At 66.6% G+C, this 57,671-nt stretch carries 50 protein-coding genes and 1 pseudogene (1 of these 51 running past the window's edge); 27 read left to right on the top strand and 24 right to left on the bottom strand.

Features of this window, described 5'->3' with window-relative positions; all coding sequences use genetic code 11:
* The 3 genes from I5I_RS11015 to I5I_RS11005 form a co-directional block, all read right to left on the bottom strand.
* Positions 1-140 carry the 5' end (the start) of a GntR family transcriptional regulator gene (locus I5I_RS11015; RefSeq protein ID WP_036319466.1) on the bottom strand. 526 nt of this gene lie to the left of the window's left edge, so the window shows 140 of its 666 coding nt (coding positions 1-140); its start codon is at positions 138-140; the stop codon falls past the left edge of the window.
* Positions 141-214: 74 nt separating this feature from the next.
* On the bottom strand, positions 215-1,351 hold the full coding sequence (locus I5I_RS11010; RefSeq protein ID WP_204365825.1) for a GDSL-type esterase/lipase family protein: 1,137 nt from the start codon (positions 1,349-1,351) through the stop codon (positions 215-217).
* 5 nt (positions 1,352-1,356) lie between these two features.
* Complete coding sequence (locus I5I_RS11005; RefSeq protein ID WP_162722435.1) at positions 1,357-2,451, bottom strand: LacI family DNA-binding transcriptional regulator; 1,095 nt, start codon at positions 2,449-2,451, stop codon at positions 1,357-1,359.
* 88 nt (positions 2,452-2,539) lie between these two features.
* Here I5I_RS11005 and I5I_RS11000 point away from each other — a divergent pair, with 88 nt between their 5' ends.
* Positions 2,540-3,742 (top strand): serine hydrolase domain-containing protein, encoded by a 1,203-nt coding sequence (locus I5I_RS11000; RefSeq protein WP_051039590.1) that lies wholly within the window; start codon positions 2,540-2,542, stop codon positions 3,740-3,742.
* Between the two features lie 50 nt (positions 3,743-3,792).
* Here the strand turns inward: I5I_RS11000 and I5I_RS10995 are convergent, their stop codons facing one another.
* Positions 3,793-6,327: a glycoside hydrolase family 2 protein gene (locus I5I_RS10995; protein ID WP_051039589.1), complete on the bottom strand. Its 2,535-nt coding sequence runs from the start codon at positions 6,325-6,327 to the stop codon at positions 3,793-3,795.
* A 166-nt stretch (positions 6,328-6,493) separates the two neighbouring features.
* Here I5I_RS10995 and I5I_RS10990 point away from each other — a divergent pair, with 166 nt between their 5' ends.
* From I5I_RS10990 to I5I_RS10970, 5 genes are all read left to right on the top strand, one after another.
* A complete protein-coding gene (locus I5I_RS10990; protein ID WP_036319463.1) occupies positions 6,494-7,864 on the top strand; it encodes an ABC transporter substrate-binding protein in 1,371 nt (456 codons plus the stop codon).
* Positions 7,865-7,938: 74 nt separating this feature from the next.
* Positions 7,939-8,829, top strand: coding sequence for a carbohydrate ABC transporter permease (locus tag I5I_RS10985; protein WP_051039599.1), 891 nt, complete (start codon positions 7,939-7,941; stop codon positions 8,827-8,829).
* On the top strand, positions 8,826-9,704 hold the full coding sequence (locus I5I_RS10980) for a carbohydrate ABC transporter permease (protein WP_239498508.1): 879 nt from the start codon (positions 8,826-8,828) through the stop codon (positions 9,702-9,704). The genes I5I_RS10985 and I5I_RS10980 overlap by 4 nt, the downstream gene beginning before the upstream one ends.
* A 51-nt stretch (positions 9,705-9,755) precedes the next feature.
* Positions 9,756-11,843 carry a right-handed parallel beta-helix repeat-containing protein gene (locus tag I5I_RS10975; protein ID WP_036319459.1) on the top strand — a complete coding sequence of 696 codons (2,088 nt, stop codon included), beginning with the start codon at positions 9,756-9,758 and terminating at the stop codon, positions 11,841-11,843.
* 71 nt (positions 11,844-11,914) lie between these two features.
* Positions 11,915-14,158: an alpha-L-rhamnosidase gene (locus I5I_RS10970; RefSeq protein WP_036319584.1), complete on the top strand. Its 2,244-nt coding sequence runs from the start codon at positions 11,915-11,917 to the stop codon at positions 14,156-14,158.
* Between the two features lie 16 nt (positions 14,159-14,174).
* Here I5I_RS10970 and I5I_RS10965 read toward each other — a convergent pair whose 3' ends face one another.
* The gene (locus tag I5I_RS10965) at positions 14,175-14,861 is read right to left on the bottom strand and encodes a GntR family transcriptional regulator (RefSeq protein ID WP_036319583.1); all 687 of its coding nucleotides are present in this window, start codon (positions 14,859-14,861) and stop codon (positions 14,175-14,177) included.
* Between the two features lie 60 nt (positions 14,862-14,921).
* On the opposite strand from I5I_RS10965, the gene I5I_RS10960 reads away from it, so the two are divergent.
* A complete protein-coding gene (locus tag I5I_RS10960) occupies positions 14,922-16,127 on the top strand; it encodes an MFS transporter (RefSeq protein ID WP_036319455.1) in 1,206 nt (401 codons plus the stop codon).
* Positions 16,128-16,136: 9 nt separating this feature from the next.
* Positions 16,137-16,883, top strand: coding sequence for an SDR family NAD(P)-dependent oxidoreductase (locus tag I5I_RS10955; RefSeq protein ID WP_036319452.1), 747 nt, complete (start codon positions 16,137-16,139; stop codon positions 16,881-16,883).
* 45 nt (positions 16,884-16,928) lie between these two features.
* Here the strand turns inward: I5I_RS10955 and I5I_RS10950 are convergent, their stop codons facing one another.
* On the bottom strand, positions 16,929-17,579 hold the full coding sequence (locus I5I_RS10950; RefSeq protein ID WP_036319449.1) for a GntR family transcriptional regulator: 651 nt from the start codon (positions 17,577-17,579) through the stop codon (positions 16,929-16,931).
* Positions 17,580-17,787: 208 nt separating this feature from the next.
* On the opposite strand from I5I_RS10950, the gene I5I_RS10945 reads away from it, so the two are divergent.
* The gene (locus tag I5I_RS10945; RefSeq protein WP_028496198.1) at positions 17,788-17,994 is read left to right on the top strand and encodes a cold-shock protein; all 207 of its coding nucleotides are present in this window, start codon (positions 17,788-17,790) and stop codon (positions 17,992-17,994) included.
* A gap of 95 nt (positions 17,995-18,089) precedes the next feature.
* Here the strand turns inward: I5I_RS10945 and I5I_RS10940 are convergent, their stop codons facing one another.
* From I5I_RS10940 to I5I_RS10915, 6 genes are all read right to left on the bottom strand, one after another.
* A complete protein-coding gene (locus tag I5I_RS10940; RefSeq protein WP_036319447.1) occupies positions 18,090-19,118 on the bottom strand; it encodes a hypothetical protein in 1,029 nt (342 codons plus the stop codon).
* A complete protein-coding gene (locus I5I_RS10935) occupies positions 19,115-19,615 on the bottom strand; it encodes a septum formation family protein (RefSeq protein ID WP_036319444.1) in 501 nt (166 codons plus the stop codon). The genes I5I_RS10940 and I5I_RS10935 overlap by 4 nt, the downstream gene beginning before the upstream one ends.
* A gap of 136 nt (positions 19,616-19,751) precedes the next feature.
* Positions 19,752-20,447, bottom strand: a complete 696-nt coding sequence (locus I5I_RS10930; protein WP_036319442.1) for an HAD hydrolase-like protein — start codon at positions 20,445-20,447, stop codon at positions 19,752-19,754.
* A gap of 20 nt (positions 20,448-20,467) precedes the next feature.
* On the bottom strand, positions 20,468-21,160 hold the full coding sequence (gene nucS, locus I5I_RS10925) for an endonuclease NucS (RefSeq protein WP_036286807.1): 693 nt from the start codon (positions 21,158-21,160) through the stop codon (positions 20,468-20,470).
* Positions 21,161-21,204: 44 nt separating this feature from the next.
* Entirely contained in the window at positions 21,205-22,548 is a 1,344-nt protein-coding gene (locus tag I5I_RS10920) for an HNH endonuclease signature motif containing protein (protein ID WP_036319439.1), read from the bottom strand.
* 83 nt (positions 22,549-22,631) lie between these two features.
* Positions 22,632-23,864, bottom strand: a complete 1,233-nt coding sequence (locus I5I_RS10915; RefSeq protein WP_036319438.1) for an MFS transporter — start codon at positions 23,862-23,864, stop codon at positions 22,632-22,634.
* A 108-nt stretch (positions 23,865-23,972) separates the two neighbouring features.
* On the opposite strand from I5I_RS10915, the gene I5I_RS10910 reads away from it, so the two are divergent.
* The 8 genes from I5I_RS10910 (at position 23,973) to I5I_RS10875 (ending at position 32,138) form a co-directional block, all read left to right on the top strand.
* Positions 23,973-25,022 (top strand): LacI family DNA-binding transcriptional regulator, encoded by a 1,050-nt coding sequence (locus tag I5I_RS10910; protein WP_036319437.1) that lies wholly within the window; start codon positions 23,973-23,975, stop codon positions 25,020-25,022.
* A 56-nt stretch (positions 25,023-25,078) separates the two neighbouring features.
* Positions 25,079-28,006 carry a Na+/H+ antiporter subunit A gene (locus I5I_RS10905; protein WP_036319436.1) on the top strand — a complete coding sequence of 976 codons (2,928 nt, stop codon included), beginning with the start codon at positions 25,079-25,081 and terminating at the stop codon, positions 28,004-28,006.
* A complete protein-coding gene (locus I5I_RS10900; protein WP_036319435.1) occupies positions 28,003-28,548 on the top strand; it encodes a Na(+)/H(+) antiporter subunit C in 546 nt (181 codons plus the stop codon). Before I5I_RS10905 ends, I5I_RS10900 begins: the two co-directional genes overlap by 4 nt.
* A complete protein-coding gene (locus I5I_RS10895) occupies positions 28,545-30,110 on the top strand; it encodes a Na+/H+ antiporter subunit D (RefSeq protein ID WP_036319434.1) in 1,566 nt (521 codons plus the stop codon). Before I5I_RS10900 ends, I5I_RS10895 begins: the two co-directional genes overlap by 4 nt.
* Complete coding sequence (locus I5I_RS10890) at positions 30,107-30,688, top strand: Na+/H+ antiporter subunit E (RefSeq protein WP_036319432.1); 582 nt, start codon at positions 30,107-30,109, stop codon at positions 30,686-30,688. Before I5I_RS10895 ends, I5I_RS10890 begins: the two co-directional genes overlap by 4 nt.
* Complete coding sequence (locus I5I_RS10885; protein WP_036319429.1) at positions 30,685-30,954, top strand: monovalent cation/H+ antiporter complex subunit F; 270 nt, start codon at positions 30,685-30,687, stop codon at positions 30,952-30,954. The genes I5I_RS10890 and I5I_RS10885 overlap by 4 nt, the downstream gene beginning before the upstream one ends.
* A complete protein-coding gene (mnhG, locus tag I5I_RS10880; protein ID WP_036286831.1) occupies positions 30,951-31,307 on the top strand; it encodes a monovalent cation/H(+) antiporter subunit G in 357 nt (118 codons plus the stop codon). Before I5I_RS10885 ends, mnhG begins: the two co-directional genes overlap by 4 nt.
* A gap of 264 nt (positions 31,308-31,571) precedes the next feature.
* Entirely contained in the window at positions 31,572-32,138 is a 567-nt protein-coding gene (locus I5I_RS10875; protein ID WP_036319427.1) for a GNAT family N-acetyltransferase, read from the top strand.
* Between the two features lie 19 nt (positions 32,139-32,157).
* On the opposite strand, the gene I5I_RS10870 is transcribed toward I5I_RS10875, so the two are convergent.
* A complete protein-coding gene (locus I5I_RS10870) occupies positions 32,158-33,603 on the bottom strand; it encodes a phytoene desaturase family protein (protein ID WP_036319582.1) in 1,446 nt (481 codons plus the stop codon).
* A gap of 92 nt (positions 33,604-33,695) precedes the next feature.
* On the opposite strand from I5I_RS10870, the gene I5I_RS16905 reads away from it, so the two are divergent.
* Positions 33,696-34,016, top strand: a complete 321-nt coding sequence (locus tag I5I_RS16905) for a M23 family metallopeptidase (protein ID WP_036319425.1) — start codon at positions 33,696-33,698, stop codon at positions 34,014-34,016.
* Between the two features lie 71 nt (positions 34,017-34,087).
* Here I5I_RS16905 and I5I_RS10860 read toward each other — a convergent pair whose 3' ends face one another.
* The 4 genes from I5I_RS10860 to I5I_RS10850 form a co-directional block, all read right to left on the bottom strand.
* Positions 34,088-34,735 (bottom strand): response regulator, encoded by a 648-nt coding sequence (locus I5I_RS10860; protein ID WP_036319423.1) that lies wholly within the window; start codon positions 34,733-34,735, stop codon positions 34,088-34,090.
* Complete coding sequence (locus I5I_RS16475) at positions 34,726-35,928, bottom strand: sensor histidine kinase (RefSeq protein WP_187289944.1); 1,203 nt, start codon at positions 35,926-35,928, stop codon at positions 34,726-34,728. The genes I5I_RS10860 and I5I_RS16475 overlap by 10 nt, the downstream gene beginning before the upstream one ends.
* Positions 35,929-36,038: 110 nt before the next feature.
* On the bottom strand, positions 36,039-36,887 hold the full coding sequence (locus tag I5I_RS10855; protein WP_187289943.1) for an ABC transporter permease: 849 nt from the start codon (positions 36,885-36,887) through the stop codon (positions 36,039-36,041).
* Between the two features lie 11 nt (positions 36,888-36,898).
* Complete coding sequence (locus I5I_RS10850; RefSeq protein WP_036319422.1) at positions 36,899-37,810, bottom strand: ABC transporter ATP-binding protein; 912 nt, start codon at positions 37,808-37,810, stop codon at positions 36,899-36,901.
* A 530-nt stretch (positions 37,811-38,340) separates the two neighbouring features.
* Here I5I_RS10850 and I5I_RS10845 point away from each other — a divergent pair.
* The 4 genes from I5I_RS10845 (at position 38,341) to I5I_RS16900 (ending at position 43,810) form a co-directional block, all read left to right on the top strand.
* Complete coding sequence (locus I5I_RS10845; RefSeq protein WP_187289942.1) at positions 38,341-38,913, top strand: exosortase/archaeosortase family protein; 573 nt, start codon at positions 38,341-38,343, stop codon at positions 38,911-38,913.
* Between the two features lie 670 nt (positions 38,914-39,583).
* Positions 39,584-40,948 (top strand): glycosyltransferase family 2 protein, encoded by a 1,365-nt coding sequence (locus I5I_RS10840; RefSeq protein WP_239640093.1) that lies wholly within the window; start codon positions 39,584-39,586, stop codon positions 40,946-40,948.
* A gap of 300 nt (positions 40,949-41,248) precedes the next feature.
* Complete coding sequence (locus I5I_RS10835) at positions 41,249-42,985, top strand: ETX/MTX2 family pore-forming toxin (RefSeq protein WP_148285540.1); 1,737 nt, start codon at positions 41,249-41,251, stop codon at positions 42,983-42,985.
* A gap of 249 nt (positions 42,986-43,234) precedes the next feature.
* Positions 43,235-43,810, top strand: a complete 576-nt coding sequence (locus I5I_RS16900) for a hypothetical protein (protein WP_148285539.1) — start codon at positions 43,235-43,237, stop codon at positions 43,808-43,810.
* A 113-nt stretch (positions 43,811-43,923) separates the two neighbouring features.
* Here I5I_RS16900 and I5I_RS17600 read toward each other — a convergent pair whose 3' ends face one another.
* From I5I_RS17600 to I5I_RS10815, 3 genes are all read right to left on the bottom strand, one after another.
* Positions 43,924-46,299 (bottom strand): LuxR C-terminal-related transcriptional regulator, encoded by a 2,376-nt coding sequence (locus I5I_RS17600; RefSeq protein WP_187289941.1) that lies wholly within the window; start codon positions 46,297-46,299, stop codon positions 43,924-43,926.
* Positions 46,300-46,792: 493 nt separating this feature from the next.
* Positions 46,793-47,941: a non-hydrolyzing UDP-N-acetylglucosamine 2-epimerase gene (gene wecB, locus I5I_RS10820; protein ID WP_036319579.1), complete on the bottom strand. Its 1,149-nt coding sequence runs from the start codon at positions 47,939-47,941 to the stop codon at positions 46,793-46,795.
* Positions 47,942-47,946: 5 nt separating this feature from the next.
* Positions 47,947-48,360: a hypothetical protein gene (locus tag I5I_RS10815; RefSeq protein WP_036319415.1), complete on the bottom strand. Its 414-nt coding sequence runs from the start codon at positions 48,358-48,360 to the stop codon at positions 47,947-47,949.
* Between the two features lie 257 nt (positions 48,361-48,617).
* Between I5I_RS10815 and I5I_RS16465 the strand changes: the two genes are divergently transcribed.
* Together I5I_RS16465 and I5I_RS10810 are read left to right on the top strand one after the other, a co-directional pair.
* On the top strand, positions 48,618-49,229 hold the full coding sequence (locus I5I_RS16465; protein ID WP_083868005.1) for an RNA polymerase sigma factor: 612 nt from the start codon (positions 48,618-48,620) through the stop codon (positions 49,227-49,229).
* Positions 49,230-49,297: 68 nt separating this feature from the next.
* Positions 49,298-49,837, top strand: a complete 540-nt coding sequence (locus I5I_RS10810; RefSeq protein WP_036319414.1) for a hypothetical protein — start codon at positions 49,298-49,300, stop codon at positions 49,835-49,837.
* 188 nt (positions 49,838-50,025) lie between these two features.
* Here I5I_RS10810 and I5I_RS16460 read toward each other — a convergent pair whose 3' ends face one another.
* Both I5I_RS16460 and I5I_RS10805 read right to left on the bottom strand, forming a co-directional pair.
* Positions 50,026-50,598, bottom strand: a complete 573-nt coding sequence (locus I5I_RS16460; protein WP_148285538.1) for an exosortase/archaeosortase family protein — start codon at positions 50,596-50,598, stop codon at positions 50,026-50,028.
* An 84-nt stretch (positions 50,599-50,682) separates the two neighbouring features.
* Positions 50,683-51,363: a hypothetical protein gene (locus tag I5I_RS10805; RefSeq protein WP_036319412.1), complete on the bottom strand. Its 681-nt coding sequence runs from the start codon at positions 51,361-51,363 to the stop codon at positions 50,683-50,685.
* A gap of 1,273 nt (positions 51,364-52,636) precedes the next feature.
* On the opposite strand from I5I_RS10805, the gene I5I_RS16455 reads away from it, so the two are divergent.
* The 3 genes from I5I_RS16455 to I5I_RS10790 all read left to right on the top strand — a co-directional run bounded on the left by I5I_RS16455 (position 52,637) and on the right by I5I_RS10790 (position 55,076).
* The gene (locus tag I5I_RS16455) at positions 52,637-53,461 is read left to right on the top strand and encodes a carbonic anhydrase (protein WP_083868003.1); all 825 of its coding nucleotides are present in this window, start codon (positions 52,637-52,639) and stop codon (positions 53,459-53,461) included.
* 208 nt (positions 53,462-53,669) lie between these two features.
* Entirely contained in the window at positions 53,670-54,377 is a 708-nt protein-coding gene (locus I5I_RS10795) for a hypothetical protein (protein WP_036319408.1), read from the top strand.
* 174 nt (positions 54,378-54,551) lie between these two features.
* The gene (locus I5I_RS10790; protein WP_148285537.1) at positions 54,552-55,076 is read left to right on the top strand and encodes an exosortase/archaeosortase family protein; all 525 of its coding nucleotides are present in this window, start codon (positions 54,552-54,554) and stop codon (positions 55,074-55,076) included.
* A 1,057-nt stretch (positions 55,077-56,133) separates the two neighbouring features.
* On the opposite strand, the pseudogene I5I_RS16895 reads toward I5I_RS10790, so the two are convergent.
* Both I5I_RS16895 and I5I_RS10785 read right to left on the bottom strand, forming a co-directional pair.
* Positions 56,134-56,247: pseudogene (locus tag I5I_RS16895) on the bottom strand (NAD(P)-binding protein); the annotation flags it as partial.
* 99 nt (positions 56,248-56,346) lie between these two features.
* A partial coding sequence (locus tag I5I_RS10785) for a YhgE/Pip family protein (RefSeq protein ID WP_036319404.1) occupies positions 56,347-57,671 on the bottom strand: 1,325 nt, incomplete at its 5' end.

Raw genomic sequence — 57,671 nt, 5'->3', positions numbered from 1 at the left:
TGCTGAGCGAGCTCGACATCGCGGAGGCGATGCCCGGGAGGGAACGTGCCGTCGGCGATCGCCGCGCCGATGCGCGCGTAGATCTCGTCACTCAGGATCATCCCGCTGACGAGTTCGATCGGGGCGAGCGTCGCACTCATTTGAACGAATGGTACGGCCCCCTGTTGTGCCGCGACAGGGGGAGGCCCGGAACCGACGGGTGGCCGGTCGCGGCTCAGACGCGCGGCCTGACCAATGGTGCACCCGCGGCGAACGCGTGCGCCGCGAAGCGAACGCCCATCCGCTCGTAGGCGGCGGCGTTCGGGTGAAGCCCGTCGTCGAGGTCAGCCACCTCGGCATCCGGAAGCAGCTCTCGACCGTCGAGGAAGAAGAGTCGCGCATCGTCCGCGCGCGCCGCGAGCACCCGCGCGAGCGCCTCGCGCACGACGCGGAGGTTCACCGCCCCGCGCTCGATCTCCGCCGGTGTCCCCGCGCTGCGTGCGCGGCCGCGATCGTCGAGAACGGTGGGACCCGGCGCCTCTTCGTGGGCCGGGCAGGGTATCGGCCCGAGCATCAGCACCGGCACCCGTGGATGCCCTTCGCGCACGGTGTCCAGAAATCCATGCAGCAACGGTTCGAACATGCGGCGACGCATGAGGTCGCCGTTGACGACGTTGATGCCGATCTCGATGCTGATCGCATGGGCCGGCTGGTCGCGGATCGTTCGAGCGACGAACGGGTCGCCCACCGCGTTGCCGCTGAAGCCGAGGCTGCGCAGGCTGTAGCCGCCGTGCGCCGCCGCGATCGCCGGCCATGTGCGGGTGGGCGCCGACGCTTCTCCGCACTGGCTGATGGACGACCCGTGGTGCACCCAGACGGGTCGATCGTCGCGCGGCGGTGTCACGGGCGCGTCGGCGCAGAGCGCGACGAGCTCGACGGCCGTGGTGTGCGGAAGCCAGATCTCGATCTCGCGCTCGCGTCGAGTGGCCCCGGTGTGGAACGTCACGACGACGGGCGGGTGCTCCTGAGTCACCGTGCCGTCCGCAGCGACGAGGGTCTGGGCCGCGCCCGGCACGAAGACACGCTCGCGGTGCGCGCCGTCGACGACCAGATCGAGCACCGCCGGCGCTGCCGGGCGTACGCCGGTGTCGATGCCGATGATCGCGAGCTCCAAGGTCACACGCGTCGCCCCCGTGCGAGCGGCGATGCGCACACCGGATGTCATGCCGACGACGAAGTCGAAGACGGGGTCGGGGATCTGCCGTCGCGTCCAGGGCGGAAGCCGCCGTGGGCGGGGGCCGTAGATGCCCGGCACGCTGTCCAGCGCGCCGACGACGGACACCGCCGTCGAGGGAAAAGCGGTCGTGAACACCGTGTTCATCCGTGGGGCGAGTCCGTGCGCGACGTGCCGATGACGGGAGGTGCGGTGACCGTGCGCAGCAGGGTCTCGACCAGGCGATGACGGCGGTCGTCCCCACCCCGGGTCGTCGCCCCTTCGACGAATCGGGGAACGACGGGAGACGCATCGGCATCCTCATCGTCCAGGCTTCCGATGAGGTGACGGGCGGCGCGCTCGCCGACATCCGTCAGCCGAGGATCGATGGATGCCAGGTAGGGATCGATGTCGTCGCCGTAGCCCGCGACGTGGTCATAGCCGACGATCGCGACATCCTCGGGAACGCGCAGGCCGGCCGCCTCGAACCCCGCGGCCAACCCGATCGCGATGGCATCGCTGCCGGCGAAGACGGCGTCGACGGCCGGCGTGCGAGCGTGGAGGATCTCGGCGGCGAGATGGCCCCATCCCCGGCTGAACGACCCGTGGAGGACGGCGGCCGGCTCGAGGCCCGCCTCGCCGAGCGCAGCAGCGAAGCCGCGCGATCGCTCGCGGACGGAGGGGAGGTGCTCCTCGGCGGTGACGTGGGCGATGCGCCGCCGCCCGAGTGCGATGAGGCTCTGCGCGGCCAGCGCGCCCCCCGCACGCTCATCGGGGTGGATGCTGCTGGCATTCGTCGCATGGTGCGGTCCGAATGCATGGACCACCGGCCCGGAGAAGGAGACACCGAGGTCGTCGATCGCGACATCCGGACCCTCCCCGATGACGATGATGCCGTCGACTTGGCGATCGATCATGTGCCGGATGTGGTCGCGGCGCAGGTCCGGCTCGTGCTGCGCGTCGTACAGGACGCTGGCGAGGTCGTGCGCGCTGAGCGCCCGGTTGATGCCGATCAGAACGGGCATGCAGAACGCGCCGGCCGCATTCTCCGCGAGGACGCCGATCGTGCGACTGCGGCCCATGGCGACACTGCGGGCGAGAGCGTTGGGCCGATAGTCGAGGTCGCGGGCGGCCGCGAGCACCCGCTCCCGCGTCGCGTCCGCGACGCGACCGGTGTCGTTCATGACCTGCGATGCGGTCGGCACCGACACGCCGGCGGCACGGGCGACATCGACCAGGCGGGCAGAGCGCTGCGGCATCCTCACCATCCCTCGCTCCCGGTAGGGCACCGGGGCCGTGTTTTCGATGAGCAGTCTATGCCAAAGCGGTTCGGCATAGACTGCTCGTGTGTCCAATGATGGTGCCACCGAGATCGCCGTGCACGGCGACGTCCGCTCCGATTTCGCTGCCGTGCGCTCGGCCTTCGCCGACGTCCTCCAGGCCGACCGAGCCGGGGGCGCCCTCTGTGTCGTCCACCGGGGCGAGACCGTCGTCGATCTGTGGGGCGGTGTCGATCCCCTCTCCGGGGCGGCGTGGGAGCGCGATTCCACCACGCTCGCGTTCTCGGCAGCCAAGGGGATCGTCGCGATGCTGGTGGCACAGCAGATCCAGCGGGGAACGATCGATCCCCTGGCGCCCGTCGCGGCCTACTGGCCGGAGTTCGCGGTCGCGGGCAAGGCGTCGATCACGGTCGCCGATGTCCTCACGCACACGGCGGGGATGCCGACGCTTCCGCTCGATGACGCGCGGGATCTTCTCGATCCCGTGCGGTTGGCCGCACGCGCCGCGCAGCGTTCCCCCGACTATCCGCCGGGCAGCGCCCGGGTCTACCACGTGCTCAGTTACGGCTTGCTGGCGGGCGAGATCCTTCGTCGCGTCACCGGTCTCGACGCCGGTGCGCTGCTGCAGCAGGAGATCGCGGCGCCCCTCGGCGCCGACCTCTGGCTGGGTACGCCTCCCGAAGCAGACGGTCGATTCCGGCCGGTGCTGATGGACCCGATCGTGCCGCCTCCCGAGCCGGGCGGCACCGACTCCGCGTCCGGGGCCGCCTGCCGATCCGCCTACACGAGCACCCTGCAGATCGTGCCCCTCTTCGAGCGGGAGGACGGCGTGCAGGGAACGGAGCTCGTGAACGGCAGCGACTTTCGGAGGTCGCTCGTTCCCGGAGGCGGGCTCGTCGCCACGGCGCGCGGCATCGCGCGCGCCTACGGTGCCTGCCTCGCGCCCGTCGACGGCGTCCGACTGCTCGACGACGACACGGTGGCGAGGGTCTCGGCGGACTGGCTGGACGGCGTGGCCGAGCCGGCATGCAACCCCGCCGCGGCGCTGACCACGCGCTGGGGCCTCGGCTTCGAGATCGCTCACGAGCTCTGCCCCATGCTCGGGCCGGGCTCGTTCGGCCACGCCGGCATGGGCGGGCGTCTCGCCTTCGCTCATCCCGGATCACGCACGGGCTTCGCCTTCATCGGTCAGCGGATGCTCTTTCCCGAACCGGGGCGCGACCCACGCTGGCGACGTCTGCTCGACGCGCTGGCGCCGGCGCTCGGCTGAACGGGGGGGGGTGCTCGCGGCATCCGCCGGGGGAGGATGCCGCGAGCAGCTCATCCGCGCGCCGCTGCGCTTCGCGCGGCCTTCTCGCGTTCGAGCTGCGCCAGTCCGCGATAGTCGGGATCGGGATCGCTCGCCGCGTGGGCGGTGCGGACCGCCGCGCGCACGCGCTCGGGCGTGAACACCGCGGGGTGTGCCGTGCGTATCCGCCAGATCTCGTGCTCGCCCGGCAGGAGGGTGATCACGTTGCGGTCGGCGTGCGCGTCGGGGTCGAGAGCATCGACGAGCAGCGTCACGTCGCGCAGGAGCGTGTGCGCGTCGATGCGGATGCCGACACCGTCCGGCGCGACCTCTACGTTCAGCTCGAACGCCGGAACGCGATCGGGAAACTGCCGATCGGTCCCGCCGAGCAGCGAGCTGCGGGTCGGACCGTCCGGCGCGAGCGCCGTGGCGATCAGGAGTTCGTCGGGCGCGAGCGCGGCGGCGATCACGGAGAGGTCTACGCGGGTCGAGCGATGAGGTTCTGCGACGACACGGAGTGAGCACCGCTCGACCAGATCGTCCGGACGCCAGCGCTGCACCTCGACGTCCACCGACCAGACCGTGCTCGTGCTGTTGCATACGAACAGCGCCGGAGCCCCGTCCTCCTGGCGCAGCACCACGATGCGATCGCGATGCGCCTCGCGCACGGCGTAGGCGACGGGCTTGAACCGATCGTTCACGTCGATCATCGACCAGGACAACGCGGGCCAGCAGTCGTTGAGCTGCCACACGATCGTTCCGCGGCAGAAGGGTTCCAGAGAGCGGAACCGTTCCACGCCGTACCGCACCGCCCGCGCCTGATCGAGTTGGGCGAGCCAGTACCACTCGTCGAAAGCACGCGGGACGCCGAAGTGCGCCGCGAGCACGTCGTTGATGCGCTCCGTTCCGCCCTCGGCCTTCTGTCGCTGCACCGTGCCGGGGGAGAACGCAGCGGGATCCGCATCGTGCGTCACGGCGTCGAAGGTCACACGTGCGGGAGGGCCCTGGAAGCCGAACTCCGAGACGAAACGCGGCCTGACATCGTCGTAGGCGCGATAGTCGTCGGGTATCCACCAGTGCACGACACCCCGTGTCGGATCGTTGGGATCGTCCCACCGCCCGCCCGAGGACGGACTGCCGATGAGGTACGTGCGCCCCGGGTCGAGCTCGGCGGTGAGGGTCGGCAGGAGGTCGGTGTAGAAGCCTTCGCCCCAGGTCGCGCCCTCGAGGGCGTGCTCCCAGTCGTGGAGGAACCAGAACCAGAGGTTCTCGTTGTTGCCGTTCCACAGCGCCAGGCTCGGATGGGGCATGAGGCGGGTGATGTTCTCGCGCACCTCCGCCTCGACCTCGGTGCGTAGCGGCTCCTCCTCCGGGTAGGCCGCGCACGCGAAGAGGAAGTCCTGCCAGACGAGCATTCCGGCCTCATCGCACGCTCGGTAGAACTCGTCGGACTCGAAGACGCCACCTCCCCAGACCCGCAGGAGGTTCGCCCCCAGGTCTCGGGCCTCCGCGACACGTCGACGCACGTCGTCCTCTGTCACCGCGGCGAGCGACGTGTCGTCGGGAATCCAATTGAACCCGCGGACGTACAGCGGCACGTCGTTCACGGTGATGCCGAAGCTGCGCCCGACCTCGTCGTCGACCTGCTCGACGACGAGGTCGCGGAAGCCGACGCGACGCGTCTGCGTGTCGAGCACGTCGCCCTCCGAGGTCGTCAGGGTGACGACCAGATCGTGCAGGGTCTGCGGGCCGAGTCCTGCGGGCCACCAGCGCTCTGGCGCGGGAACGTCGAGGCGAGCGTGCGCGTGGACGGCGCCGGGTTCGACGTCCACCTGGACGCCGACGTCCCCGATCCTGGCGATCATGATGAGGGCTGCGTCGGAGCCGACCGCACCCGAGCGCTCCAGTTCGACATCCAGGTCGACGACGCCGTCCACGCCGTCTAGGCGAATCGTCGGTCGCAGCGCGCTCAGACGGGCGGTCGACCAGGCTTCGATCTTGACGCGGCGCCAGATTCCCGACCCGGGCAGCGCGGGGCCCCAGTCCCAGCCGAACGCGCAGGCGTTCTTGCGGATGAACGGAGACAGATCGCTGAAGACGCTCCATCGTGCGCCGAGACGGTTGCGTTCGGCGGTGGCGACCGCCACGGGCGAGTCGATGTCGATGCGCAGGGCGACGGCATCCGCGGCGAGCTCCGGGACGGGGACGCGCCACGTGCGGTGCATGTTGCTGAGGCGGGCGCGCTCGTCGCCGTCGACCCGCAGCACCGCATGTGTATCGACGCCGTGGAGAACGAGGTCGATGCGTTCCGCGGTGGTGTCGATCTGCTCGAGAGTGGTCTCGTACGACCAGTCGGACTGTCCGATCCACGCCAGCCGGCGCTCGTTGTCGCCCTCGTGGGGGTCGTCGATCGCGCCCGCGCTGCGCAAGGCCATGTGGACGTCGCCGGGAACGGGGGCGGCAAAGCGACGCGGGGTGCCGTCGGGTGCGTGGGCGACCGCATCCGGCACCGGGCCGGACAGGGCGGTGAGCTGCCACGTGGCAGGGGTGGGTAGGCGCAGGAGCACGTGTTTTCATCCTTGAAGTCGGTCGCTCGGAGGCGGATGTGGTGATGCGGTCTTGCATCGTCGGCCCTTCGGGGGCTATCGTGCAAAAGCGCTTTGGCATCCCGATGAGTTCAAAGTACAACACGCACCGAGTGTCGGCAATCCGGCACCAGAAAGAGGAGTTTCGATGAAGAGACCACTCCGCATCCGAGGTTGGGTGGGCGCTGCAGCCCTCCTCGGCCTCGCATCGACCGCGCTCACCGCATGCAGCGGCGGCGCGAGCCCTGACCCGACCGGCCCCGTCGAGATCGTCATCGGCAATCAGCCGGCCGCGACCGAGACGGCGCGACTCGCGCAGTTCAACGCGCTCGTGGAGACCTTTAAGAAGGACCACCCGACGTACGTCGTCACCACGACCGAGGACGGTTGGGACGCTCAGACGTTCTCCGCCCGCCTCGCCGCCGGCGACCTTCCCACCGTCATGGGCGTGCCCTTCACGGAGATCCGCGGCCTCATCGAGCGCAAGCAGGTCGCCGACATCACGGATGCCGTCGACCAGCTCGGTGTCACCGCGAAGCTCAATCCGCAGCTGGTCGATCTGGTCAGCGCCGACGGGCGCTCCTACGGCGTTCCGACGATGGCGTACGCCATGGGGCTGGTGTACAACCGCGCCCTGTTCACGGCCGCGGGCCTCGATCCCGACTCCCCGCCCACGACGTGGGACGAGGTGCGCACGGCAGCCAAGACGATTCACGACAAGACCGGCGCCTACGGTTTCGCACAGGTCACCACCGACAACCAGGGCGGCTGGGTGCTGGGAGCCGAGGCGGCGTCGCGGGGCGGATCCCTCGTGAACGACAAGGGCGATCAAATCACCTTCGATGACAGTGCGACGACCGACGCGCTGCGCCTCATCCACGACATGCGCTGGACCGACGCCAGTATGTCGCCGAACGGGCTCATGGCGGCGCTCGACCTGGCGCAGGCATTCGCCGGCCGCCAGGTGGGGATGTTCGTCCTCCAGTCGGATGCCTATCGTCCGCTGACCGAACAGCTGGGCTTCCCCGGTTCCGACTTCGGCTTCGCGGCGATGCCGACCGCCACCGCCGGCCAGGCACCCGTCACGCTGTCCGGCGGCAACATCGAGGTCGTGCGCCCCGACGCATCTCCGGCACAGGTGAAGGCCGCGGTCGAGTGGGTGCAGCTGTCCGCTCTGGCGAAGTACGAGAGCAAGGATGCGGCACAGGCCGACGCGAAGGCACTGGCCACGCAGGGCTCGGCCGTCGCGATCCCGGGCCTGCCCGTGGTCACCAGCGCGGCGTACGACCAGTACCTGTCCTGGATCTCCGACCTCAACAACGTTCCGCTGGCGAACTTCCGGCCCTACCTCGACAAGGTCGCCGAGCAGAAGGTGCAGTCGGAACCGCCTGTGAAGGGCCAGGACATCTACGCGACGCTCGATCCGGTCGTGCAGGCCGTCATCACCGACCAGAACGCCGACATCGGCACCCTGGTATCCGACGCGGCGAAGAAGGCGCAGGCCGTCTTGTCCCGGTGAGCACCGCGCTCGCCCGCGGTGGGGCGGCGGCGCGCCGCCCCACCGCACCCCTCTCGACACCGACGGAGTCCCGCATGTCCGCCCGCTCTCGACGCCACCGGCGCAGCGATCTGGTCGCCCTCGCGATCGCCGCGCCGACGATCGTCGTCTTCGCCGCCTTCTCCTGGTGGCCCATCGTCCTCGGCGCGTTGATGAGCTTTCAGCGCACGACCTTCATCGGCCCCGTCGACTGGGTCGGGTGGGACAACTTCGTCTATGTGCTCGAGGACCCGCAGCTCGGTCAGGCGGTCGTGAACACGCTCTGGTTCACCGCGCTCGCGATCGTGTTCGGATTTCCGCTGCCCCTGGCGCTCGCCGTCGTGATCTCGACGGTGCGGGCGCGCGCCCGCGGGGCGTATGCGGCGCTCGCCTACTTCCCGGTGATCGTTCCGCCCGTCGTCGCGATTCTGCTGTGGCGGTTCGCGTACGACCCGGCGCCGACGGGCCTGTTCAACAGCGCGTTGCGGCCACTCGGAGTGGGCCCGTTCGCCTGGCTCAACGATGCCGCGCTGGCGATGCCGTCCATCGTGCTTCAGGCGACCTGGGCCGCTGCCGGGACGAGCGTCCTCGTCTACCTCGCGGCGCTGACCGCCGTGCGACCCGAGCTGTACGAAGCCGCCACCCTGGACGGCGCCGGTGTGTGGGGGCGAATCTGGCATGTGACGCTTCCGCAGATGCGCACGATCATCCTGATCATGCTGCTGCTCCAGCTCATCGGGGCCGCACAGGTGTTCACCGAACCCTTCCTCATGACCTCCGGCGGACCGCAGAACGCCACGCTGACCGTGCTTCTGCTCATGTACCGCTACGCGTTCGGCGGGTCAGCGGATTACGGCGCGGCGACAGCGCTCGGAGTGCTCCTCGCGCTCGTGCTCGCCGTGCTCTCCACCGTCTACCTCCGACTCACCAGGAGGTGGCAAGAGTGAGCGAGGTCGCGATCCTCACCCCGGCCGAGCGCCGCCGCCGCGGCGTCGCGGTGCCGCTGTTCGTCGTGCATGCGCTCGTTCTCGTCGGGCTCGCGGTCGCCGGACTCGGCCCTCTGCTGTGGCTCGTCGCCGCATCGCTCGGAGAGACGGGTGACGTGCTCGCCGACCCGCTCGGCGTGTTCGCCCGGATGACCGAGTGGCAGCACTACGTCGACGCCTTCCGTGGCGTCGACACGGCGCGTCTGCTCGGTAACACCCTCGTGCTCGCCGCAGGTTCCGCCGCTGTGACGGTGGTGGTCGCCCTGAGCGCCGGATACGTCATCGCGATCATGCGCCCCCGATGGGCTCCGATCTTCTCGGCCGCGGTGCTCGCCACCATCTTCCTCCCGGCGATCGTGTCGTTCGTTCCGCTCTACCTGACCGTCGTCGACCTGTTCGGGACCGGTGTCTCGCTGCAGAACACCTACTGGGCCGTGTGGTTGCCCGCGGCGGCCAACGCGTTCGCGGTGCTGCTGGTCACGGGCTTCCTGCGAGGCCTGCCGCGCGAGCTCATCGAGGCCGCGCAGATCGACGGGGCCGGTCCCCTCCGGATCATGTGGAGCGTGGTCCTGCCGCTTGCGCGCCCGATCCTCGGGGTCGTCGCCCTGCTCGCGGCGATCGGAGCCTGGAAGGACTATCTCTGGCCGTCGCTGGTGCTCACCGACCCGAAGCTGCGCCCGATCTCGGTGGCGCTGCCGATGCTCGAGCGGACGAACGAGTTGACGACGTTCTTCGCGATCCTCGTGGTCGCCGCTGTCGTGCCCATCGCACTCTTCCTCGTCTTCCAGCGGCCGCTTCTCGCGAATGCGGGATTCTCGGCCGGCATGAAGGACTGAGGATCGCACTCCGTCCGCAACGGTGCGGACGGTGCACCTGAAGGAGAACCCATGAAACGACGGATCGTCCCCCTCCGTCTGCGCATCGCGAGCGCTCGCCCGCGGCCCCGGACGCTCGGCCGTCTCGCGCTCGCAGCGGCGATCGTCGCCGGCGGCCTGACGGCCGGCGCCGTGGCGGCCCCCGCCGCGATCGCGGCCGGAACTACCTACTACATCGACAGCGCGACCGGCAATGACGCCGCGGCCGGCACCAGCCCGGCGACGGCGTGGAAGTCCCTCGCCGCGGCCACGTCGCGCACGTTCGCGGCGGGAGACAGCATCCTGCTCGCGCGCGGTGGTGCGTGGAGCGGTCAGCTCGCGCCCAAGGGCTCCGGTGCGTCGGGGGCGCCGATCACCATCTCGGCCTACGGCACCGGCGCGGCGCCGTCGATCTCGGGTGCACCGCTGGCGACCGGCGGCGCCGTCCAGCTCGAGAACCAGAGCTGGTGGACCATCGAGAATCTCGCCATCACGAACAACTCCGGCACCGACAACTTCGGCGCGACGACGCCGGGCACCGCGCGCGCCGGCATCCAGGTGCGAAACTCCGCGGGCAACACGACCCTGCGCGGGATCGTCATCCGCGGCAACACCGTGAGCGACGTGAACGGGTGCTTCGCATGCAGCGGCCTCGACGCCCATGACAACGGTGGCATCGTCGTCGACACGACCGCCATGGGTGCCAACTTCGACGGCGTGCTCATCGAGAACAACCACGTCGAAAACGTCGGCCGCACGGGCATCGTCGTCTGGGACAACAGCTACTTCACGACCAGCCAGACGGTCGTCGTGCAGTCCGCACTCACGTCGAACGTGCGCGTTCGCGCCAACACCGTCATCGATCCCGACAGCGACGGCATCCTCGCCTTCGGAACCGACGGCGCCGTGCTGGAGAGCAACGTGGTGCGCGGTGCCGGTCAGCGCACCTTCGAGGGCTCGGACATGCCCGCATCCGCCGGCATCTGGCCCACCCGGGGCATGAACACGCTCGTGCAGTTCAACGAGGTGTCCGGCACGCGCCTCCACAAGACGGACGGCCAGGGCTTCGACGTCGACATGGGCAGCACGAACACGCGCGTTCAGTACAACTACTCTCACGACAACGAGGGCGGCTTCCTCCTGCTGATGGGCGGCTTCTCGAGCGATGTCGTCGTGCGCGACAATCTGTCGATCAACGACGCGTGGGGCGGTCAGAAGGGCGTCATCACGTTCTCGTGGGGTGTGCCGGCGCCGGTGCGCATCTACAACAACACCATCGTGATCCCCCCGGGTTCTCCGGCCAAGCCGATCTACTGCGACGGGGATGCCGGGGCGTGCGCGTCCTCGACGCCCGGCCAGTGGTGGTTCACGAACAACATCGTCGACAACCGCGGCACGGGGGAGTACACCTACCCGGGCCTGGGGACGAACGCGGTCTTCTCGTCGAACCTCTTCTCGGGGAACCATCCAGTGAGTGAGCCGGCGGACGCGGCGAAGATCACCGCCGATCCCGGGTTCGTCGCTCCGGGGACGACGGGTGACGGCTTCGGCGTGGCGAACGCGTACAAGCTGACGGCTGGATCCCCGGCGATCTCCAGCGGCGCCGTACAGTCCGCCAACGGGCTGCGCGACTTCTTCGGCAACGCGGTCTCGCCCACCGCGGCACCCTCACGCGGCTTCCATGAGGCCGCACCGCCGTCGCCCGCCCCGGCGCTGTTCGATCCGGCGGCGGACTGGAGCATCAGCACCGCGCGATCGGCGAACATCGTCATCGACACGACGGGGCCGCTGTCGAACATGGCCGGCGACGCGGCGCGGTTCAAGCGCAGCAACAACGCCGCCGGCTGGATCCGGTGGGATGCGGCACCGGGCAAGGTCGTGACCCTCACGACCTTCCACTTCTCGCAGCCCCCGTCGGCGATCACGATCGTGGCACTGGACGCCTCGGGGGTCGAGACCGCCGTGCCGACGACGGCGACGGCCGCGGTCGCGACGACCAACGGATGGACCACGCGCACCATCACGAGCGGGGCGCTGCCGGCGGCGACCCGAGCCGTCGAGGTGCGCTTCGGACCGGTCTCCGCCTGGGGCATCCAGGTCGGCGACGTCACGATCAATTGATGACCCCTCGGCGGCGGTGGCGGACCCGACCCCGCCGCCGCCGAGGCGACCACGCTCCACCGGAGGCGATGATGATCGAGCACGCTCTGATGCTGCGCGCACCCCGCAGCGACGACCGCGTGGTCATCGATGGTGCGCCGCGATTCACCCGGGTCATCGATATTCCTGCGCGACACGGCCCCGTGGTCACCGCTCGGCTCGCCGTCACCGCGGAGGGTCTCGTGGAGCCCGCCATCGACGGCGTCGGTGTGGGCCGCGACGTGCTGAGCCCGGGATGGACCTCCTACCCGTGGCGGCTGCGGGTGGCCACCCACGACGTGACGGCGATGATCGTCGCCGGTGCCCGTCACGAGCTGCGGCTCACCGCGGGCCGGGGATGGTACTGCGGCCGTCTGGGGTGGTGGGGTGCGGAGCGTCTCTACGGTGACGAGCCGGGTGTGGCGGCCGCGCTGGAGATCACCTTCGCGGACGGCTCGACGCTCGGCGTGGTCACGGACGCGACATGGGACGTCACCGCGTCGGCAATCGTCCGTGACGATCTGTACGACGGGCAGACCATCGACCTCACCCGGGACGGCGGCCGCTCGCATCCCCCCGACACGGAACGGATCGACGCGACGCGGCTCGTGCCGCGGATCGGCCCGCCGATCGTGCGACACGAGGTCATCTCACCCGCGGAGATGTCGACCGACGGGTCCGACGCGGTGATCGTCGACTTCGGTCAGAACCTCGTCGGGTGGACGCGACTGCGCGTGCAGGGCCCGCGCGGTCACGTCCTCCGCATCCGTCATGCCGAGGTGCTCGAACACGGAACGCTCGCCACGAGACCGCTGCGTTCGGCCCGCGCCGAAGACATCGTGACGCTGAGCGGCGGCGAGGACGTCATCGAGCCGACGTTCACCTTCCACGGCTTCCGGTACGCCCGCATCGAAGGGTGGGATGCCGTCGAGGGGTCGGTCGAGGCGGTGGTCGTCGGCAGCGACCTCGAACGCACGGGACGCTTCTCCTGCGGTGATGCCCTCCTCGACAGGTTCCACCAGAACGTCGTGTGGAGCCTTCGCGGCAACACCGTCGGCCTCCCCACCGACTGTCCTCAGCGCGATGAACGCCTGGGATGGACCGGCGACATCGCGGTCTTCGCACCCACGGCCTGCTTCCTGTTCGACATGTCGGCCTTCCTGCGCGACTGGCTCGCCGATCTGCGGGCGGAGCAGCGGGCTGCACAGGGTCGCGTGCCGTACGTCGTGCCGGATGTGCTGCGCAGCTGGACGGTCGATCCGGGTGCCGAGCCGGAGTCCGCGGCGATCTGGAGCGACGCCGCCGTGTGGGTGCCGTGGGCGATATGGGAGGCCTACGGCGATGTCGCTGTGCTCGAGGAGAGCTACGAGAGCATGACCGCACACGTCGAGCGTGTGTGCGGACGGCTCTCCGCGCGTGGCGTGTGGGAGGGCGACTTCCAGTTCGGCGACTGGCTCGATCCGACGGCACCACCCGACGATCCGTTCGCCGCGGTCGCCGATCGCGATGTGATCGCCACCGCGGCTCTGTATCGGAGTGTCGCCATCGTGGCGCAGACGGCGCGCGTTCTGGGGAGAGCGGAGGACGCCCGCGACGCCGAGCTGCGGGCCGATCGTCTGCGGCGCGACTTCGCACGGGTCTACGCCACGGCGAACGGGCGCCTGCGCTCGGACGCCCCGGCCGTCTACGCCCTCGCGATCGTCTCCGGTGTGCTGACAGCGGATGCCGCGCGTGCAGCAGGCCGCCGCCTCGCCGAACTGGTTCGCACCGCCGGTCACCGCGTCAACGCCGGTTTCGCGGGCGCGCCATACCTCTGCGACGCACTCACGCGCACCGGCCACCTCGACGACGCGCACGCGCTGATGCTCAACGTGAACTCGCCGTCCTGGCTCGCCCCCGTGGCGCAGGGCGCGACGACGATCTGGGAGCGGTGGGACTCGCTGCTGCCCGACGGCAGCGTGAACCCCGGGGAGATGACGAGCTTCAACCACTACGCCCTCGGCGCGGTCGCCGACTGGATGCATCGCGTCATCGGCGGTCTCGTCCCGGCGGCGCCGGGGTGGGCTCGGGTGCGCATCGACCCGCGTCCGCCGGCGGGCCTCCCCTGGGCATCGACGAGCATCGACTCTCCGCGCGGGCGCATCGCGCTCTCCTGGTGGCGAGACGGGGAGGGCGCTCTGCGCGCCGAGTACGAGGCTCCGGACGGCGTCGAGGTCGACATCGCGCCGGCAATGGCCGCTCGGGTGAAACGCGTCGACGTCGTCACGCGGGCCGCGCCGCACCGCGTCGACGGGTGAGGCGGCCGGCGCGATCTCAGCCCGCGGCGGCCGACTCCACGATCGACAGTCCGCGCCCGCGCAGGCGCAGGCGATCCTCGGACAGCGAAGCGAGCAGCCGGTCGCGCGTGCCGCGGGCGTGCGCGACGACGAGCGCCCGTGCGCGCTCGGCATCCCGGGCGGCGACCGCGGTCACGATCTCCCGGTGTTCGGCGGCCGCCTGGGCCCGGGAGGCGGCGCTGCGCACCTCGAGCCACCGCGTGCGGCTGAGGCGCAGAAGCGTGCCGGCGATCGCGTCGACCAGGAACGGGTTGCGCGACAGTCGTGCGAGGGCGACGTGGAAGTCGCTGCCGTCGCGCAGGACCGCGTCGGCATCGTCGTGCTCGCCGCCGGCGCGAACGATCGCATCGAGGCTTTCGAGGTCCGCATCCTCGGCACGGTCCACGGCGAGCGCCACGACCGCGGTCTCGAGGGCCTCGCGGTACTCCATGAGCGCACGGATCTCGCTGAGGTCGATCGGAGTGACCCGCCAGGTGCGGGCGTCGCGAAGCGTCAGGCCTTCGTTCTCGAGGCGCATGAGGGCGGCGCGGATGGGGGTGCGGGATGCGCCCAGCATCGACTCGAGGCCCCGTTCACTCAGCCGCTCACCCGGCAACAGGTCGAGGGACAGGATGGCGGCGCGGAGACGCTCGTACGGACCGCTCGTCTCGGGGGAGGTGGTCATCATCGCTCCTCTGGTGCACCAAAGTGGTATACCAGAGTGTACCCGACGGAGGATCCGACGATGCCGAGCGCGAACACGACGACGGCCACGCCCACGCGGGCGTGGCTGATGCTGGCCCTGGGTGTGCTGGCGCAGGCCGCCGGCACCCTCCTGGTGTCGGCGCCGGCGTATCTGATCCCGCTCCTGCACACCGAGCGCGCCATGCCGCTCGCGCAGGCCGGGCTTCTGGCATCGGCGCCCACCATCGGCATGGTGTGCACGCTCGTCGCGTGGGGGGTCCTCACCGACCGCTACGGCGAGCGGCAGATCATCGCCGGCGGACTCGTCCTCACCGCGGTGTTCTCGCTCGCTGCCGCCGCAGCGAGCGGCGACGGTTATCTCGTTCTCGGCGTGCTCCTCGCCTTCGGTGGCGCCGCCTCGGCCAGCACGAACGCCGCCAGCGGCCGCGTCGTGATCGGCTGGTTCCCCGTGGAGCGCCGCGGACTCGCGATGGGCATCCGCCAGATGTCCCAGCCGCTCGGCGTCGCCACCGCTGCGCTGATCGTTCCACCGCTGGCCGACGGCGGGCTCGCCGCGCCCTTCGTCGTGGTCGCCCTCGTGACGGCGGCGCTCGCCGTGCTCTGCGCGTGGGGCATCCGCAATCCTCCGCGACCTGCGCGCCGCGCGGGTGGAGCGGATGCCGCGGCCAACCCCTATCGCGCCAGCGCGTTCCTGGTCCGCATCCACGTGGCCTCGGCTCTGCTCGTCGTCCCGCAGTTCGCGCTGTCGATCTTCGGCCTGGTGTGGCTGGTGACGGCGATGGGGTGGAGTGCGGCGGCGGCCGGCGCGCTCGTGGCGGCGTCGCAGTTCGTGGGCGCGCTGGGCCGGGTCGTCGTCGGCCACCTCAGCGACCGCGTCGGCACGCGCGTCGGCGTGCTGCGGTGGGTGGCCGGCGCCGGTGTCGTGGCGATGGCGGCGCTCGCGGTCGCCGGCGCCGTGCACGCCGACGCGCTCGTCGGCGTGCTGTATCTCGTCGCGTCCACGATCGCGGTCGCCGACAACGGCCTCGCGTACACGTCGGTGGCCGAAGCGGCCGGACCCTTCTGGTCGGGTCGCGCCCTCGGCATCCAGAACACCGGGCAGTTCGTCGCGGCGTCGGCGGTCGGCCCGCTGGTCGGGTCGCTCGTCACCCTGGTCGGCTACCCCCTCGCCTTCGCGCTGGTCGGCGCGACGCCGCTCGCCGCGCTCGCGATCACTCCGCGCCGAGACCGCGGCATGCACGGTTAGCGTGGTGTCATGAACGACCCGCATCGCTCCACCGTCGTCGTCTCCGGTGCCGGCACCGGTATCGGCCGTGCCGCCGCCCTCCGCCTCGCCGCATCCGGTCGCCACGTCACCCTCGTCGGCCGCCGGCGGGCACCGCTCGAGGAGATCGCCGCCCACGATCCGTCGTCGTTCCTCGTCGTGGATGCCGATGTCAGCACCCCCGACGGCGCGCGCCGTGTGGCGGATGCCGTGCGCGACGCGGGGCTGGGCTGTGTCGGTGTGGTCGCCTCCGCCGGCGGGAACGCCCCCGCGGCGTCCGACGACAGCCTCGAAGCAGTCCGCGATCACTGGCGTGCGGGATTCGACCTCAACGTGATGACCGGGGTCCTGCTGGTCGAAGCGCTGCGACCTGCGCTGGAAGCCGACGGGGGGCGCGTCGTGCTGCTGTCGTCGGTGTCGGCCCTGCGTGGCTCGCGCACGGGTTCGTACGGGGCGTCCAAGGCAGCCCTGCACGCGTGGATGTTCGATCTCGCCGCGCAGCTGGGCCGCTTCGGCGGCACCGCCAACGTCGTCGCACCGGGATTCGTGCCCGGGACCGAGTTCTGGGCGGGGGTCTCGGACGACGTCGTGCAGAACCGCATCGCGCAGACCCTCGTCGGCCGGGTGGGCACGGCTGAGGAGATCGGCGGGATCATCGCCTGGCTGCTCGGTCCGGATGCCGGGTGGGTGACCGGCCAGATCATCTCTGCGAACGGCGGCATGGTGCTCGGACGCTGAACGCCGCCGGTCACTCGGCATCCGCCGACTCGCATCGGCGCGGGATCAGTGCAGATCGTGGAGCCGTCGCAGCGTCTCCTCGGCGCCGCGACCGTCGCGCTCGGCGAGCTGGCGTCGCAGCGCCTCGAAGAGGTCGACGCGACCGGCCGCTGCCGTGAGGAACGGGTCCCAACCGCGCAGATTCCGCTCGATCGTCAGCGCCACCTCGCGAACGACGCCGATGAACACCGTGTTGTGGGTGGCGCGGGTCATGAGCTCGAACATCTGCGTACAGCGGGAGAACAGCGACGCGATGTCGCGGTGCGCCGCGCTGTCGACGACGGTGCCGGCCACCGCGACGATGCCGTCGAGCTCGTCGTCGGTGGCGTTGGCCAGCGCGAGACGGATCGCGTTGCCCATGAGGTAGGCGGTGAACACTCCGGTTTCGCGTCGCACGCGCTCGTCGGGCACGGACACGCGGGTGTAGCGTCCGACGGCGATCTCGACGAGGCCGAAACGCTCCAGGCGCTGCAGAGCCTCCCGCACGGGAGTGCGCGAGATGCCCAGCTGCGCCGCGATGTCGCCGTCACGCAGACGTTCGCCGGGCGCGAGGGAGCCATCGACGATGGCCGCGCCGATGCGCGCGTAGACCTCGTCGCTCAGGCTTACGCCAGTGGTCAGATCGTCGTGATCGATCGGTCGAAGAAAAGTAGACATCTTGCTGAGACGGTTCGGGTCATCTCAGTGACGAGTGTACGGCTGCCGGCCGCCGGCGGGCGAGCGCGTCGGGGTTGCCACCTTTGGCTGTGTTCTTGCAACGTTTGTGTCACCTTGTCTCATCTGATACTGCGCGAGGCCATGCCGACCGTTAGCGTGGAGCCCGTCGGCGCACTCGCGTCGTCATCGCACGTCAGTAAGGCAGTTCATGAGCACCAGCGGTACCGTCAAGTGGTTCAACTCGGAGAAGGGCTTCGGGTTCATCGCTCCCGATGAGGGCGGCGCTGACGTCTTCGCCCACTACTCCGCCATTCAGTCGGGCGGCTACCGCTCGCTCGAGGAGAACCAGCGCGTCGAGTTCGAGATCGCCCAGGGCCCCAAGGGCCTGCAGGCGGAGAACATCCGACCCCTGTGAGTTCGACGGCCCGCTTTCGAGCGGGCCGTTTTCACGTCGGAGCGAGCCGTCGTCCACACCGTGTGGGACGACGGCTCGTTCGTCGTGAGCGAGGATCACTCCAGATCGAGCCGCACGATCTGCTCGGCGCCGACGGCGGCAGCGGCGACGGCGGCCACGAGCTCGGGGTAGGCCGGCAGGATCTCCGGCGTGCGCTTCGATGATCCCGGCAGCCCGAGCAGCCAGCGGCGGGTGGTTCCCGTCGGATCGACGACGACGAGTCGGCGGCGGGGATAGGCGGGCGGGCTGAGACGCACGGCGCGCTGCTGTGCGAGGAAGAAGGTCTGCCCGTCGACCGTGACGGCACCCGCCGACACATCGACGCGTCCGGGCACCGAGCGAGCCCGCGCGGCGGTGACGAGCGCGACGACGCCCAGGATCACCGCCAGCACGAGCAGCAGTGGCACGACCACGACCGACACGATCTCGCGATCGTCGCGCACCAGCACGCCCGACATCGCCACGGCGATCGCGACGGCGGCGATGGCGACGACAACGGCGGCCGCGACGCCGGCGCGACGTGCGCTGCGCCGTACCGCCGTGGCATCGGGGCTGAAGCTCCGCGTGCCGACGAGAGGCGCAACGGTGTGGGTGCCGTCGGGCTCTCGGACGGCGACGTGTTCCGTGAGCGGCGAGAGCAGGGCCACCAGCTCGGTGAACGCCTCGCGTGACAGCGGGACGTTCACTTCGTCGCGGCGGCCGGGCGACTCCACGATCAGCGTCCGATCGACGCCGGACGGGATGCCGTTGGTGTAGCGCTTGGTGATGCGACTGGTGAAGGCCGCGTTCGAGCGCTCCCACCGATGCAGCAGCTGTCCGGGACGGCGGATCTCGACGGCGTCGCGGTCGACGATCACGCGCGTGTTCGCATACCAGAGCGCGCTGCCCCACACGAGGGCGACGACGATGACCGCGGCCGTGATGGCGAGAGTGGCCCGCGTCGACCTGCTCGTGGTGACGGGCAGGAACGAGGGCAGGGCGAACAGTGCCAGGGCGCCGAGGATCGCCGACAGGACGAGGGCGCCGAGCGCCCGTCGGGCGAGAGAGCCGCGGAAGACGACCTGCTCGCCCGACGGCGTGCTCATCGGGCGGCGCCGGCGAGGCTGCCGGTCACCTTGCCGGACCGGTCGTAGACGATGCACGAGATCAGGCGGTCGTCGGCGCCCTCCCAGCTGTCCTTCGTCGGGAACAGGTAGCTGAACTCCAGCGTCGACTCTTCGTACGGCACGCCGACGAACGTCGAGAAGGCGTCTCCGCATCCCTTCTCGGCGGCGTCGGTCACCGCGCTGTCGCCGGGGTAGTCACCGGCCGGCATCGTCAGGTCGTAGTACACCTCGTTGTCGTGCGGGTCGGTGCAGGGCACGGCGGGAACATCGCTGATCTGCTCGCCACTCTGGTCGTTGAAGCAGTCGCCGACCTTGATGGTGAACGCGTCGGCCTTGCCGGATTCCGTCACCTGTCCGGTGTCGGCGTCGCGGACGGCCTGATCACCCCCGATCAGGTTCGTGATCGTGGAGCAGCCTCCGAGGAGGATCACGCTCGACACGAGGGCGGCGGCGGGGATGATGCGGTGCAGGCGCATGGGGCACTCTTTCCGGTTACGTATGTCGACTCACACGGGCCGCACGCTCCCACGCTCCGCGTGAGAGAAACAGGGGCACGTCACCGACTCCCGGCCGTGCCCCGACCGTGCAGCGCCCCCAATATATCGGTAGAGCTCAGCCGGCGTGAGACGCCGTCTCATCATCGATGAGCAGCAGTGCCCGCAGCTGCGCCGCGTTCTCCACGGCGGCCGACGCACCATCGGCCTCGTGGGGCCAGCTGAAGCCCCACCGCACGAAGACCACCGGCACTCCTTGCGCGGCGCCGCCCTCGACGTCGTGGTGGCGGTCGCCGATGAGCACCGGGCGGCTCGTGTCGACACCCGCCGCGCGCAGGCGGCGCAGGGCTTCGGCGACGATGTCGGACTTCGATGCGAGCGTCTTCTCGTCGGGGGTGGAGCCGACCATCGCCGTCATGTGCGGCGCCAGATCGAAGTGCTCCATGAGTGCGACGACCTGCACCTCCGGCTTCGAGCTCGCCGTCGCCTGAGAGATTCCCGCAGCGTCGAGGTCGGCGATGATCTCGGCCACCCCCGGGTACAGTCGCGCTCCCGTGGTGTAACCGTCGGCCTTGCCCAGGGTGCGGTAGTACGCGACGGCCTCGGTGGCCTGCTCCGGGGTCATGCCGACGTTGTCCTGGAACGAGTTGAACATCGGCGGGCCGATCCAGTGCACGAGCTCGTCACGCGTCGGTGCGGGCTTGCCGAAGTGCTCGAGGGCGGTCGTGAGGCGCCGCAGGATGCCGTCGGAAGCGTCGACGAGGGTCCCGTCGACGTCCCAGAGCACGCACGTGAAAGGGGATCGCATCGTCATGGGTCCAGCCTAGGGTGCCGTCAGAACAGTCGCGGCGCGCCCGATTCGACGCCCTTCATGCCTTCGTAGTCGAGGGTCACGCAACGGATGCCGCGGTCGCCGGCGAGCGTCTTGGCTTGCGGTTTGATCTCTTGGGCGGCGAACACTCCCGCCACCGGTGCGAGGTGCGGGTCGCGGTTGAGCAGCTCCAGGTACCGGGTGAGCTGCTCGACGCCGTCGATGTCGCCGCGGCGCTTGACCTCGACCGCGACCGTTCCGCCGTCCGGATTGCGCAACAGCAGATCGACCGGGCCGATCGCGGTCGGGAACTCCCGGCGCACGAGGGTGAGGTTGTCGCCGATGACCTCGACCTGCTCGGCGAGCAGGCGCTGCAGGTCGGCCTCGACGCCGTCCTTCTGCAGGCCGGGATCGACACCGAGCTCGTGCGACGAGTCGTGCAGAACTTCATAGATGCGCACGAGAAGAGCATCGCCGGACTTCGCGTGGGTCACGCGCCAGTGTTCGATCACACCGGCCGACGCAGACTCGGCATCCGGCGCCTCGACGGTCAGGGTGCACGGAGGGCTCATCCAGTTGAGCGGGGCGTGCTGGATGTCCCGATGAAATGCGACGGTGCCGTCGGCCTTGATCATGATCAGGCGGGTCGCCAGCGGAAGATGGGTGTTCAGCCGTCCGGAGTAGTCGACGGAGCAGCGGGCGATGATGAGACGCACTCGTCCAGTCTCGCAGGGCGCGCGGGGAGAACCCGCGCGGTCGCTCAGAAGGGTGGCACGGATTCCGCTGGTGGATGCGGTGGTGGGTCGACCGTGAACGCCACGAGGGGGACGGGGGCGTCTTCTCGGTAGACCCGTCCGGTGGGTGAGGTCCATTCGAGGATGCCGCCGGGGTGTTGTCGCACTCTCCAGGAGGTGAACTGCTTCATCGAGTGGTGCCGCTGACACAGGTGGGCGAGGTTCCAGAGCGCGGTGGGGCCGCCCTGCGCGTGGTCGACGGTGTGGTCGATCTCGCAGCGGATCGCGGCCCGTCGGCATCCGGGGAACCGGCAGTGCTGGTCGCGGGCGCGGAGAAATCGGCGCTGCGACTGTGCGGTGCGGTACCGATCGACGGCGATCACGGTCCCGTCGACGGGGCCGGTGAGGATCCGGGTGAGCGTGGGCGCGTTTGCGGCGAGAGCGCGGGCGGTATCGGCGTCGACCGGGGTACGTCCGACGAGGTCCGCGGGTCCGTCGTCGGCGTCGAGCAGGGTGAGTGCGGGGACGATGACCTGAACCTGCGCGCGGATCGCGCCCAGGGCCCCGGGCCGGTCGCCGACCGCGCTGGGGTCGAGGGTCGGGCTGCCGGTGAGCAGCATGTCGCAGAGCACGTCGGCGCGAATCTGATCCATCGTCCGCGTATCGCCATCGCCATCGCCAACGCCGTCGCCCTCGTGATGGCGGCTGTCGGCGATCACCATCGCCTGCTGCGTAAGACGGTCGAGGATGCCGTGGGCGATGACCGTCGGCACTGTCGCGACGAGGTCGGACATGCCATCAGCCCCGGGGATCACCCGGACCCGGCGGCACGCGCTCGCCGTGCGGTGGCGCTCGGTGAAGGAACGCTCCGCGGTGCGTTCGGCGAGAATCTCCACCGCCGCCCGCACCCGGTTGGGCGTATCCCCCTCACAGAGCCGGATCGCCTCCGCTTCGAACTCCGCCCGCCGCTCGGCGGGAACGAGCCCGCCGGCATCCACGATCACCCGCACATGACCACGCGTGATCCGCTCCGCCTCCCACGCGTCGAGGGTCGCCGGGTAGCTTTCGACGAGTTCACGCGCCTCACCGATCCGCTGCTGCACCGTCCGATCGGTCACCCGCAGCACCCCACCCAGCTCCGCCGCGATCGAGCGCAACACCATGTCGTGCTCCCGCACCGACCCCCGCTGTGCCGCCGCCTCCCGCTCCGCGAGCCGACCCGCCCGCGCCAGCACCCGCACCTCCGCGACCTGCGCCGCCGTCACAGCGCGAGCCACCGCCTCAGTGTCCGCAACGAGACCCGACAGCACAGCCACGAACCGGCCGCCGCTGTCGGTCTCGATGACGCCCCCCGGCGCGATCTCCGTCATACCCCGAGTGTACGGCGAACTTCGGACATTTGTTCGATCTATCCACAGGTGACCGTCGCGGCATCCCGGGGAGAGCGACCGCCTCAGTGGTGTCCCGCGCCCACCTTCGACCCCGCGATCGGCTTGGCGGCGCCGGATGCCAAGCCGCTCATGGCGATGAGCCCGACGATGATCCAGAGGGTGTTCAGGATGCCGATCTGGTGGCTGACCCAGCCCAGGACGGGCGGTCCGCAGAGGAAGGCGACGTAGCCGATGGTCGCCGCCGCAGAGACGGATGCCGCGGCCTTGCGGGGATCGTCGGCCGCAGCCGACATGCCGAGGGGGAAGCCCAGCGACGCGCCCGCCCCCCACAGGGCGACGCCGATGACGGCGACCGGAAGGTTCGGCGCGAGGATGAAGACGACCAGGCCCACCCCGGCGGCCACCGACAGGGCGCGCAGGGTCCACACGCGACCGATGCGGTCGACGAGCGGGCCGCCCACCGCGCGGAACACCGTCATCGCGACGGAGAAGACCGTGAGGAAGACCGCTCCGGTGGCCTCCGACTCGTTGTGACCGTCGACGACCGCGATCGTCAGCCAGTCGTTCGCGCTGCCTTCGGCGAAGGCCATGCCGAGGATGATGGCGCCGATCGCGTAGGTGCGCGGATCGCGCCAGACCTCGAGCGCGGCGTGCAGACGCTCACGGCGCCCCGGAGACGCGGCATCCGGGTCGACAGTGACCTGCGCCTGCAGGGGGATGGATCGCAGCGCGTTGGCCGTGATCACGAGCCAGACGACGGCCACGGTGCCGAGGTGCCACGATGCACCGACGCCCCAGGCCGTCATCGCGACGCCGATACCGGCGCCCGCGACGGTGCCGAGGCTGAAGAACGCGTGGAAAAGGGGCATGAGAGTGCGCTCGAACGCCTGCTCGACCTCGGCCGCCTCGACGTTCATCATGACGTCCGTGGCGCCGAAGCACAGGCCGAGGGTCGCCAATCCGATCACCGTCAGGGGATAGGACGACAGCGCGTCCACTCCCAGCGCGGCCAGGAACAGGCCGATGGCGATGCCCACGATCGTGACGGACAGCCCGCGCTTGGCGCCCCAGCGAACGACCACGACGTTGGCCGACATCACGCCGATGAGCGAGCCGGCACCCATGGCGAACAGCAGGATGCCGACCTCGAAGTCGTCGATCGCGAGGTTCTGCTTGACGGCCGGCAGCCGCGACGCCCAGGACGCGAAGGTCACGCCGCACAGGAGGAACAGCGTGAAGATCGAGGTGCGCCAGCGGACGAGCTGGCGGCGGTCGAGGCGGGAGCGGGAGATCACCCCCTCACTGTATCCACATTTCTCGAATCGATTCGATGCCTCGACGACGAGCGCGCCACATCCCCGATCTCCGGCCCGAAACGATTCGACGCGGGTTAGCATCGGGGAGTGACGAACCGCCGGGCCACCATCGCCGACGTCGCCCGCGTCGCGGGCGTCTCGCCGTCGACGGCGTCCGTCGTCTTCAGCGGCAAGACCCCGGTCTCGGACACCACGCGACTGCGGGTCATCGAGGCCGCCGACTCCCTCGGCTACACCGGGCCCGACCCCCGCGCCGCCTCGCTGCGTCTGGGCCGCAGCGGCATCGTCGCCGTCGTCGTCGGTTCGTCCTTGAACTTCATGTTCGTCGACCCCGTCCAGCGTCTCCTGATGGACGGGCTCGCCGAAGCCGTCGCCCCCCTCGGTGCGGGCCTCCTCCTCCTTCGCCGCGACGCCGAGCTCGACATCGAGAACGCCCCCACCCTGACGACGGCTTCCATCGACGCCGCGGTGCTCATCGGCTGCGATGGGTCGCTCCGCGCGTCGCTGCCGATCGTCCAGGCCCGCGGCATCCCCGTCGTGGTGGTCGAAGGAGACGCCGGCGAAGGCATTCCCCGCATCGCACTGGACAACCGTGACGCGCAGCGGCGGGCGGCGCAGCACGTCCGCGATCTCGGCCACACCCGCGTCGCGATCGTCACGCTGTGGCAGGACGCCGCCGGCACGGTCGGGTGGATCGCGCCGGATGCCGAGATCGCGGTCGACGTGACGCGCGATCGTCTTCAGGGAGCTCGCGACGTCTTCCCCGACGCGCCGGCCTTCGCGTGCGCAGGCAGCTCCATCGACGACGGATTCGCCGCGGGGCGCGTGCTGTTCGCCGACCCGCGCACCCGGCCCACCGCCGTCATCGCGCAGAGCGACCTTCTGGCCGCCGGTGTCATCCGCGCCGCCGAGGATGCCGGTCTGCGCGTGCCCCAGGACGTCAGCGTCACCGGGTTCGACGGCGTTCCCGTCGACGGGCTCGCCCCCTACGAGCTGACCACGCTCGTCCAGCCCGCGACGGCCAAGGGCCGCGCGGCAGGCGCCGCGATCGCTGCGATGCTCGACGGGCGTGAACCGGAGTCGGTCGACCTCACTTCCACATTCCGCATCGGTAATACGACCTCGCGCGCCGGGTGACACCGGGCGCCCGGTAGACTGGCCTTCCGACCCCCGCGACCTGTCAGGAGGCCAGATTGCTCGTGCTCCTGGCTGCGTTCGCGGTGATTCCGCTGGCGCTGCCGTGGCTGGTCGGGCGAATCGGCTCGCGAGCATTCTTCGTCGCAGCGCTTCTGCCGGTCGTGGCCTTCGTCCACGCCGCCATGGCCACGCCCGAGGTCATCGCCGGTCGGGTGCCGGCCGAGTCCGTTCCCTGGATCCCCCAACTCGGCATCGATCTCTCGATGCGCATGGACACCCTCAGCTGGGTCCTCACGCTCATCGTCACGGGGGTGGGAGCGCTCGTCCTGCTGTATTGCCGCTGGTACTTCGATGGCAAGACGCAGGGCGTCGGCCTGTTCGCCGCGGCGCTCCTCGGGTTCGCGGGGGCGATGTACGGACTCGTCCTGACGGACGACATCATCGTGCTCGTGATGTTCTGGGAGATCACCAGCATCCTGTCCTACCTGCTCATCGGCTTCTACCACGCGCGCGGCGCGAGCCGACGAGCCGCCCTCCAGGCCCTGCTCGTCACGACACTCGGCGGACTCGTGATGTTCGTCGGCGCGGTCATGCTCTCGGTGATCTACGGCACGAACAGCATCACCGCGATCGTGAGCGGTGCGGCGGTTCTGCGGCCGGGAAGTGACGGACTGCTCGCCACCGCGATCGTTCTGCTGCTGGTCGGTGCGCTCAGCAAGTCGGCCATCTTCCCCTTCCACTTCTGGCTCCCCGGTGCGATGGCCGCGCCCACGCCCGTGAGCGCGTATCTGCATGCGGCCGCGATGGTCAAGGCCGGCATCTATCTGATCGCCCGGCTCGCGCCGGCGTTCGCCGAGAACGAGCTGTGGCGACCGATCGTCATCGGTCTGGGCATCTTCACGATGCTGCTGGGCGGCTTCCAGGCGCTGCGCGAATCCGATCTCAAGCGCATCCTCGCGTTCGGCACGGTGAGCCAGCTCGGCATGCTCACGGTCGTGCTGGGCTACGGAGAGCGCAACTCCGCGCTCGCGGGCCTCGCGCTGCTGATCGGCCACGCGCTGTTCAAATCGGCGCTCTTCCTCGTGGTCGGCGTCATCGACCGTCAGCTGTCGACCCGTGACATCGGCGAGCTGTCCGGTGTCGGTCGCCAGGCACCCACGCTCGCGGTGGTCTCGATCATCGCCATCGCGTCGATGGTGGGGTTCGCCCCCACCGTCGGTTTCGTTGCGAAAGAGGCGGTGCTCAGCTCGCTGCTCGAAGGCGGCACGCGCCCTGATGCGCTCATCCCTCTGCTCGGCATCCTTCTCGGCTCGATCCTCACGACCGCGTACGGTCTGCGTTTCGTGTGGGGCGCGTTCTGGACGAAGAAGGATGCCGACGGCGCGGCCCGCCCTGCCACGCAATGGCCCGATCCACCGCTGGGCTTCCTCGCGGCGCCGATCCTGTTGGCCGTCCTGACTCTCGCCGCCGGCTTCACGGCACCGCTGCTCGATCACGCCTTCTCCGGCTACGCCGACACGCTCCCCACCGCCGGCGGATATCCGTACCACCTGGCGCTCTGGCACGGATGGGAGCCGGCCCTGTTCCTGTCGCTGGGCAGCATCGCTCTGGGCGCGCTGGTGTTCACGATCGCACAGCGCACGGGCCGCATGCCGCGTCGCGTGCTGCCGTTCACGGCCGCCGATGTCTACAACCTGGTGCTGCGCATGATCGCGCGCATCGCCGTGTGGACCACGACCTTCACCCAGCGGGGTTCGCTTCCGGTGTACGTCGGCACGATCTTCGTCGTCTTCGTGGCGGCCGAGGGCACGGCGCTGTTCGCGGGCCGCGACTGGCAGATCTCGCTCGACGCCTGGCAGACGCCGATGCAGCTGGTCGTCGCGCCGATCATGATCGTCGCGGGCATCTTCGCGGTACGGGCTCGGAAGCGCTACACCGGCGTCGTCCTCGTCTCGGCGACCGGACTCGGCATGATCGCGCTGTTCGCGACGAGCGGGGCCCCCGACCTCGCACTGACGCAGATCCTCGTCGAGACGGTCACGCTCGTGGCGTTCGCGCTGGTGCTGCGACGGATCCCCGCGCGTCTGGGCGAGCACAACGCCTCGGTCAAGCCGATCCTGCGGGCGATCCTCGCCGTCGCCGTCGGGGCCACGATGGCGATGGTCGCGATGGTCGCGACCGGTGCGCGCGTCGCGACGCCGATCTCCGATCGCTTCCCCGATCTCGCCTACGAGCTCGGGCACGGCAAGAACGTCGTGAACGTCGCCCTCGTCGACCTGCGCGGCTGGGACACGATGGGAGAGCTGTCGGTCCTGATCCTCGCCGCGACCGGGGTGGCCTCGCTGGTGTTCGTCACCCACCGCTCCGATCTCATCTCGCGATCGATCTCGGCGCTGCCGACGGGGGTCACCCGCACGCGGCGTCCCCTCATCGAGACCGCGGAGGGGCCGCGTCCCCGCGGAAGCGATCCCGACAGCACACGTCAGACATGGCTCGTGGGCGGACAGAAGGTACGCCCGGAGAACCGGTCGATCCTGCTCGAAGTCATCGTTCGGATTCTCTTCCACACCATCATCGTCGTGTCGATCTACCTGCTCTTCGCCGGTCACAACCTTCCCGGCGGCGGCTTTGCGGGCGGTCTGGTCGCCGGTATGGCGCTGGTGATGCGCTACGTCGCCGGTGGTCGATACGAGCTCGGGGCGGCGGCCCCCACGGATGCCGGGCGCCTTCTCGGTGCGGGGATGACGCTCGCCGTGGCCTCCGCGGTGGTGCCGCTGCTGTTCGGCCTGCCGCCCCTGAAGAGCGTGTTCTGGGAGGCGGAGATCCCGGTGGTCGGTCACATCGAGTTCGTGACGTCGACGCTCTTCGACATCGGTGTCTACCTCGTCGTGATCGGTCTCGTGCTCGACGTGCTGCGTTCGCTCGGTGGCGAGGTCGACCGGCAGACGCAGGAGCTTCGCGAGAGGGGGGTGCTCGTCTCGTGACCGTCTCGGCCGTTCTCATCTTCATCATGGCCGCCCTCTTCGCGTGCGGCGTCTACGCCATGCTCGAGCGCAGCCTCACCCGCGTGCTCATCGGCTTCCTGCTGCTGGGCAACGCCACCAACCTGTTCCTGCTCGTCGTCATGGGCCGCCCCGGCATCGCCCCGTTCTTCGGTGCGGGCGGCGTCGACGAGATGAGCGACCCGCTGCCGCAGGCGCTGACGTTGACGGCGATCGTCATCACCTTCGCCGTCTCGGCCTTCCTGCTCGCGCTCATCTACCGCTCGTGGCAGCTCGGCCAGGCCGACACGGTGGTCGACGACGAGGAAGACATCGCCGTGCGTGATCGCGGTGCCGTCGAAGAGGACGAGATGGACGACGAGACGTCCATCGAGGACGAGGACGAGGACGCGACGACCGACTTCATCGGCACCGAGACCGCCCCGATCACGGTGCTGCACCATCGCGATCTCGACGGCATCCGCGACGACGCCCCCGTCGACCGTCCGGGTCGAGACGGCCGAGAGGGCGGTGATGCGCGATGAGCGCTCTGGTTCCCCTTCTCGTCGCCCTGCCGCTGCTCGGCGCCGGCATCGCGCTCGTCTTCGGTCGCCAGCGCCGCGTTCAGGTCGGTGTGTCGGTCGTCACGCTCACCCTCGTGCTGGCGATCGCCGCCGTGCTGCTGTACACCGTCGACTCGTCGGGGCAGGCGATCGCCGTGTCGGTGGGCGGCTGGCCGATCCCGTTCGGGATCGTGCTGTACGTCGATCGTCTCGCGGCGCTGCTCGTGGTGATCTCGAGCATCGTGCTGCTTGCCGTTCTGCTCTTCTCCGTCGGGCAGGGCGCCGCCGACGGCGACGACGACACCCCCGTGACGATCTTCCACCCCTCGTATCTCATCCTGTCGGCGGGCATCTTCAACGCGTTCATCGCGGGCGACCTCTTCAACCTGTACGTCGGCTTCGAGATCCTGCTGGTCGCCTCGTACGTGCTCATCACCCTCGGTTCCACGGAGTCGCGCATCCGCGCCGGGGTCGTCTACATCGTCGTCTCGCTCGTCTCCTCGATCCTCTTCCTCGCCGCCATCGCTGCCATCTACGGTGCCCTGGGCACCGTGAACATCGCGCAGCTGGCCGAGCGGATGACGGAGCTTCCCGATTCGACGCAGCTCGTCCTGCATCTGATGCTGCTGCTCGCCTTCAGCATCAAGGCGGCCGTGTTCCCGCTGTCGTTCTGGTTGCCCGACTCGTATCCGACGGCGCCAGCACCCGTCACGGCGGTCTTCGCGGGCCTCCTGACGAAGGTCGGCGTCTACGCGATGATCCGCACCGAGACGCAGATCTTCCGGGACAACGACGTCAACACGCTGCTGCTGATCGTCGCGTTGGCGACCATGATCGTCGGCGTCCTCGGCGCGCTGGCCCAAGCCGAGCTCAAGCGCATCCTGTCGTTCACGCTCGTCAGCCACGTCGGCTACCTCGTGTTCGGGCTCGCGATCGCGACGCCTCTCGCTCTCGGCGCGACCATCTACTACATGGTCCACCACATCATCGTGCAGACCACGCTCTTCCTCGCGGTCGGGCTCGTCGAGCGTCGTGCCGGCTCGACATCGATCCTCAAGGTCAAGGGGCTGATGCGCGCTGCACCCCTGCTCGCGGTGCTGTTCTTCATCCCGGCGATCAACCTCGGCGGGCTGCCGCCGTTCTCGGGATTCATCGGCAAGCTCGCGCTGTTCGACGCGGCGGCCGAGGTCGGCACGCCGCTCATGTACCTCTTGATCATCGGCGGCATCGTGACGTCGCTGTTGACCCTGTACACCCTCATGCGCGCGTGGAACCTCGCCTTCTGGCGCGAGGACGACGACCATTCGGAGGAGACCGGCGTCGTCGAGCGCATCTCGTACCTCGGTGACGCCCCGGCCGCCGACGACGAGGGCGCGCGCCGCGTCATTCCGCGCATCATGACCGCGACGACGGCGGGGATGGTCGCGGTCACGGTCGCCCTCACGGTCTTCGCCGGTCCCCTCTACGCGCTGTGCGCGAGCATCGGCGACGCGCTGCTCACGCCCGTGACACTGGTGCAGCTCGACGACGGGGGCGGATCATGAGTCCGACGTCGTCGGTGGCGGCTGCCGTCTGGCGCCAGCTTCCCTTCTTCGTGTGGCTGGTCGCCCTGTGGATGCTGCTGTGGGGTCAGTTCACGGTGCTCGCCGCCGTGACCGGCGTCGTCGTGGCGCTCGTGGTCACCCGCGTGTTCCGACTGCCGGCGGTCGAGCTGTCGGGACGGGTGAACCTCTGGTACGGCCTCGTCTTCGTGGTGATGTTCTTCCTCGCTCTGATCCGTGGTTCCTTGCTCGTCGCGTGGCAGACCCTCAATCCGCGGCGCTATCCGGGCACCGCGGTGATCGCGGTGCCGCTGCGCACCGACGACGACCTGATCATGGCTCACGTCGGCGTGACGGCGTCGCTCATCCCGGGCTCGCTGATCGTCGACGTCGACCGTGACCGGCGCATTCTCTTCCTGCACGTCATCGGCGTCTCCTCCGCCGAGGATGTGGAGAAGCAGCGCCGCGCCGTGCAGGGCTGGGAGGCGCGCATCGTGCGCGCGGTGGGATCGCGCGCCCAGCTGCGGGCCATTCAGCAGATCGGTGCGCGCTCGCCGCGGGAAGGCGGCGCACCTCGATGACCGTTCTCATCATCGCCATCTACGTCATCTTCGCGGCGGCGGGCCTCCTCACGCTGTGGCGCATCATCGTGGGGCCGTCGATCCTCGACCGCGCCGTGGCATCGGACGTGCTGCTGACGCTCGTCATGTGCGCCCTGGGCGCGGACATGGTGATCAACCACCACACCCGGTCGCTGCCGGCGCTGCTCATCATCGCCGCCGTCGGTGTCTTCGGCTCCATCGCAGTGGCGCGCTTCGTCGCACGGAGGGACAACACCGACCGATGAACGATCTCCTCGACATCGCGGCCCTCGTGCTCGTGCTCATCGGCGGTTTGCTGTGCGTCACGGCGGCGATCGGGCTGCTGCGCTTTCGCGATGTGCCGACGCGGCTGCATGCCGCGACGAAGCCGCAGGTGCTCGGGCTCATTCTCATCTGCCTCGCGATCGCGCTGTCGCTGCGCAGCTGGCCGGTGGTCGCCTTCCTCGTCCCCGTGGTGATGATGCAGCTGGCCACCGCGCCGCTGTCGGCGCACATGGTCGGACGCCAGGCCTATCGCAACGGCACGATCGACGAACGCTCGCTGTACGTCGACGAGCTCGACGAGGCCCGTCGCACGCCCCCTGCGGCGGGCGGCTGAGCGCGAGAACTCCTCCCCATCGGCGGATGTGCGGACGCTGCCGGCGGCACTTGTGGACAACGGCGCACACGTCCGGCATCGCCGCCACACTGGACGAGTCGGGGGCCGGACCGTCAACTGGGGGGTCACAGGTCCGGCCCCGGCATCCCTCCCCTCGGTCCGAGGCCGAGTCCCCCGATCGGCGGGAAAGTCCGGTCGCTCGGGCGATGCGGCCGACGCGGCGCGCTGGTGGACTGGAAGAACCGCGTGAGAGAGGCAAGAATCATGACAACCGCGAGCACGCCACCCCTGACGCTCGAGCCGGCGATCCGCGACGACCTCGCCGACGTCGGTCGGCGCATTCAGGCGGCTTTCGCCCCCGCCGTGGAGAAGGAGACGGGGCAGCCCAGCACGGAACCCATTCCCAGCGATCGTGAGCTCGCAGAGTCGTTCGATGCTCCCGATGCCGAGGTGCTGCACCTGCTCGAGAACGGCGAACGCGTCGGAGGGGCGGTCGTCGTTCCGGGCCGGGAGGCGGGCCGCCGCGCGCTGGAGCTGTTCTTCATCGATGTCGGTCGCGAGGGCAAGGGACTCGGTCGGCGCGCGTGGCGCGCGATCGAGGAGCGCTACCCCGACACCCGGGTCTGGGAGACCTTCACTCCGCACTTCGAGGTGCGCAACATCCATTTCTACATCAACGTCTGCGGCTTTCACGCGGTCGAGTTCTTCCACGAGGGCCACCCGCATCCCGGCCCGCCCGAGAAGCCGGATGCAGCGGATCGACCGGGTGGGAGCTTCGACGGCGAGGATCGCGGCTTCCGCTTCGAGAAGGTCATGCTGCCGCTGCGGTGACGCGCCTCGCGCAGCGACCTCAGGGTGCGAGTGACGGCGTGCGGGCCATCCCGAACTCGTGTCGCAGCACGCTCCGCGCGGCGAACCATCCCGACTGCCCGTGCACACCCGGCCCAGGGCTCGTCGCCGCGCCGCAGAGGTAGACGCCCGGCAGGGGCGTTCGCCACGGCTCGGCACTGAGCACGGGCCGTGCGAACAGCTGGCGCAGGGTCGCGGCGCCGGCCGCGATGTCGCCGCCGATGTAGTTCGGGTTGTCGGCCTCGAGCTGCGCGGCCGACGTGCTGCGCGACGTGATGATGACATCGCGGAATCCGGGTGCGACGTTCTCGATCGCGCGGGTGACGGCCTCGGTCTGGTCGAGCGTCGAACCAGCCGGCACGTGCGTGTACGCCCAGAGGGCGTGGTGGCCGTGCGGCGCCCGTGTCGCGTCGAAGACCGATGGCTGGGAGACGAGCACATAGGGGGATGCCGCGTGTCGCCCGGCGAGCACCTCGCGTTCGGCCGCAGCGATGCGAGCGCGCGTGCCGCCGATGTGCACCGTGCCGGCCTCGGCGATCCGGTCGTCGGCCCAGGGGACCGGACCCGAGAGAGCGAACTGCACCTTGGCCGAGCCGCTGCCGTAGCGGAACCGCTCCAGGCGCCGCCGGTAGCCGCTCGGCATCCGCTCGCCGGCGAGCCGCACGAGCGCGCGCGGGGCGACGTCCAGCACCACCGCGCGAGCGTTCAGCTCGTCGAGCGAGGCGATCTCGTGGTCGAGCACGATCTCGCCGCCGTGTGCGCGGAGATCGTCGGCGAGGGCGTCGGAGATCGCCTGGGAGCCGCCCATCGGGATCGGCCAACCGGCCGCGTGCGCGTGTGTCTGCAGGGCGAGGCCGGCGGCCGCGGCGATCAGGCTCGGCTGCGGCGCGATCGCATGGGCGGCGACGCCGGTGATCATCGCCGGAGCGACGGCGCCGCTGAAGGGCGCATTCCAGGCGGCGCTGCCCTGCAGAACCGCTCGCGCGCCGAAGCGGGCGCTGACGAGAGGATGCGGAGGCACGCGCAGCAGCGGGGAACCCGTGAACCGGGCGATCTCGCGCGAACGGGCGGCGAGCGGCGCGATCAGGCGGCGGTAGGCGGCGCCGTCGCGGCCCAGGCCCTCGACCGTGCGCTCCAGATCGCGATAGGCGATGCCGGAGCCGCCGTCGGCGGCGCTCAAGGGATGTGCGAACGAGATCTCCGGTGTGACGAACTGCACGCGACGCGCGAGCCCGAAGGCGCGGAAGAAGGGTGAGGCCAGCGCCAACGGATGCACGGCCGAGCACGTGTCGTGCTGGTATCCGGGCGCGACCGTCTCGGCGGTGCGGGCTCCGCCGCCGAGGTGCGACATCCGCTCGAAGACGCGCACTGACAGGCCCGCGCGTGCGAGGGTGACGGCGGCGGCCAGTGCGTTGGGGCCCGATCCGACGACCTCGACGTCGGTCATCGGCCATGCGCTGGTCGCCATGGAGCCTCCTCCGGGTCCCTTCCCATCGTAGAGGCGGGCCGCCCGCCGTCGCCGGGCGGGCGGTCGCCATTATGCTGCTCATCTTCCAGTTCGTCCGTGCGGCGAAAGGGAGCATGAGCGGGCAGGAGCTTTTCGATTCGATCGCTCTCATCGTGTGGGTCGACCACGGCGGCGGCCTCTTCACTGGGTACTTCCACATGGAGGTCGGCCTGCTCGTGAAGGCCGGCGACGTTGTGAGTCCCGGGACACAGTTCGGGAAGATGAGCGACACCGGCTACGCGCTGGGCTGTCATCTGCACTTCCAGGTCGAGAAGAACGGAACCCCGATCAACCCCGAGCCCCTTCATGGCACCACGGGACGCCCCCCTGCCCCTCAGCAGAACTGGTTGTGACGAGGCTTGCTTCCAGCTATGCCTCATCCTTGATATGGAGTTTCGTATCGGCCACGTCGCACAAGCTGGAGTTAACCGACTAGTCGATGCTCATACGCGAAGATGACCGCCTGGATGCGATCACGTAAACCGAGCTTGCTGAGCACTCGACTTACATGGGTTTTAACCGTGCCCTCACTGAGGAAAAACGCCTTGGCGATCTCGGGGTTGCTTTTGCCTTCGCCGATAGCAACGAGGATCTGGCGCTCGCGAGGGCTAAGCGCTGCGGTCGCGTCGGGGGTCCCATCGGGGAGGCGTGCCCCGAACATCTCGAGCATACGTTTCGTAACTCGCGGGGACATTGAGGCATCTCCTGCAGCTATCGCACGGATGGCGTCGACTATCTGTTCTGATCTTGAGTCCTTGAGCATGAAGCCGCTGGCACCCGCTCGCAGACCCCCGAAAGCGTACTCATCGAGGTCGAACGTCGTGAGTATCAGCACTCGGGTCTCTGAGAGATCCTCCGTGATCATCTTGGTGGCGGCGATACCGTCGAGGTACGGCATTCGCACGTCCATGAGCACCACGTCGGGCCGGGTGCGCCGAGCCTTTTCGACGGCTTGGACGCCATTCGTCGCTTCCGCAACAACCTGCAAGTCTTGTTCTTCGGCCAGTGCCATCCGAAATCCGAGACGAATGAGCTCTTGGTCGTCAGCGATCAGGACTCTGATCACGTCCATCCTTCCTTCGCGTCGCCGCGCGGCAGGGTGGCTTTGACTTTCCACCCGAGGTTGTCCCTTCTTGGCCCAGCGTCGACCGTGCCATTGAGCGCGGCGACTCTTTCCCGGATCCCCGGAAGCCCTCGACCAGTCCCGGCTGGCCTGTAGGGAAAACCGGGTAGCCCATCATCGATGATCGTCGTCGTGAGAGTTGTCGCGTCTAGCGCGATGCGGACGGCGACTTCGGTTGGGCCGTGTGCATATCGGGTTGCGTTGGTCAGTGCTTCCTGCACGATCCGATAAATCGTCAGCTGTAGAGTCGGGTCGCTCGGAGGGTGTCCGTCGATGCGGAGGGTGACGGGGACGCCGAGGTTACGGAATCGTTCGATTAGCTGGGGAAGATCCGCCAGGTTCGGCTGAGGGACGGTCTCTGCAAGATCTCCGCCCAGGACACCAAGCATCCTGCGCATGTCCACCATTGCTGACCGGCCAGTGCTAGCGACCTTACGCATCGCATCGGCAGCTTCCGGTGAAGCCCTATCTGCCGTGGCGGCGCAACCCTCAGCCAAGGCAATCATCATCGTCAGACTGTGGGAAACGATGTCGTGCATCTCCGTGGCAATTCGGTTTCGCTCTGCAGCAGCTGCGAGTTCTCCTTGCCGATCTCGTTCGACGGCGAGCTCTCGGGCTCGTTCTATGAGCGCTTCCAGGTAGCGGCGGCGGTCGCCGATGGTGATACCTAGCGCGAGACTCACCGCTAGCACGACGCCTATTTGTGCTGAGAAGGAGAGGACAGACACCCATAGCGGCGTTGGGGCATCAGGACTGGGATTGAGTAGGGGATTGAAGCTGCCTACTGTCGTTTGGCCGGCTTCTCTGATAAGGGCTGCCGTGACGGCTAAGGCTCCAACGATCACAGCCGCAGCCCATCCGGATTGCACCGATTTGTGGACAGCGAGGGAGTACACAGCGAACGCTGCGGGTAGTAGAACGAATTGGTTGGGCGGCCAGATCGAGACGACGACGGCGCCGGCTGCCATCACGCTCAATGCCATAAGAGGTCGCGTGCGGCGGAACAACACCCCTGCAGCAGTAGTCGCGGCAAGCAACGCCGTTAGTAGGATCGACGCTCCCTGGGGAATTTCGGATGCCGCTATCCCCAACGCCCAGTTTCCTGCGATATCGACGATGGCGAGGACGAGGAGGACATCCATCAATCGCGGGTGCCGCGAACGGTAGCGACGGAAAATACCGGGGGTGCTCGGCAACCGCAGGTCTGCGGCGTTAGTTCCACTAGCAGCGCGGGCCTGCGGTTGCCGAGCAATCATGCGTCGCGCCACTTAGCCAGTGCTATGGCTGCCGCCAGAACGATTACATCCCACGCGGCCAGCACGCCAAAGCCGCCCCAGCCATCCAGTTTGAGAGCCCCGGTGTCGGACTGCGGGATCGACGCGTCGCCGGAGAACGCGAACAGCTGTCCGCCGGCGTTCTGCGGCATCAGCGCGCTAAGGGTGCGAGCCCAATCGGCGTCGACCATTCCTCCCAGCATCGGAATGATGACCGGTGCAACCAAGATGAGACCGAGAACCACGGCCAGCGTCCCAGCGGTGCTGCGCAAGATGACGCCGAAGCCAAAGGCGAGGAGTGCCACCATGGTCGTGTAGACCGCGCCACCGATCAACGGCATGAACACCGAAGGGCTTCCCAGATCCACGTCGATCTGCTGGCTCGCCAGCGACGGCCAGGAGGCGAACGCGGAGAGCCAGATTCCGATTGCAGTTGCAACGAAGGTAGTCACTGCGAGAACAAAGGCCTTCGCGATGAGCGCGCCTGTACGTCGAGGGACAGTGGCGAACGTGGAACGGATCATGCCAGTGGAATACTCGCCGGTCACGATGAGCGCCCCCAGCACGCACGCGATGAGGACCGCTATTTTGAGCCCGGCGGTGTTGACGTCAACGACGATGGATCGAGCAAGGTCCCCCGTGGTTGACTCCGATCCCGAGCTGCTGAAGCTAAGGCTCGAAACGAGTAGACCGATGGCAACCATCAGTGCGATGAGAGCTCCATAGCACCACGCTGTTGAGCGCACGCTGCGCAGCTTTACCCATTCAGACCGCAGTACTCCACCGGCGCTCAGCCGGGCATTAAGAGAGGTCGAGATCTTAGGCATTGTGGAAGACATCACGCTGACACCTCCGAACGGTACTCAACCTCGTCCTGGGTGAGCTCCAAGTAGGCCTGTTCGAGACTGGCGGAGACTGTACGCAACTCCTGAACGGGGACCCCGACCCGAAGAGCTGCCGCCCCCACGTCTGATGCATCCATTCCATCCACGGACAGACTGCCATCGGGCATCTGTGTGACTGTGACGTTTGGGCCAGCGATTGCGGCTGCCAATACCTGTGGCGCGGAGGTACGCACTGACACATGTGTTGCGCCGGCCTGTGCAGTAAGCGCTTCGATCGAGGCGTCAGCGAGCACGCGACCGCGGCCGAGAACGACCACATGATCGGCGGTAAGAGCCATCTCGCTCATCAGATGGCTAGAGAGAAAAACCGTTCTTCCTTGGGAGGCGAGGTAGCGAGTCAGCTGCCGCACCCAGAGGACGCCGTCCGGGTCCAGGCCGTTCACAGGCTCATCGAGGATCAAGGTCTGCGGGTCACCGAGAAGTGCCGCTGCAATCCCAAGGCGTTGTCCCATTCCGAGAGAGAACCCACCGACCCGCTTGGAGGCAACTCCTTCTAGTCCGGTCATCTCGATCACTTCGTGAACTCGAGACTTTGGTAGCGATGCCGTAGCCGCCAAAGCGAGCAGGTGGTTATATGCGCTACGACCGGTGTGGACCGCCTTGGCCTCCAGCAACGCGCCTACCTGATGTAGTGGGTCGCGATGATCTGCATACTGCTTCCCATTCACCATCGCGTGACCCGACGTGGGCCGGTCTAGGCCGACAATCATTCTCATCGTCGTCGATTTGCCCGCACCGTTCGGCCCCAGGAACCCCGTCACTTGCCCGGGGTGAATCGTGAAGGAAACATCGTTGACCGCTGTCTTCTTCCCGTAGCGCTTGCTCAGGTTCCTAACTTCAATCATGGCTTCACGTTAGGTTCGAGCTCTTCAACACGCATCACACGTGGGGCCCATCTCGGCGCCTTCATTTTCCTACTCAGGTCGGATGGCGATCGACGGTCATTAGTAGAGGAAGGACCCTTCGTCGAGTAGGGGATCGTGATGGTGGGTTCGCCGCGAACCCACCGAGTGAAAGTGCACCGGTAACCAGAGTGGATAGCGCTCCCACTGCGCCGAGATGCGGGGTACGGTGCGGGGCCCTCTCCATGCCATGAAGAGCCTGGGAGTACCGGAAAAGTGATGCTCATTCCGAGGGAATGTTTGAAACGTTCCGTGGTCGCCCAGCCGTCGGCCGACCAAGGCTGAACGTCCTCATCGGATCAGTGCGGACATGAACAACATGCTGGGCCCCGGCTCGGGAGACAGAGGTTGTCGTCGCTCTCGTCACTCACTCTTCCACCCGGGACTCTCTATACAGAGGCAAGCGCCCCATGCGGTCAGGGGGACCTGTCTGTCTCGAGGGGACACGCGCAGGAGAGGGCAGGAGAGCATGGATGGTACTTGAGGAGTCGGCAGGTGCAACAAGTTCGGGCACAGCACTCAAATGGGTGACGCGTCTGGTTCTTGCCCTCGGTCTTGTCGGACTCATGGCGTCAGCATTCATCTACCTGCCTGCGGTGCTCGCTATCGAGGCAGACCTCGCGGCGCGCGTACTGAGCGCAGTCTTTCGTGTTCCCTCATACGCGCCGTTCACACTCCCCTACATCGCCTTCGTTGACGACCCGACCTACGTACTCCAGATCACCCCGGAGTGCAGCGCAGTCTTCCTCACCGCGCCCTTCTTTGCGGTAGCGGCGCTTTTTTTGCTGTCTCGAAGGTTTTCCCCTGCCCGTATCTTGCCCGCGCTGTTACTGAGCGTGACCATAATCGTTGTCATCAACGAGGTCCGCATCGCCTTCATCGGCGCCACCCTGGTCTGGTGGGGGATTGATGGTTATGGGTGGACCCATACCGTCACCGGGTCGCTCATGAGCGTCGGGGCAATCGTGGGAGCTGTCGCGATGTCCTACCTCGTCATGAAAAGACGGAAGCAGCGTGCAAGCCCCGAGATCCTGAGTGCGCCTTGAGCGCGAGACCCACCGGAGCCTTGGGGGTGAAGCCTTCGCCTCACCCCCGCCGATGTTCGTGTGAGTCACTCAAAGCGGCTTCTGAACCGGATGCTCGTGGGTGAGGCTGCGCATCACCGGTGTCTGGGTTGCGTCACTTTCCGGCTGGCTGTCGCTCTCCATATACGGACGCAGCTTCGTGGTTGCTGGGGGCAGCTCCTCGAGCGGCGAGTACCTACGGGGCCTGGCTGGCGTCTGCAGGGCGAGTTCTCCCGATAGGAATCCGGGCGCGACTCGCCCTGCCAAACCTCAAGAGAGATCTTGTAGGGCGTAGAGCGGCCCTGGGGGCACCGGGGTACCTCGCCGGTCCCTGCCCGTCACCTTGATGGGGCGGTAGCTCTCTCTTCTATAAGAGATGAACTGGAAAGTGGACGGGGAAGCACCCCATCCAAGACGGAGGCACGAACTTGTACACCCCTTATGGCGGAATCGCTGGTGGAGGCGGGGCTGCTGCGGTCCTTGCTACGACAGGGATGGACTTTCCTGCGTTGCTGGTCGTCGCAGGCTCACTCGGACTGATGCTCTTCGGGGCCTTGCTGTTCAGGTCCGGCCGCAACAGAGCAAGCGAGAACGAGGTTGCGCGGTAATAACGCTTGGTTGGGCGTCGGCTAAAAGAGAGTAGATAGAGAAGTTGCAGATCGTCCTTGCTGTCTCAATGCAGCTCTCGCTCATCCTCTCAGTGATCTTCACCCTGTATGTCTTACTCATAGTCGTGCCCTTTCTTCGCCGTCGATCGCGTCGATCGGGCGAGCCGGGCGACCTGGAGTGGCACCTCTTCGTCCCCTGCCGAGATGAGCAAGCGGTAATCGGGGAAACTCTCGAGTATCTGCTCGAGAGTTTCCCTGATACCCATGTATGGGTTATAGATGACGACTCAGATGACGACACCGCGGTCATTGTCGCCGGGTGGATGGAAGCCTCACCTCTCGTTCATCTGGTCCAGCGTCGCAGGCCCAAGGCTAGAACGGGCAAGGGCGACGCACTGAATGCCGCCTACCATGAGCTCATAGCCTGGCTCGGGGAGGGTGTTGACACGGAGCGGGTCATCGTCGGTGTTGTAGACGCTGATGGGCGACCCGCCGTCGGTTGTTTGCGCGCAGTCGCTGGCCCAGACTACTTCGGGGATTCTTCAGTGGGCGGCGTCCAGATCGTGGTGAGAATGATGAACCGCGACGTCCACACGCCTCTCTCTTCCTCCGGGAGGCTCCGAAACTTCTTCGCACGAACACTCGTGCGAATGCAAGACGTCGAGTTCCGGACTGTAATCTCCGCAATCCAATCCGCCCGGATCTACACGGGAACAGTGGGCATGGGCGGTAATGGGCAGTTCACGCGCTTGTCTGCGCTCCAGTCGCTCGATGGGGGAGATGGTAGAGCTTGGCGAGGTTCCCTGCTGGAGGACTTTGAACTCGGGGTCCACCTGCTTCTCGCCGGCTGGAAAAACCGATTCTGCCCAGACACCTGGGTTGACCAGGAAGCTCTCTTCGATCTGCGGCGCTACCTCACGCAGCGGACTCGGTGGGGACAAGGTGTCATGCAGTGCATTCGCTACTGGCCGGCCGTATGGTCGAGTCGCAAGATCTCGAATGCTGGAATCGTCGAGATGACCTACTACTTCCTGCAGCCGTGGTTGACCCTGATAGGTACCTTTGTGTACCCCATCCCCATGATCTTTCTTGCGACTGCGCTTCTCTCGAACACGGAGTTCCTCGTAGATTTCTTGACCAGAGGGGGGGCCGCCCTGCTCGGCATCTATTTGGTCGCCGGTCTTGCGCCCTTCTTTCTATGGGGACCGGTCTACATCGCGAAGTGTGAGCGGAAGCAGGGCTACTGGCGAGGGGTGGGCTGGGGCTGGGCTTATGTGCTCTACGTATATGCCTTCTATGTGACTACCTGGCGCGCCTTTGGGCGCCTCCTTACCGGAAGATCGGGCTGGGCCAAGACTCGGCGAAATTCCGAGGCTGCCATAGGTCAGCCGGTCGCCCGCGAGAGCTGAGAAGTTCCCTCCCCCGACATCTGTGGCGGGAGCGGGGTCAGCTTCGTCTCCTCGGGTTCGTGCGAACGTCGCTCCATCCGCAAGTTACCGCTAGGTGGCCACAGGTCGAGCGGCGGTGGCATGGAACCGAGATCAAGAGTGCTAGGGGGGTGACGATCGGGGGTGCCCGAGGGGGTGATCTGTTACGCTCCGGCGTCACGTAGTAGGCAAGTCTTCTCTCTCTTTGGATGTGCCGGCTTTTCGGCATTGTTCAGACTGGTAACTAATTCACCAGAATGCAAGCAAACCAACGGAGAATACATGAAGAATCGATCCAAACTAGGTCGCTGCGCTCTCGCAGCAGCCAGTGCGCTTGGGATCGTTGTCCTCGCAGGAATCGCGAGCCCCGCATCTGCCCAGTCGGGGGCACCCACCTCGACTCCTGACTTTGACCTTCAGGCGGTGCTAGCAAACGCCCCCGAGCTGGCTGGATACCTAGTCGACACGTCCGGCGTCCACTCCAACATCGAGGAGATTGCTGTCTCAAACCAGCAGTTCTTGCCGAAGTCGACATTCCTCAACGCGGATGAAGCGCACCACAACGACACTGACCTCACGCAAAGCGAGGCGTTTTCGGGTAGCAGTTGGTCTTCGACCGCGACTATGACGACTACGACAGACCACACCGTATCGAGCAGCCTGGGCGCCGGTGGTGGGATTGCAGTTCCCTATCCGTACGCTCCCGTGGCGGGTGGGCTCTCGTATTCCTATCAGGAGTCCTGGGGAACGCAGCACACTGAGAGCACCAGCCGTCAGGTAACTGTGAACTACGCCAGTTCCAGTGTGACGACCCCCGCGCACTCAACTGCGCACCACCAGGCCACTGTCGTTCAGGGCACCTTCACCGGTGATGCGAAGACCACTGCTCGGTTGTCGGGAAACGTCGTACTTGACAAGTGCGGCAAAGAGATCTCCATCCCCATCGGACAGCTCCTGTCCCTCACCCGGGACAAGGGACAGGACCCTCTTGCCCCGTCCTGGGTTACTCCTAATAGCGACGGTACGGCGCTGATGAGTCGCACGACTCACTTCGTGGACGAGAACTACGTCACGTCCTACGCCAAGGATTGGATCACCCCTGATGCCGCTCCGAGTGTTGCCTCTCAGGTAACGACAAATCAGGCGTCGATGCCGTCCCCCCGTGCGCTCGCGCAGCTGGCGCCCAACCCCGCTGCGCTGGCGAATGTCTCGTCGCTGCGATACGCGATCACCTGTGACGCGGGTGTTCTTCCGCGGACTCAGATCCTGAGCTTCGATGCCGGCGACGCGAACCACGCTGTCGTTCTCACGTCCGCCCACAAGGTGGTGCAATACGACGGTAAGACGGCCAAGACGATCGACACCAGCACAATCCCGCAGGTTCAGGTCGTCTCCGAAGGTAGCGACGGTGAACTGTGGGTCCTCGCCGGCGACGCCAGCGGCACCCGCACGCCATACCGGTATGACGGAGCTAAGTGGACCGCTATGGGTGTCACTGACTGGTGGAGTGGCCTTGACGTGGCAAGCCAGAACAACGTCGTGCTCACCGCGACGTCGCACGACGACTGGTACTGGGATGGCGCAAGCTGGACGCATCTCCTCGGCCAGGTCCTCGGAACCTCCGTGGGTGTCGATGGCACAATCTGGGGTCTGGGAACCGATAACCATCTCTATCGACTGGACCGCACCAGCATCCGCTGGGTCCAGCAGCCCAACACTCGAGCCGACAACTTGTCGGTGGGAAGCAAGTCGCATGTGGCGCATATCTCGAACGGCGTTGTCTGGGCGAGTGACTCCGTCAATGGCGCCACCGGTGACGTGACGAGCTGGAAGTGCTACGCCTACGACCCCACGCAGCTCTCTGATCCTGCAGCATGCACGGTCGCTGCGATTAAGGACCCGCTTGTTACGCCGGGGATTGTCGCTGCCCAGATTGGTGCAGATGGCGTCGTCTGGGTTGTCGCAAGCAGCGGCATCTGGCAGCACACCTCTATGGGATGGAAGAACCTCACTGTCTAAACCGTGAGGGTCAGGGTGGGCTGGACTTGCGGGGGAGCTCCGTTGAGTTCAGCCCACCCACGACACACCGCCAGCTGGAGCCGATACTCATCGTTCCAGCGACCTTGTGCTCAGTTGAGCGCAACCGTTCATATTCAAGCCCGAGATGAGATCTCGGAAGGAAGGTCCTAAAAAATGTCTCTCAAGAAGCGCTGGCTTGTCGTTCCCATTCTTGCAACGGGAGCGCTCTCTCTTCTAGGAGGTGCTCAGATGGCAAGCGCCGCCACTCATTACACGACGGATCTCGAGGTCCAGACCGTGACAGTTCCGAACCTCAACGCCGGAGAGACCGGCGAAGGTGACATCGTCTTCTATAACATGGCGGGAGATTCAATCGACTCGTCGGAAGGGTGGACGATCGTCGTCAAGGCTCCCCAATACACCAAGTTCACCAGCAACGCGGTTACGGTAGGGCCTCTCGGGGGACAGCTCGTAGTCGATAATGCATGCAGTATCGATGCGGCCGGTACAACCCTCACCTGTGACCCCTCATCGCTTTCTGGGTCGCCAATTGCACCCGGAAACAGCGGCAAGATCACGTTCTCCCTGACGGCCGACTCGGATGCTGTTCCCGGAACCTATTCGGGTTCCGTCTCAGTGCTGCCCGACAACCAGTCGACGGCCGACTCGAATCTCAGCAACAACTCTCGCGACTACAACGTCGCTCTGGGAACGCCTGCGATGACCCCCACCGCAGCCGTGGCTCTCTTGGGAGCGAGTGTCCTCGTGCCCGCGATCGCTGTTCTTCGTCGTCGCAAGTCGACGGATCATCAGACGCGCGCGTAGTCCGGAGCCTCATAGAGGACTCCTCGGATGGCAATCTCTGTCAACCGAGGAGTCCTCGCTTCTAGCGCCCCTGAGGAGACCGGAGCCAGACCGATCAAAGGTTTCGCGGGTCTCTAGGATTCCCCCGAGGAGGCGCGACTCGGCATCGAGCCGTTGCCGCCCGTGGCCGGTGCCGATGGGTGCGGTGGCAGTATTCCGAACTGAAGAGAGCGGCTTACAGCATCATGTCGCGACTGGACGCCGAGCTTTCGGTAGAGGCTTCGGGTGTGGCTGCGGAGCGTATTCTCCGATACGAACAACCTGCGAGCAATCTGCTCGAATGTGTCCCCTGACGCAAGCTCGGCGACTATCTGCCGTTCGCGGCGGGTTAGCGTGCGACCCTTCATATCGCCGCGGAGTGCCAAGGCCTGCAGATCTCTCGCGGACTGCACGAGGGAAGAGGACTCCTCGTCCACCAACTCGGCGAGAGCGACAAGGTCGGAATGAGGAATAGCCAGTAACGGGAACACGGTCGAGCCGGACTGGGCAGATGAGAAGGCTGTGTTCGCGACCTTGGCCGCGCTGTTATGGTTTGCTGCGCGGTAGAGCGCCGCTGCCAACAGAAACAGACCTGTCAGGTGGGAGGCTGATTGGGAGGGTGATAGATGAAGAGCTGCCTCCACGGCGGTCTGGGTCGACTCGAAGTCGTGTCGTAAGAGCGCGTACTGTGCAGAGGTCAGGTGGCCCCACGCTGAATGGTTGGAGCGAGAAGCCCGCGAACTGTGCTCTACTGGCTGAACCTCACCGGTAATCAGCGATATCCGTGCACGCAAGTACTCCACAAGCTCTCGAGCCTCGTCGGCGGATGCAATCTCAGCTAGAACAGCCGCTTTCTGTAGTTGATGCCGTGTGCGGTCGGCATCGCCTTGGAAGAAATGGACGAGAGCCTTCGCGATTCGGCGAAGGAGCTGATATGGGGTTGGGCCGACATCGTCTTTGAGTGTCTCCAAAGCACTCTCGGCCGACGCTGGACGCCCGGCCCACGCATCTGTGAGCGCTGCTGCCAGTCTGAACTCGGCGTCTGCTTGGGATCCTATGTAGAACTCGCGGGCGTCAATACTTCGCGCTGCCTTCGCTTCTGTCCGTGCTTGTGCTGTGTTGCCGATCGCGGCCTGGCTCAGTGTGCGGAGGGCGGCGAGGTAGAGCGCACGGAAGAGCGGCATACCGGGCTCGATGTCGAGGAGCGTTGCTTGGTGCGAAGCCACCGTAAACCTGCCGAGGCTGAGGAGGGCGGATATCTCTTGGATTTGTAGAGCGCTGAGAGTTTCGACATTCGTTGCCTGAGATCGGGCCTTGCTGAGTGCCGGAAGTAAGTTGAGCTCGCCCGTGAGATCGCCTTGGGCGCGGAGCTCGGCTGCTAGCCCGGCCAGTTCCAGGGGGTCAGGTACCGGGCGCTGCGGGTTGGTGCGCCATTCCAGGCGGTCCTTCTGAGGCAGCCGTTCCTCGATTGATCCCCGCAAAGAGATGAGGGTCGGCATTCGAAGTAGGGCGGCAGGCGGGACGTCTGTGGCGAGCTGGAGCCAATCGTTGAGAGCTAGTCGGCCGAAAGCCCGGTTAGTCGCGCGTAGTACCCGGTCGGTGGCGTTCGAAGTGGCTGACAGACGGATGGCTTCGGCGAGCTTATTCTGTTGCAGGAGCACTTCGGACATGAGGCCCGCGGCTTCCCGGAGGTCCTTCTCGTCGATCGATGCCACTAGTGCCGATCGCAGAAGCGGGTTTAGTCTCCACCGGGACTCTCCGTTATGCAGCTCGCGAGTGGCCACCCCATCCCTGACCAGCTTCTCGAGTTCTTTCTTGGCCAGCTCGGGGTTCGTCTCCGACGCCTCCAGGAGGCTTTCATCCACGAAGGAGGGAATCGATATCGGTGTCCATAGCTGAGTTGGGAGCGCTTCATCCAGGGCCGCCGGACCCAGCTCGCGTACCCACTCGATCCCCGGTCGAAGCATCGCCTCGACGTTCTCGTCGTCGATCCAGCTATCAGCTCGAGCGAAGCTGCTCAGAGCAACTTTGAGTCCCTCTGCCCATCCGCCCGTGACCCGAGCGATAGATTCCATGGCTGAGGGCGTGATCCGAAGCCCAAATGTTTCAGCTAGAGCAGCGATCTCTTCTTCAGAGAAGAGGAGGGTCTGTGCATCGACAACCTCCAAGTCAAGCTTGGATATGGTCGCCGGTCGTTGGTACGGGGCGGAATCTCGTGTTATGACACAGATCTGTGAGCCCATTACCGTGCGGAGCCGCTGAGCAAGTTCGATGACCCGGTCCGCGGCCGTCCCATATCTGTCTTCCACCACAAGTAGCGCGATCGGGTCCTTCCTGGTGCTGAGCGCATCCAGGTGACCTAGTTCCTCTACAGTGCACCACATTGTCTGCGTGGCTATGCCGTCTTGATCGACTAGCTCTGCTACAGCGGTTCGCGTTCCGGAACCTCTGAAGGCGCGCACGACTGCCACGCCGCAGGTCAGGGCCTCGCGTATGCGGGCTGTGACGCGCGGCCGTGCGATGTATCGACTTGGAGGAAAGGGGACAGCGTGTTGGACGGAGCCGGCTCCTGCCCCAAGAAACGTCTGTAGACTCGGCTCCTGGATGCCATTGCCGGAGCTTAGTGTCTCGGCGTAGCGAGCCCGGGGGTCGTCGTCGACGCTCCCATGCATTCAAGTCACCCTTTCGTATCCCATTGTGCTGAAGTGATCGACCACGCGAACTCTGAAGAGCGTTTCCCCCTGCTGTCCGACCATCTGTCGCACAACGCTAAAGCTCGTGCCAGCTGTTCCATTAGCAGTTGCCCACTCCGGACTGGATGCATCCCCCCGGTCTCCACTTCGAGGCGGATAGGCCCTAACCTCATGATCGGGTACTTATCATGTCCACTGTGTAAACGTGAGTCTGTGCCCGTCGTGATCGAGGATGACGAGATCTCGTAGGGTTCCTCCCTGTGAGGTCGCGCTAGGAGATCTGGCCGTGGCTTTGCGGGTCGAACTCGGGCTCGTAAGTACCCTCCCCGAGTAGTGCTTGAATAGCGGACACGCTTCGCCTTGCCGCCCGTCCATCCCCGAAAGGGCTCGCAGCTCTGGCCATCGATTCGTAGGCTCCCTGGTCTGTGATCAGCAGCTCGCACTCAAAGACAATGGTTGCGACGTCGGTTCCGACCAGCTTCGAGGTACCAGCCAGGATCGCCTCAGGGCGTTCAGAGCTCTCACGAAGCACTAGTACGGGTTTTCCAAACGTGGGGGCTTCTTCCTGTAACCCGCCGGAATCGGTCATCACGATATGCGCAGCCCGCAGCACCTGAGCCATCTCGAGGTATGAGAAAGGTTGCGTGATCAGTACGTTGGGTATGCCGCGAAGCTCTGAGATGAAGTACTCGGCGACGGACGGGTTCGGATGGGTGGGGATCACGAACTTGATGTGGGGGAAGCGCTTCGCCAGGATGCGGATTGCCGTACCGATCTCGCGCATGGGACGACCGAAGGACTCTCTCCGATGGACCGTCGCGAGGATGAAGGGTCTGAAACTCCGAAGCAGGTCCTCAAGGCGAGGATCCGTCATCTCTACGCGTTGCTCGGATGCCCACTCCAGCGCATCAATGACTGTGTTTCCCGTAACCACAACGGCCTCCGGGGTGATGCCCTCATTTACCAGATTGGAGCGGGAAAGGTGTGTCGGGGCGAGGTGAAGGCTCGCGATCGCGCTGATGACTCGCCGGTTACCCTCTTCAGGAAACGGCGAGTAGAGATTAAAGGTACGAAGACCGGCTTCGACGTGAACTACGGGAATGTGCTGGTAGTAGGCACCCAAAGCCGCAGCGGTGGCGCTGGATGTATCGCCCTGGACGAGCACGGCATCCGGCCGTTCGTCTAGAAGGACGGGGGCCAGCTTTCTCAACGTCTCGCTCGATATCTCGGCAAGCGTTTGACTGGGCTTCATGATGTCTAGGTCGTGGTCCGGAACTATTCCGAATATTTCGTTGACCTCAGCGCACATCTCTCGATGCTGACCGGTAGTAACGATGGACAGCTCCAGACCTCGGCGAGAGGCCTCTGTGATTACGGGAGCCAGTTTGATCGCTTCTGGACGGGTCCCGTAGATCGGCATCAGCTTCACAGGGGGCACTCCGATACCGAGACCGCGACGGGTGTGTACCGGGGCAGCTCGAATGCTGCTTTGGAAACGAATGCGCTGAGGCAATGCCAGCCGACGAGATGGTCCTTGGCGAGGCTCCTGAGCAATTCCGTCTCGGTGAGATGCGCCCAGCGTGCTCTGATCTGACGAAGCAATGCGGCGATGAAGGAGATGGCTAGATCCTCGTCCGCCGCCCAGACTTCAGTTACGTACGAACGGAGAGGCAGAGTGATCTCGAGACCTAGGTCGTGGGGGCGCAATATTGCGCGTTCACTCGCCAGCTCGGCGACAGTATTGAGAAGCGAGTGGTCCAGCGTCGACCATGTGGTTTGGGTAGGCACCTGATCCGTTACGAACGCCCAAAGTGCCTCCCAAGCTTGTTTAGCGGTCATGTCTTTGAGAGGCGCGTAGACGGCTGAGAGTGACGAGACGCCAGATTTTCGAGCGGAGGGAGGATGCGGAGGGGAGGATGCGGGAGCGTTCCCATCTCCGGGATCGCGGGGTCAATCGGGTAACACCCCGGCTCACACCTTCGGTGAAAAAAACCGCATCCTTATGATCCTTCAGATTCGCTGTAGGCGGGGTATGTTCTGTAGTCGCCGGTGCGAGGCGCACATCCCCTCGGCGACTGCAAGAGCTGGAGTCCGATATGAACGTCGAACGTGCGCGCACGCAATACCCGCAGTTGGATGACGAGCAGCTGATCGCTTGCGTGCGGGCGGGGGACTCTTCGGCGGTAGCGGAGCTCTTCCTGCGTCACGGCGGAGCCGCACAGCGCGTGGCCTTCAGCGTACTTCGCTCCGCCGCAGACGCCGAGGATGTGGCGGTTGATTCGTTCCACAGCGTCGTGACCGCGATCGAGAACGGAAACGGTCCGGCAGTTCACTTTCGCGCCTACCTGTTTACTGCTGTTCGCAACCGTTCTCGCGCTGTTCTTCAGGAGCGCGCGAGGGTTCAACCCACGGATGACAACCAGATACTTGACTCGATCGTCCCGGACGCCACAGAGAGTATCAACGATGAGATGCGCGCTGCGTTCGGTGATCTTCCTTCCCGCTGGCAGGACGCCCTCTGGTTCTCTGTGATCCAAGGGGAACCTCGAGCGGTGACTGCTGAACGGATGGGGCTGTCGCCAAACAGTTTCACGGTTCTGCTACGCCGAGCAAAACACGGGCTGCGGGCTTCCTATCTATCTCGACTCGCCAGCAGCACCGAGGAGCCTGCTAGGTGCGCCGAAGCCTCAGCGCGCAGTGCAGTTTGAGAAAAGGTACGGTTCTTACTGAGTGGAGCGGTTGCGACGGAGGAACCTCGGAGGGGTAGTCGACGGGCTTGGATGAGGACATCACAGAGCCGGGTCTCCATTTGCGGAGAGCCGGCGTCAGCGCAGGCCTGATTCTTGTGTGCGCTGCCGCGGTCTGGGGTAGCCCGCAGATCCGAGCAATTGAGGCCAGCGCCGCCTCGGCGATGATTAGCGCGTCCTTTGCTGCAGTCAGTGCCGTCCTCCCGGCCCTGGCTTTGCGGTTTGGTCTCTCCGGGAGTCTGCCGTTCACGGTCACCATCGCCGAGTCTTCCTCCGTCGTGTTCTTGATCGTCCCCTTCGTTCTGGCGGGGGCGGTGCTGGTCCTTTCCACGCGGTTCTCGATCTTGAGGGTGCTGAAGGCACTGGCGGTCGCAATAGCAATCCTCGTCGAGACGAGCATGCTGGAGACTGTCTTCCTTAACTCGGGCATGCGCTGGTGGGGGTGGAGTGAGCAGCCGCTGTTGCAAGGGTTGCTTCCTACTGCATTTCTGTCTATTGGGATTGCTGCTGCGAGTGCCGCTAGCTGGCTGATCGCAGTGGATCCGGCTTCACGGAGGGCCGAGTTGTGAGTGTCGGTTGACTCGTCGCCCGTTTGCGCGGCTTCGTCGCTCCCTCCTCAGCCGCATTCAGAACAGAGGGGTTGCGTGCTCGTGGACGAGCGTGTCGCGAGTGCTCCTCCCTGCACGGTCGCGGGGCTGCTAACAGCACCTTCGTGGGGTCATCGGGAACGTCGGGGGCGGGTCCCGCGTTGGACTCTCTATTCCGGTTGCAGTGATCTCCTCGGCCGACGCGGAGCCCCCGGGCGTGTAAGTGCAACGTAGAAGATGGCTGTGGAGACCCCGATCGCGATGAAACTCAGGGCGGATCCAACTACCGTGTGAGACCATCCGTAGCCGTCCATGCCCCACCAAGCGAGGGCGGCAGCAATGAATGCAATACGCAAAGCGTTGATGGCTAAGATCACGCCGATACTGATCGATAGAGTAGCCATGATCCGCTTCACTGTGAAGCGATCCGAAAGCACCAGTAAAGCGCTCGCTGCGATGAAAGGCGCGGTAAGAAACACTGCGCTGCATTCCGGGGTTACAACGAGGACATAGGGATAGTCCGCGACGTATCGGATATATGCCTGTCCTGATGGTGCCGATGCGGGCACCATGAAGACCGAGTCGAGCACGCGAGCCGCAATACTTGCTTCGAAGGCGAGCACATTGGTGAGCAGTGCTACCCCGGCCACGATCGAGCAAACAAGGCCGATGGCGACTACCCATCGCGAGATGCTTGAGATGGGTCGGTATGAAAACCTTGTTGTAGTCAGACTCTGAGTCACGGACTACCTCCTTGCTGCTCAGCGGCCATGATTTGCGGCGCTGTTCCGGGAACCGGAACAGCGCCGCAAATATGAGGACGGCTCCTACTGCGTAGCGATGCGCTTCCGGCGGAACACGCCGATAGCGGCAGCCGCTGCCCCCAGTACGAGGGCGCCGATTGCAAGAGAGATCGGTTCGACCGGGATCGCGGGACTGCCCGGGTCTGCCTTCATCTGATAGCTCAGCGGCTGAGTCGCTGCGGTAAGCCGCGGCAGGCCGCCTGCTCCGATCTCGGGGCTTGCCGTCATGTTGAAACCGGAAGGGTTAGAGACGGTGGTTGCCCAGGGGGCCGTGTTGTCGATCGCGACCGGGATCTTCAGCTGAACAGTTCCAGGGTAGGAGTTCGTGAGTTGCGGGACGGTGAGCGTGATATTGCTGCAGGTGAGTTGAGTGTTGCCGTTACTCGAAGCACACGTCCACGACTCATCCGCGCCGACCGGCTGGTATCCATTGGTGGTGTCCCACTGCAGTGGGGTCCCGCTCACTGTGGACTGGGTGAACGTGGAATGAGGCGGAGCGTTCAGCGTGAACGTTGTCGTCCCGGTCTCAAGCTCATACTGCGGGTTCTGTATGTTCACCCCGACGTATCCAGTCTCCCCCTGACCGTATGTGCCGAAGATGAGCCCGCCTGTGGTGACTGTGTCTGCCAGTGCCGGCGTTGCCGCCAGCACACTGACCAACACGGCTCCGCCCGCGAGGATCACCCCTCCGAGGGTCTTTTTCATATCAGACGTGTCCTTTCAAGTTTGAGACTCCTTGTGAAGGAGAGGTCTTAAACTTGGCGGTGGTGATGCGAGTCGTAAACGAAGTTGGTGGCTCGTCTTGCGCTCACCGGAGATGTTGCGTTGGCGGGGACCCGCTCCCGGGCGTACTCAGCCTCCTGTCGGGTCCCGATAGCCAGTCAGCCGGCCAGCATGGTCACTGCTACGGTCCCGTCACCTCGATGGCGGTTCGTGCAGACCTCAGATCACGCCGGGGCAGTCTTGCTCCTTGTTTCGACGAGGGAGGAGCAAGGCAATGCCACCCACCGCTGCCCTCAGCACGGCGATTGCCGCGAACGTCGAGAATGCAGGTGTGACGGCGGATCTCCCTCGGTGAGGATGTGCTGAGCGGAACTTTCTCACCTTGAGCGAGCAGCACCGGGGTCCCAGTAGCTGAGTCCCTAACGACGTCGTTTGGAGGACTGCTGTCTCCGGCTGTTGAGCGCGTCACCTTTTTGGCCATTAGCCGCTCTCTGAAGTGAGAAGGCGGGTAGGCGCTCGGGCTGTTCGGCTCGGCGATTCACCGCACATTCCCCACGAGAGACATGTCTCCCCAAGGCGGGTCTCTTGCTGCGGACTCGCTCCCCAAACGGGTCCGCCGGTGGGGCCCTGCCCCCGGTCAGGGCCCCACCTCTGGGACTTCGCCGGGTTGGTTGACGGACCGACTGGCAGTCAGTCAGCACGACATCGCCGTCCCCGCGGCCACTTTGGGCCGGCCGATGCAGAGGAGCGCTGTGGCTGCAGTTTTGATCTACGCGTCAGTTATCTTGATCGGACTGTTCGCAGGGGCTTTGTTCGCACTGTTCGCGGCGGGCATCTTCCCAGCGAAGAGCGGTCTAGTCGGGAGTGCGCTCTCCGGCGTCGTCCTGTACGTGTCTATGCTTACCGGCCCCGAAGCCCCCGGGTCAGGGCCGGCGGCCGTCCTCGCCATCCTTCTCGCCGCTGTGTTCCTCTCCCCGGTAATTCGGGTGAACCATCCCGCTCTTGCAGGGCGAAAATACTGGCGGCGGCTGTGGTTTATCCTGCTCCACGACCGAGGGGCAAGCGGGGATGGCCGATAGTAGCGGCCTGCCCCTTCATCGTCACTTTCGTATCTGTATCGCCCTCTCACAAGGGGTACAGCGGGGATCTGCTCCCTGGCCTCATCATGGCCCGGACGACTCGCTCGGATGCTGTTTAGCAGCAGTCCACGTTGGACCTATAAAGTCCAACTCGAGCTTCAGTGTAAGAGGCACACATGATATCCCGACTTGTCCGCGACCTGCTCGCCCTCGGCTCCGCTATTGCGATCGTGTTAGTAGTGGCTGCCTGTACCAGAACCGGTGCCATGGTTCCGCCTACTCCGAGCCAAACCAGCACCGTGGGTACGTGGTCATATGAGGGCAGCGACGGTCCTGAAAACTGGGGCGGAATAGCAGCGGCTTGCCGCGACCTCGAAGGTTCCCGAGAGTCTCCCATTGATATCCAACTGGCGAAGCTACTGCCAGCAACGTCGGCAATGACTGTGATGGTCAACTATGGACCTACTGCTTTTGGTGCGGAGAATACCGGTCATGCGGTTGAGGCCGTCCCGGAAGACCTTACTGCGGATTCGGTTACAGCGGGCGGCACCACCTATTACCTGCAGCAATTCCACTTTCATGTCTCGAGCGAGCATACTCTCGACGGTCGCTACTCGGCCGCGGAGCTGCACTTCGTCAACAAATCCTCGGATGGGAAAGTTCTGGTTCTAGGGGTCTTCGTACAGCTGGGCGATGCGTCGTCTGCCTTGGATGAAATGCTATCCAAGCTACCGACCAGTTCAGTATCTCCGGACAATGTCACCGCTCTTACCAAGACCCTCGATCCCTCCATGCTCCTTCCGTCAGGCTCTCCCTCCGCCCAATATGAGGGATCGCTCACCACACCGCCCTGCACTGAAGGTGTGAAATGGAACGTCTACCTCAAGTCGATCACGATCTCGCCCTCGCAGCTTGCTGAGCTGACGGCACGCTACTCAGCCAATCACCGTCCCACGCAGCCGCTCCATGACCGGCTAGTGGAGTGGGTGCCCGCAGCCTGAGGCGCCCCTCCCCGTGCCGCAGCGCCGCCAATGAGCTTACGTAGAGGGTGGGGTGGATCTGGCGAGTGGCGCTCTGCTTCTTGACGTTGGATGAACGGCCTCAGTCCGTAGATCCAACCCGCCTCCGCCTAGGGGATCCCGCGTCACTTTGCTTACCCAATTGCGCTCTCCTCAGTGAGACCCACTCCATTACCTTGAAGGGCACACCATGAAGTTCCGCAGGTATCTGGCAGGTGCAGCAGTCGCGGCCGGGAGCGCCGTGCTTATCGGAGTCTTGGGAGCGTCGGGCGCGAGCGCGGCGTCTCCCAACTTCGATGCCGACATCGCATTGTTCACTTTCGCGCCCACCATTGCACCTGGTGGCAGCGGCACCATGGTCGTGATCGCGACGAATCTCGGTCCCGACACCTTGGAGTCGAACGCGATTGTTGCTCCGTTGACGTTCACTGCGCCAGCGGGCGCCACGTTCTCTCTGCCGCTGAATTTCCACAACACCGATCCGGCGAGCGGTTTTACGGCGGAGACCGCGTCCGCTGGATGCACTTTGCAGAACGGTAACACCGTGCTTACGTGCTCTGGTGTCCAGTTCTTCGGCACTGGAACCAGCCCGGCGAAGAGTGTCGTCTTCGATGTCCCTGTCACGATCGACGCGTCGGTGCCCGCCAATTCCGTGCTGAACGGATTCACGGTCAGTTTGACTCCCGGTGGGGCCAATGGCTTCACGTGGGTGGACCCCAACCCGGCAAACAACACGAACATCCCGGGATCTGTGACGGTGGGTACCCCCGCGATCTCTTGGCCGGTTGCGGGTGGCGCGTTGGCTGCCGGCCTGATGACTGCGGCGATCGCTTTCTTGATTGCTCGTCGGCGCAAGGCTTCTGCATCCCCGACCGAAGCCCTGGAGGCCACGCGGTAGTCGAGCTCGAGGGTGCGAGTGAGAGGTGGTGCCTGCACGCGCCACCTCTCATTCGCACCAGACCGAGTCCGGTCGACCTGTCACCTGTTTGGCGGCGCTACCTGCTGGTATCGACTACGGAAGAGAGCCCTCTTGGCTATTCAAGCGTCTGTCACCGCAACCTCGTCTGTGATCATGCGTTGGCTTCCGCGTTGGCTTCTTGCTTTAGTCGTGTTGGCCGTTCTGGTCTCGGCCTTCACTTTCCTTCCTCGTGTCCTTGCGGCTGAGGCTGACCTTGCTTCACGGTTGCTGACGGCAGCGTTTCGTATTCCCGCATACTCGCCGGATACGCTCCCCTACGTCGTTTACATGAATGATCCGACGTACGCGCTCCAGGTCACCACTGAGTGCAGCGCCGTCTTCCTTACAGCCCCCTTCCTCGCGGTTGCGGCGCTCATCTTGTTGTCCCGGCGGTTCAGTGCGACACGGATTATGGTCTCTTTGCTCCTGAGTGTGGGTCTGATTGTGGCTGTCAACGAGCTGCGCATCGCATTCGTTGGTGCCGCCCTGTCGTGGTGGGGAGTGGAAGGGTATGGATGGGCTCATACCGTCGTCGGATCGATCCTTAGTATCGCGGCGATAGCGGGGGCGGTCGTGCTTTCCTACTTCATTCTGCGGAAGGGCTCGCGAAGTGACGCTCGGCGAGAAGTCGTGCAGTGACAGATATAGGGCGCCACCAGGCGCTCGCGACGCTTAGTGGTGCCCTACCTCGTCTAACGCTGCGCGGGGTCGTTCCCCAGGGCGACCTTTTTCGGCGAACATAGCTCCCCGGGCAAGTTCGCCATCATGGATGGACTCCAATCAAGGAGCCGTCCAGCGGTCCCCGCCCCCGGTGGCCGTCTTCCGCGATGTTGCTGCGACGATCCAGCGCGCGGACGTCTGAGAGGGAAGCTCAACTTATGGAAGGCATGCCGAGGGTGGCACCTCGACCCAATGAGCAAGGTGGCGTTCGACCGGGGGCGCGGGATCCTGAACAGGAGTCCTTTTCCCGCGTAGTCGCACTCTGTGCCGCATGGTTTCAGAAAACCGGTCGCCTTCCAGATCGGGCATCTTCGAACGGGATTGAGCGACAGCTGGGGTCGTGGTTCCTTGGCGTTCAGCGTGCCGATGCCGAAGGAAGGCTGAGGGAGGCGGAGCGCGCAGACCTAAACAACCTCATCCAACATGCCCTTGAGTCGAGGCGAGCTTTCTTGAGAAGACTGGAAGCGTGTTCTGCCTGGGTCGCCGCAAACGGAAGACTGCCGCATCGGAATGCGCTCGACACGGCGGAGACTGATCATTTCACCTGGCTTGCGAACCGTCGCGTCGATCGATCTCTTGGTCGTCTTCCTCTGGAATGGGAGCGCGGAATGGAGCTGCTGCTCCCAGGATGGAACCGGCTTGACTCCCGCGCTAGCCGTCCGAGCTGATGTCATGAGGCCGTCTTCTGCCAAGGCCTCCGTCATAATTGCGGAGGCTCGAGTGGGGAAGGCGACTTCCGCGTGACTCGCGGCGCGGCACCGTCCCGCAATGCGGACCCTGGGGCGTCGCGGCAACCTTGAATCCATCAGCAGTGATCATGGCGCGAGAGTAGCCACGATCGCGCCCTGGCGCCCCGATAGTCCACACCCTGTTCTCGCTGATGAGCGATGAGGAGTCTTCGCACGCATAAGAATCGGCCCGCCTTCGACGAGAGTGGGCCGATCCGTCAACGACGAGGTCAGATCAAGACCAGTTCCCGCTCGAATACGCGCACCGACAGGCCCGCGCGTGCGAGGGTGACGGCGGCGGCCAGTGCGTTGGGGCCGGAGCCGACGACCTCGACGTCGAACGGCCGCGCGCTGGTCGCCATGGAGCCTCCTCCGGGTCCCTTCCCATCGTAGAGGCGGGCCGCCCGCCGTCGCCGGGCGGGCCGCCGGGCGGGCGGCCGACGGGACGATGCCCCGGCGCCCTACCCGATGAGACTCGGCTGCAGGTCGCGGAGCGTTCGGCGGTGGGTCATCCGGGTCACCCCCACCGCCGCCAGCGCCAGCGCCCCGCCGAGCCACATCAGCAGCACGCCGATGTCCGTACCTACGCGGGCGAGGTCACCGCCGTACATCAACTGGCGCATCGCGTCGACGACGTAGCCCATCGGCAGCACGTGATGCAGTGCCGCCAGCGGTGCCGGCAGCGTCTGCCAGGGGAAGGTGCCTCCCGCCGTCACGAGCTGCAGCACCATCAGCACGAGACCGACGAACTGGCCCACCGAGCCCAGCCAGACGTTCAGCGCCAGGATGATCGCCGCGTAGGTGAAGGAGGCGAGCATCAGGATGCCGAGAGTGCCGAGTGGGTTCGCGAACCGGAAGCCGAGGGCGAACGAGAGCACGCCGAACAGCGCGACCATGCCGACGCTGCCCAGGAGAGCCGGGGTGAGCCAGCCCGCGATGGTGACCCGGACCGGTGAGCGCAGCGCCGTGACGGCTCGGCGCGAGATCGGCTTGACGATGAGGAAGAGGGCGTAGATGCCGATCCAGCCGGCGAGGGCAGCGAAGAACGGCGCGAGCCCGGCACCGTAATCGCCCGCGGAGGTCTGCGCACTCGAGCTCACCGCGACCGGATCGGAGATGGTCTTGGCCTGGGCGTCGCGGGTCGCGGCATCCGTGTCGGGAATCGCCTGCACCCCCGAAGCCAGACCGTCGCGCAGCTGTGACGCGCCGCCGGAGACCTGGTCGGCGCCGGACGCGAGGGTCGCCGCGCCGGCCGCGGCCTGGTCGGCGCCGTCGCGGAGCGAGCCGGCGCCGCCGGCGACCTGCGTCGCCCCGGCGGAGACCTGCGCGGCGCCGGAGGCGACCTGCGCTGCCCCGGACGCCAGCTGATCGACCTGTGACACGGCCGCCTGAAGACGGTTGTTGCCGGTCACCGCGGCGTCGCCGATGGGATCCAGCGCGGCGAGCACCCGGTCGATCGTGGCCTGGTCGACGCCGCGGTCGGCCAGCAGCGTCGCGATGTCGGCGCGAGCTTGCGGGAGGGCGGCGACCACCTGCTGCCCCGCCGATGCCGCGCGATCGGCGTACCCGTCGAGCGTCGCCGTCCCCGCCGAGACGCGGCGGGCGCCGTCGGCGACCTGCGCGGCACCCGCGGCGACCTGGTTGGCGCCGTCGGTGAGCGTTCCCGCGCCCTGCGCCAGTGCGGCGGTGCCCTGCGCCAGTGTCGTGCTGCCTCCGGCGACCTGGGCGGCCCCGTAACGCGAGGGTCGTGGCGCCGTCGGACGCCTGCACGAGCGGGCCCGGAGTC

It is taken from the genome of Microbacterium sp. B24 (assembly GCF_000333415.1).
Lineage (GTDB): Bacteria > Actinomycetota > Actinomycetes > Actinomycetales > Microbacteriaceae > Microbacterium.
This window is presented reverse-complemented; position numbering and strand designations above follow the sequence as displayed.

Coding starts and splice junctions, on each gene's coding strand:
- wecB (WP_036319579.1), bottom strand. CDS start 47,941: ATGCCGATCTACGGGACCCGTCCAGAAGCGATCAAACTGGCTCCCGTA.
- mnhG (WP_036286831.1), top strand. CDS start 30,951: ATGAACGATCTCCTCGACATCGCGGCCCTCGTGCTCGTGCTCATCGGC.
- I5I_RS10970 (WP_036319584.1), top strand. CDS start 11,915: ATGATCGAGCACGCTCTGATGCTGCGCGCACCCCGCAGCGACGACCGC.
- I5I_RS10955 (WP_036319452.1), top strand. CDS start 16,137: ATGAACGACCCGCATCGCTCCACCGTCGTCGTCTCCGGTGCCGGCACC.
- I5I_RS10870 (WP_036319582.1), bottom strand. CDS start 33,603: ATGACCGACGTCGAGGTCGTCGGATCGGGCCCCAACGCACTGGCCGCC.
- I5I_RS10875 (WP_036319427.1), top strand. CDS start 31,572: ATGACAACCGCGAGCACGCCACCCCTGACGCTCGAGCCGGCGATCCGC.
- I5I_RS10860 (WP_036319423.1), bottom strand. CDS start 34,735: ATGGACGTGATCAGAGTCCTGATCGCTGACGACCAAGAGCTCATTCGT.
- I5I_RS10920 (WP_036319439.1), bottom strand. CDS start 22,548: ATGACGGAGATCGCGCCGGGGGGCGTCATCGAGACCGACAGCGGCGGC.
- I5I_RS10935 (WP_036319444.1), bottom strand. CDS start 19,615: ATGCGCCTGCACCGCATCATCCCCGCCGCCGCCCTCGTGTCGAGCGTG.
- I5I_RS10835 (WP_148285540.1), top strand. CDS start 41,249: ATGAAGAATCGATCCAAACTAGGTCGCTGCGCTCTCGCAGCAGCCAGT.
- I5I_RS10950 (WP_036319449.1), bottom strand. CDS start 17,579: ATGTCTACTTTTCTTCGACCGATCGATCACGACGATCTGACCACTGGC.
- I5I_RS11005 (WP_162722435.1), bottom strand. CDS start 2,451: ATGCCGCAGCGCTCTGCCCGCCTGGTCGATGTCGCCCGTGCCGCCGGC.
- I5I_RS10985 (WP_051039599.1), top strand. CDS start 7,939: ATGTCCGCCCGCTCTCGACGCCACCGGCGCAGCGATCTGGTCGCCCTC.
- I5I_RS10945 (WP_028496198.1), top strand. CDS start 17,788: ATGAGCACCAGCGGTACCGTCAAGTGGTTCAACTCGGAGAAGGGCTTC.
- I5I_RS10930 (WP_036319442.1), bottom strand. CDS start 20,447: ATGACGATGCGATCCCCTTTCACGTGCGTGCTCTGGGACGTCGACGGG.
- I5I_RS10850 (WP_036319422.1), bottom strand. CDS start 37,810: ATGATTGAAGTTAGGAACCTGAGCAAGCGCTACGGGAAGAAGACAGCG.
- I5I_RS16465 (WP_083868005.1), top strand. CDS start 48,618: ATGAACGTCGAACGTGCGCGCACGCAATACCCGCAGTTGGATGACGAG.
- I5I_RS16900 (WP_148285539.1), top strand. CDS start 43,235: ATGGCAAGCGCCGCCACTCATTACACGACGGATCTCGAGGTCCAGACC.
- I5I_RS10885 (WP_036319429.1), top strand. CDS start 30,685: ATGACCGTTCTCATCATCGCCATCTACGTCATCTTCGCGGCGGCGGGC.
- I5I_RS10895 (WP_036319434.1), top strand. CDS start 28,545: ATGAGCGCTCTGGTTCCCCTTCTCGTCGCCCTGCCGCTGCTCGGCGCC.
- I5I_RS16475 (WP_187289944.1), bottom strand. CDS start 35,928: ATGGATGTCCTCCTCGTCCTCGCCATCGTCGATATCGCAGGAAACTGG.
- I5I_RS10965 (WP_036319583.1), bottom strand. CDS start 14,861: ATGACCACCTCCCCCGAGACGAGCGGTCCGTACGAGCGTCTCCGCGCC.
- I5I_RS16455 (WP_083868003.1), top strand. CDS start 52,637: ATGATATCCCGACTTGTCCGCGACCTGCTCGCCCTCGGCTCCGCTATT.
- I5I_RS16905 (WP_036319425.1), top strand. CDS start 33,696: ATGCTGCTCATCTTCCAGTTCGTCCGTGCGGCGAAAGGGAGCATGAGC.
- I5I_RS10790 (WP_148285537.1), top strand. CDS start 54,552: ATGCGTTGGCTTCCGCGTTGGCTTCTTGCTTTAGTCGTGTTGGCCGTT.
- I5I_RS10890 (WP_036319432.1), top strand. CDS start 30,107: ATGAGTCCGACGTCGTCGGTGGCGGCTGCCGTCTGGCGCCAGCTTCCC.
- I5I_RS10990 (WP_036319463.1), top strand. CDS start 6,494: ATGAAGAGACCACTCCGCATCCGAGGTTGGGTGGGCGCTGCAGCCCTC.
- I5I_RS10845 (WP_187289942.1), top strand. CDS start 38,341: ATGGTACTTGAGGAGTCGGCAGGTGCAACAAGTTCGGGCACAGCACTC.
- I5I_RS10815 (WP_036319415.1), bottom strand. CDS start 48,360: ATGACCGCTAAACAAGCTTGGGAGGCACTTTGGGCGTTCGTAACGGAT.
- I5I_RS10805 (WP_036319412.1), bottom strand. CDS start 51,363: ATGAAAAAGACCCTCGGAGGGGTGATCCTCGCGGGCGGAGCCGTGTTG.
- I5I_RS10795 (WP_036319408.1), top strand. CDS start 53,670: ATGAAGTTCCGCAGGTATCTGGCAGGTGCAGCAGTCGCGGCCGGGAGC.
- I5I_RS10855 (WP_187289943.1), bottom strand. CDS start 36,887: ATGCCTAAGATCTCGACCTCTCTTAATGCCCGGCTGAGCGCCGGTGGA.
- I5I_RS10960 (WP_036319455.1), top strand. CDS start 14,922: ATGCCGAGCGCGAACACGACGACGGCCACGCCCACGCGGGCGTGGCTG.
- I5I_RS10975 (WP_036319459.1), top strand. CDS start 9,756: ATGAAACGACGGATCGTCCCCCTCCGTCTGCGCATCGCGAGCGCTCGC.
- I5I_RS10940 (WP_036319447.1), bottom strand. CDS start 19,118: ATGAGCACGCCGTCGGGCGAGCAGGTCGTCTTCCGCGGCTCTCTCGCC.